This is a genomic window from Vogesella fluminis, from assembly GCF_014652335.1.
GTDB classification, from domain to species: domain Bacteria; phylum Pseudomonadota; class Gammaproteobacteria; order Burkholderiales; family Chromobacteriaceae; genus Vogesella; species Vogesella fluminis.
Genome location: NZ_BMYP01000025.1, coordinates 1 through 47,816, shown reverse-complemented (window position 1 = coordinate 47,816; position 47,816 = coordinate 1). Strand labels below are relative to the sequence as shown.

The 47,816-nt window shown below is 58.0% G+C and carries 42 protein-coding genes, 1 tRNA gene and 1 riboswitch; of the genes, 19 read left to right on the top strand and 24 right to left on the bottom strand.

Features of this window, described 5'->3' with window-relative positions:
• Together IE083_RS10770 and IE083_RS10765 are read left to right on the top strand one after the other, a co-directional pair.
• The coding region (locus tag IE083_RS10770) for a hypothetical protein (protein WP_189353604.1) at positions 1-468 on the top strand (468 nt) is incomplete at its 5' end.
• A 241-nt stretch (positions 469-709) separates the two neighbouring features.
• Positions 710-1,246 carry a cysteine hydrolase family protein gene (locus IE083_RS10765; RefSeq protein WP_189353603.1) on the top strand — a complete coding sequence of 179 codons (537 nt, stop codon included), beginning with the start codon at positions 710-712 and terminating at the stop codon, positions 1,244-1,246.
• 6 nt (positions 1,247-1,252) lie between these two features.
• Here IE083_RS10765 and IE083_RS10760 read toward each other — a convergent pair whose 3' ends face one another.
• The 3 genes from IE083_RS10760 to IE083_RS10750 all read right to left on the bottom strand — a co-directional run bounded on the left by IE083_RS10760 (position 1,253) and on the right by IE083_RS10750 (position 3,177).
• On the bottom strand, positions 1,253-1,966 hold the full coding sequence (locus IE083_RS10760) for a uracil-DNA glycosylase (RefSeq protein WP_189353602.1): 714 nt from the start codon (positions 1,964-1,966) through the stop codon (positions 1,253-1,255).
• A gap of 225 nt (positions 1,967-2,191) precedes the next feature.
• Positions 2,192-2,521 (bottom strand): rhodanese-like domain-containing protein, encoded by a 330-nt coding sequence (locus tag IE083_RS10755; protein WP_373295187.1) that lies wholly within the window; start codon positions 2,519-2,521, stop codon positions 2,192-2,194.
• On the bottom strand, positions 2,518-3,177 hold the full coding sequence (locus tag IE083_RS10750) for a protein-L-isoaspartate O-methyltransferase family protein (RefSeq protein ID WP_189353600.1): 660 nt from the start codon (positions 3,175-3,177) through the stop codon (positions 2,518-2,520). The genes IE083_RS10755 and IE083_RS10750 overlap by 4 nt, the downstream gene beginning before the upstream one ends.
• A gap of 128 nt (positions 3,178-3,305) precedes the next feature.
• Positions 3,306-3,443, top strand: a riboswitch (TPP riboswitch).
• Positions 3,444-3,543: 100 nt separating this feature from the next.
• Here IE083_RS10750 and thiC point away from each other — a divergent pair.
• Positions 3,544-5,448 carry a phosphomethylpyrimidine synthase ThiC gene (gene thiC, locus IE083_RS10745; protein ID WP_189353599.1) on the top strand — a complete coding sequence of 635 codons (1,905 nt, stop codon included), beginning with the start codon at positions 3,544-3,546 and terminating at the stop codon, positions 5,446-5,448.
• A gap of 90 nt (positions 5,449-5,538) precedes the next feature.
• On the opposite strand, the gene IE083_RS10740 is transcribed toward thiC, so the two are convergent.
• Positions 5,539-5,913 (bottom strand): hypothetical protein, encoded by a 375-nt coding sequence (locus IE083_RS10740; protein ID WP_189353598.1) that lies wholly within the window; start codon positions 5,911-5,913, stop codon positions 5,539-5,541.
• A gap of 460 nt (positions 5,914-6,373) precedes the next feature.
• Between IE083_RS10740 and IE083_RS10735 the strand changes: the two genes are divergently transcribed.
• The gene (locus IE083_RS10735) at positions 6,374-8,290 is read left to right on the top strand and encodes a tetratricopeptide repeat protein (protein WP_189353597.1); all 1,917 of its coding nucleotides are present in this window, start codon (positions 6,374-6,376) and stop codon (positions 8,288-8,290) included.
• A 76-nt stretch (positions 8,291-8,366) separates the two neighbouring features.
• Here IE083_RS10735 and IE083_RS10730 read toward each other — a convergent pair whose 3' ends face one another.
• The 3 genes from IE083_RS10730 to pyrB all read right to left on the bottom strand — a co-directional run bounded on the left by IE083_RS10730 (position 8,367) and on the right by pyrB (position 10,535).
• Positions 8,367-9,014, bottom strand: a complete 648-nt coding sequence (locus IE083_RS10730; RefSeq protein ID WP_189353596.1) for an Ivy family c-type lysozyme inhibitor — start codon at positions 9,012-9,014, stop codon at positions 8,367-8,369.
• 121 nt (positions 9,015-9,135) lie between these two features.
• On the bottom strand, positions 9,136-9,603 hold the full coding sequence (gene pyrI / locus IE083_RS10725) for an aspartate carbamoyltransferase regulatory subunit (protein WP_189353595.1): 468 nt from the start codon (positions 9,601-9,603) through the stop codon (positions 9,136-9,138).
• Between the two features lie 11 nt (positions 9,604-9,614).
• Positions 9,615-10,535, bottom strand: a complete 921-nt coding sequence (pyrB, locus tag IE083_RS10720; protein WP_189353594.1) for an aspartate carbamoyltransferase — start codon at positions 10,533-10,535, stop codon at positions 9,615-9,617.
• 29 nt (positions 10,536-10,564) lie between these two features.
• Here pyrB and IE083_RS10715 point away from each other — a divergent pair, with 29 nt between their 5' ends.
• Complete coding sequence (locus IE083_RS10715; RefSeq protein WP_189353593.1) at positions 10,565-10,801, top strand: hypothetical protein; 237 nt, start codon at positions 10,565-10,567, stop codon at positions 10,799-10,801.
• A gap of 48 nt (positions 10,802-10,849) precedes the next feature.
• On the opposite strand, the gene IE083_RS10710 is transcribed toward IE083_RS10715, so the two are convergent.
• The gene (locus IE083_RS10710; RefSeq protein ID WP_189353592.1) at positions 10,850-12,928 is read right to left on the bottom strand and encodes a methyl-accepting chemotaxis protein; all 2,079 of its coding nucleotides are present in this window, start codon (positions 12,926-12,928) and stop codon (positions 10,850-10,852) included.
• Between the two features lie 316 nt (positions 12,929-13,244).
• Between IE083_RS10710 and IE083_RS10705 the strand changes: the two genes are divergently transcribed.
• The gene (locus IE083_RS10705; protein WP_189353591.1) at positions 13,245-14,459 is read left to right on the top strand and encodes a cyclic di-GMP phosphodiesterase; all 1,215 of its coding nucleotides are present in this window, start codon (positions 13,245-13,247) and stop codon (positions 14,457-14,459) included.
• Positions 14,460-14,513: 54 nt separating this feature from the next.
• Here the strand turns inward: IE083_RS10705 and IE083_RS10700 are convergent, their stop codons facing one another.
• The 14 genes from IE083_RS10700 to IE083_RS10635 all read right to left on the bottom strand — a co-directional run bounded on the left by IE083_RS10700 (position 14,514) and on the right by IE083_RS10635 (position 25,540).
• The gene (locus IE083_RS10700; RefSeq protein WP_189353590.1) at positions 14,514-15,446 is read right to left on the bottom strand and encodes a GGDEF domain-containing protein; all 933 of its coding nucleotides are present in this window, start codon (positions 15,444-15,446) and stop codon (positions 14,514-14,516) included.
• Between the two features lie 161 nt (positions 15,447-15,607).
• The gene (locus tag IE083_RS10695) at positions 15,608-15,952 is read right to left on the bottom strand and encodes a nucleotide pyrophosphohydrolase (RefSeq protein ID WP_189353589.1); all 345 of its coding nucleotides are present in this window, start codon (positions 15,950-15,952) and stop codon (positions 15,608-15,610) included.
• A 65-nt stretch (positions 15,953-16,017) separates the two neighbouring features.
• Positions 16,018-16,347 carry a VF530 family protein gene (locus tag IE083_RS10690; RefSeq protein ID WP_189353588.1) on the bottom strand — a complete coding sequence of 110 codons (330 nt, stop codon included), beginning with the start codon at positions 16,345-16,347 and terminating at the stop codon, positions 16,018-16,020.
• On the bottom strand, positions 16,344-16,742 hold the full coding sequence (locus IE083_RS10685; RefSeq protein ID WP_189353587.1) for a YkgJ family cysteine cluster protein: 399 nt from the start codon (positions 16,740-16,742) through the stop codon (positions 16,344-16,346). Before IE083_RS10685 ends, IE083_RS10690 begins: the two co-directional genes overlap by 4 nt.
• Positions 16,743-16,979: 237 nt before the next feature.
• Positions 16,980-17,054 (bottom strand) — tRNA-Thr (locus IE083_RS10680).
• A 52-nt stretch (positions 17,055-17,106) separates the two neighbouring features.
• A complete protein-coding gene (locus IE083_RS10675) occupies positions 17,107-17,892 on the bottom strand; it encodes a SapC family protein (protein ID WP_189353586.1) in 786 nt (261 codons plus the stop codon).
• Positions 17,893-18,020: 128 nt separating this feature from the next.
• Positions 18,021-19,445: a trypsin-like serine protease gene (locus IE083_RS10670; RefSeq protein ID WP_229799716.1), complete on the bottom strand. Its 1,425-nt coding sequence runs from the start codon at positions 19,443-19,445 to the stop codon at positions 18,021-18,023.
• Between the two features lie 192 nt (positions 19,446-19,637).
• Complete coding sequence (locus tag IE083_RS10665) at positions 19,638-19,889, bottom strand: hypothetical protein (RefSeq protein ID WP_189353585.1); 252 nt, start codon at positions 19,887-19,889, stop codon at positions 19,638-19,640.
• Between the two features lie 211 nt (positions 19,890-20,100).
• Entirely contained in the window at positions 20,101-20,520 is a 420-nt protein-coding gene (locus IE083_RS10660; protein WP_189353584.1) for a DUF4019 domain-containing protein, read from the bottom strand.
• A gap of 229 nt (positions 20,521-20,749) precedes the next feature.
• Positions 20,750-22,741: a peptidase U32 family protein gene (locus IE083_RS10655; protein ID WP_189353583.1), complete on the bottom strand. Its 1,992-nt coding sequence runs from the start codon at positions 22,739-22,741 to the stop codon at positions 20,750-20,752.
• Between the two features lie 140 nt (positions 22,742-22,881).
• Positions 22,882-23,196 carry a hypothetical protein gene (locus IE083_RS10650; protein WP_189353582.1) on the bottom strand — a complete coding sequence of 105 codons (315 nt, stop codon included), beginning with the start codon at positions 23,194-23,196 and terminating at the stop codon, positions 22,882-22,884.
• Between the two features lie 145 nt (positions 23,197-23,341).
• Positions 23,342-23,578: a DUF2789 domain-containing protein gene (locus IE083_RS10645; protein WP_189353581.1), complete on the bottom strand. Its 237-nt coding sequence runs from the start codon at positions 23,576-23,578 to the stop codon at positions 23,342-23,344.
• 229 nt (positions 23,579-23,807) lie between these two features.
• Positions 23,808-24,776 carry an NAD-dependent epimerase gene (locus tag IE083_RS10640; RefSeq protein WP_189353580.1) on the bottom strand — a complete coding sequence of 323 codons (969 nt, stop codon included), beginning with the start codon at positions 24,774-24,776 and terminating at the stop codon, positions 23,808-23,810.
• A gap of 2 nt (positions 24,777-24,778) precedes the next feature.
• Positions 24,779-25,540, bottom strand: coding sequence for a glycosyltransferase family 2 protein (locus IE083_RS10635; protein WP_189353579.1), 762 nt, complete (start codon positions 25,538-25,540; stop codon positions 24,779-24,781).
• Positions 25,541-26,034: 494 nt separating this feature from the next.
• On the opposite strand from IE083_RS10635, the gene waaC reads away from it, so the two are divergent.
• The 4 genes from waaC to IE083_RS10615 are packed head-to-tail and all read left to right on the top strand — an operon-like array spanning position 26,035 to position 30,436.
• Positions 26,035-26,988 (top strand): lipopolysaccharide heptosyltransferase I, encoded by a 954-nt coding sequence (waaC, locus tag IE083_RS10630; protein ID WP_189353578.1) that lies wholly within the window; start codon positions 26,035-26,037, stop codon positions 26,986-26,988.
• Positions 26,985-28,223 carry a lipid IV(A) 3-deoxy-D-manno-octulosonic acid transferase gene (gene waaA / locus IE083_RS10625; RefSeq protein WP_189353577.1) on the top strand — a complete coding sequence of 413 codons (1,239 nt, stop codon included), beginning with the start codon at positions 26,985-26,987 and terminating at the stop codon, positions 28,221-28,223. The genes waaC and waaA overlap by 4 nt, the downstream gene beginning before the upstream one ends.
• Before the next feature lie 22 nt (positions 28,224-28,245).
• Positions 28,246-29,655, top strand: a complete 1,410-nt coding sequence (locus IE083_RS10620; protein WP_189353576.1) for a mannose-1-phosphate guanylyltransferase/mannose-6-phosphate isomerase — start codon at positions 28,246-28,248, stop codon at positions 29,653-29,655.
• Positions 29,642-30,436, top strand: a complete 795-nt coding sequence (locus IE083_RS10615) for an ABC transporter permease (protein WP_189353575.1) — start codon at positions 29,642-29,644, stop codon at positions 30,434-30,436. The genes IE083_RS10620 and IE083_RS10615 overlap by 14 nt, the downstream gene beginning before the upstream one ends.
• Positions 30,437-30,514: 78 nt before the next feature.
• On the opposite strand, the gene IE083_RS10610 is transcribed toward IE083_RS10615, so the two are convergent.
• Positions 30,515-31,210 carry a Crp/Fnr family transcriptional regulator gene (locus IE083_RS10610; RefSeq protein ID WP_189353574.1) on the bottom strand — a complete coding sequence of 232 codons (696 nt, stop codon included), beginning with the start codon at positions 31,208-31,210 and terminating at the stop codon, positions 30,515-30,517.
• 62 nt (positions 31,211-31,272) lie between these two features.
• Here IE083_RS10610 and IE083_RS10605 point away from each other — a divergent pair, with 62 nt between their 5' ends.
• The 9 genes from IE083_RS10605 to IE083_RS10565 all read left to right on the top strand — a co-directional run bounded on the left by IE083_RS10605 (position 31,273) and on the right by IE083_RS10565 (position 45,767).
• A complete protein-coding gene (locus IE083_RS10605; protein ID WP_189353573.1) occupies positions 31,273-33,141 on the top strand; it encodes a CHASE2 domain-containing protein in 1,869 nt (622 codons plus the stop codon).
• 18 nt (positions 33,142-33,159) lie between these two features.
• Complete coding sequence (locus tag IE083_RS10600; RefSeq protein ID WP_189353572.1) at positions 33,160-34,398, top strand: ABC transporter ATP-binding protein; 1,239 nt, start codon at positions 33,160-33,162, stop codon at positions 34,396-34,398.
• Positions 34,395-35,294 carry an FkbM family methyltransferase gene (locus tag IE083_RS10595; RefSeq protein ID WP_189353571.1) on the top strand — a complete coding sequence of 300 codons (900 nt, stop codon included), beginning with the start codon at positions 34,395-34,397 and terminating at the stop codon, positions 35,292-35,294. Before IE083_RS10600 ends, IE083_RS10595 begins: the two co-directional genes overlap by 4 nt.
• A 60-nt stretch (positions 35,295-35,354) precedes the next feature.
• A complete protein-coding gene (locus tag IE083_RS10590; RefSeq protein WP_189353570.1) occupies positions 35,355-37,793 on the top strand; it encodes a glycosyltransferase in 2,439 nt (812 codons plus the stop codon).
• 203 nt (positions 37,794-37,996) lie between these two features.
• On the top strand, positions 37,997-39,235 hold the full coding sequence (locus tag IE083_RS10585) for a FecR family protein (RefSeq protein ID WP_189353569.1): 1,239 nt from the start codon (positions 37,997-37,999) through the stop codon (positions 39,233-39,235).
• 71 nt (positions 39,236-39,306) lie between these two features.
• Positions 39,307-40,548: a tetratricopeptide repeat protein gene (locus IE083_RS10580; RefSeq protein WP_189353568.1), complete on the top strand. Its 1,242-nt coding sequence runs from the start codon at positions 39,307-39,309 to the stop codon at positions 40,546-40,548.
• Positions 40,549-40,783: 235 nt separating this feature from the next.
• Positions 40,784-44,962, top strand: a complete 4,179-nt coding sequence (locus IE083_RS10575; protein WP_189353567.1) for a DUF4214 domain-containing protein — start codon at positions 40,784-40,786, stop codon at positions 44,960-44,962.
• A gap of 272 nt (positions 44,963-45,234) precedes the next feature.
• The gene (locus tag IE083_RS10570; protein ID WP_189353566.1) at positions 45,235-45,504 is read left to right on the top strand and encodes a DUF4160 domain-containing protein; all 270 of its coding nucleotides are present in this window, start codon (positions 45,235-45,237) and stop codon (positions 45,502-45,504) included.
• An 8-nt stretch (positions 45,505-45,512) separates the two neighbouring features.
• Positions 45,513-45,767 (top strand): DUF2442 domain-containing protein, encoded by a 255-nt coding sequence (locus tag IE083_RS10565; RefSeq protein WP_189353565.1) that lies wholly within the window; start codon positions 45,513-45,515, stop codon positions 45,765-45,767.
• A 312-nt stretch (positions 45,768-46,079) separates the two neighbouring features.
• Here the strand turns inward: IE083_RS10565 and IE083_RS10560 are convergent.
• Positions 46,080-47,816: replication endonuclease (locus IE083_RS10560; protein ID WP_189353564.1), on the bottom strand; the 1,737-nt coding region annotated here is incomplete at its 5' end.

Below are 47,816 nucleotides of genomic sequence, written 5' to 3'. Positions count from 1 at the left end.
TGTGTTTTGGATGATCCGAATTATCTCATACGGCTCGTTAAGTCCGACAGGCTGCTAGGCAGTGTCCTAACATTCATCGTTATCGGGATGGCGGCCGATGGTGCCAACCATGCCTACATGACGACAAGCCGCGATCTGGTGTTGCTCTGCACACGACAATTAACGTTGCCAAGCCTGCTGCTCTTGATGCTCAGCGGCCTGGCCATGGCATGGCACAACAAGCCATACAAGCGACATTGGTTCTGGGCCAAAGTCCTATTGGCTGGCACCATGCTAGCCAACACCTTGTGGCTCATTGAGCCAGCCATCACAGACAGCCTCCGAGCACTTTCTACCCACAACACTACCGCGTTCGATGATGCCATCACCCGCGAAAGCATCTATGGAAGCATCAATCTGTTGCTATGTGCTGCGCTGGTTTTGCTGGGCTTGGCAAAGCGAAAACAGTTGGTTTCTCCGACAGGCTAAGCCAGTCGGCAAGAGAAAGCGGAAACCAGAGCAATCAGAATGCTATTCAATTGAAATAATGTGTTTCGCATGACAAGATGATCGCATGAAGCAAACCTGCGTTTTCACCACCACCGTCACCACCACGACCGCCAAGCGGGGTCGGGGAGGACGGTCGCTGCCGCACTGAAACTTGTCCACCCCGCCCTCCGGGCCGGGGTGCGTTGCTCCTGTCCGCGGGCCTTACCCGTCAGGAGTCACCATGTCCGATCCCGCCCGTAGTGCCTTGCTCATAATCGATATGCAGCATGGTCTGTACCATTCCCCTGACGCGCCGTGGCAACGCGAAACCGTGCTGGCCAATATCCAGCAACTGATCCACCAGGCCCATGCAACCGGTGCCCCGGTACTGGCCGCCCGTCACACTGGGCCGGCCGGCTCGCCCATCGCCGCAGGCAACGCGGCTTGGCAACTGTTGCCGGAGCTGCAGCTGGATCCGGCGCAGGATGTCATTTTCGACAAGACTCGGCCCGACTGCTTTACCGGAACTCTGCTGCAGGACTGGTTGCATGAGCGCGGGATACAACGGCTGGTGATCGCCGGCATGAAAACACAATACTGCGTGGATGCCACCTGCCGCTCGGCCAGCGACAGAGGACTGCAATGCTTGCTGGCCGCCGATGCCCATACCTGCATGGACACCTCGCAGCTGAGCGCCCGCCAGATCGTGGCCCATCACAACGCCACGCTGCACGGCGCCTTTGCCCAAGTCTTGCCCAGCAGCCAGATCGTGTTCTAGGCGCCTCTAGAACAGCCCGCCCTGCGCCGCCGCGCCGCCCCAGGCGATCTCGCCGCGGCCGCGCTCGGCCAGCCAGCGGTTGGCCTGCGAGAAATGGCGGCAGCCGAGAAAGCCGCGGCTGGCCGACAGCGGCGACGGGTGGGCCGCCTTCAGCACGCAGTGGCGGGCGGTGTCGATGCGCTCGGCCTTGGTGTGCGCCCAGTTGCCCCACAGCAGGAACACGCAGCCGGGGTTGGCCGCGTTCACCGCGTCGATCAGCGCGTCGGTGATCGCCTGCCAGCCGAGCTTGCCGTGGCTGCCGGCGCGGTCGGCTTCCACCGTCAGCGAGGCATTGAGCAGCAGCACACCCTGCTGCGCCCAGTGCGTCAGGTTGCCGCTGGCCGGCGGCGGCAGGCCGAGGTCGCCGAGCTGTTCCTTGTAGATGTTGCGCAGGCTGGGCGGGATCCTCACCCCGTCCGGCACCGAAAAGCTCAGCCCCATCGCCTCGCCGGCGCCGTGGTACGGGTCCTGGCCGATGATCACCACGCGGATGTCGGCCGGCGCCACGTGGCGCAGCGCGTTGAACACCAGCTCGCGCGGCGGATAGATCACCGCACCGGCGGCGGCACGGTCTGCCAGTTGCGCGTCGATCATTGACAGTTGCGCGCTGATGGCCGGCGTTGCCAGCAGCTGCTGCCAGTCGGTGGGCAGGGCGGCGAGGGCGGGGGCGAGGTAGTTCATGACAGGTCCTTGGTTTCCAGCCACGAAAAGACACGAACGAGTTCAGGCCGTAAGCGGTGAGCTGCGGCAGCAACCAATGGCGCCGGCGTCGCCCTGACGTCCGTCGCTGGGCGCGTTTTCCAGGCCGGCGCCCAGCGCTTGGGGCCTGATTTTTCGTGCCGTTTCGTGGGAGTGTGGCAAAAAGAAAGCCGCCCAGCGGGCGGCTCGGGTGCGGCCAACATGCGCCTAGTAGCGCGCCATCGCCGGCTCGACCTCGTCCGCCCACGCCGCCACGCCGCCGCGCAGGTTCAGCACCTGCTCGAAACCGGCATTGGCCAGGAACAGTCCGGCCTGGTAGCTGCGCACACCGTGATGACAGATGACTACCAGCGGGGTGTCATCCGGCAGCTCGTTGTGGCGCAGCGGGATCAGGTTCATCGGGATCTGGCGCGAGCCGGCGATGCGGCACAGCGCGTACTCCCAGTCCTCGCGCACATCGAGCAGCACCGGCTGCGGACGGGAGGTGTCAGCCAGCCAGTCGGCCAGCTCGCGGGCGTTGATTTCGCGGATCATCAGAAGCTGAAGCGTGACGGTTCGATCGCGTCCAGCTGCTGCAGGCGCGGCAGGTTGGTATCGAAGCTGACGCTTTCCTGGTACGCGGTTTCGGACACGCGGGTGATGATCTTGGCGACCATTACCGGCGCATCGCCGACGATCACCGCCAGGCGGCCACCGACAGCCAGCTGCGCCTTCAACGCTTCCGGCACCACCGGCACCGAGCCGCCGACGCAGATCACGTCGAACGGCGCCTGTGCCGCCAGGCCTTCGATGCCGTTGCCCTGGCTCAGCGTCACGTTCTTGATGCCGGCGGTCTTGAGGTTGGCCGCGGCGTGCTGCAGCTGCTGCGCGTCGATATCGATGCTGTACACATGCTGGCTGACGGCGGCCAGGAGCGCGGTCAGGTAGCCGCTGCCGGTACCGATTTCCAGTACCTTGTCGCTGGCTTTCACCTGCAGGTCCTGCACCAGACGGGCTTCGACCTTCGGCTCCAGCATGGTGCTGCCGTTGTCCAGCGGCAGCTGGGTATCGGCAAAGGCCAGCGCGCGCTTGTCGGTACCGACAAAATCTTCGCGTTTCACGTGGAACAGCAGATCGAGAATGGAGGTGTCGAGCACGTCCCACGGACGGATCTGTTGCTCAACCATATTGAAGCGGGCTTGTTCGAAATTCATCGGAAACTCCGGCTTGGATTCAAGACAATATCAAGGACGACTCTGAAAACCGGGCTGCCACAACCGGGCTTTCGCAACCGTCCGCACGATTGCTAACTTGCGATTATCCCACATTTACCTTACCTTCACAGCATCGCTAGGGGTCCTGCTCCGGCTTGTGTACCATCCGCGCCAAGGCGCCGGCGGACACTGGCCGCAGCGGGTGAGAGTCACCCTTCGAACCTGACCCGGATAATACCGGCGTAGGGAAGCGTAATCTGCCAGACACCGCACATCGTCATGCGTTCCCGCACCGGTCTGCGGCCAACCTGCAGCCGGGCATTCCGGGCCGCTCCTTGCGCCGTTCCATCGCACTGGAGAACCCCGATGAACGCGCCTGCCAAACTGAACGAACAAATGGTGGTGGATTCCGCCGCCATCCAGCCGCTACCCAACTCCCGCAAAATCTACGTCGAAGGCTCCCGCCCGGATATCCGCGTGCCGATGCGCGAGATCAGCCAGGCCGACACCCCGACCCAGTTCGGCGGCGAACGCAACCCGCCGATCTACGTCTACGATTGCAGCGGCCCGTACAGCGACCCGCAGGCCAGCATCGACATCCGCTCCGGCCTCGCCCCACTGCGTGCTGCCTGGATTGCCGAGCGCGACGATACCGAGCTGCTGGCCGGCCTCTCCAGCGACTACGGCCGCCAGCGCGAGGCCGACCCCAAGCTCGCCGACCTGCGCTTCGACCTGCAACGCAAACCGCGCCGCGCCAAGGTTGGCCGCAACGTCAGCCAGATGCACTACGCGCGTCAGGGCATCATCACCCCGGAAATGGAATACGTCGCCATCCGCGAAAACCTGAACCGCCAGGCGTATGTCGAATCGCTGCAGGCCACCGGCAACAGCCGCCTGCTGGAGCTGATGACGCGCCAGCACCCCGGCCACAGCTTCGGCGCCAACCTGCCGGAAACCATCACCGCCGAATTCGTGCGCCAGGAAATCGCCGCCGGCCGCGCCATCATCCCCAACAACATCAACCACCCGGAATCCGAGCCGATGATCATCGGCCGCAACTTCCTGGTGAAGATCAACGGCAACATCGGCAACAGCGCGGTAACGTCGTCGATCAGCGAAGAAGTGGACAAGATGACCTGGGGCATCCGCTGGGGCGCCGACACCATCATGGACCTGTCCACCGGCAAGAACATCCACGAAACCCGCGAGTGGATCCTGCGCAACTCGCCGGTACCGATCGGCACCGTGCCCATCTACCAGGCGCTGGAAAAGGTCAACGGCAAGGCCGAAGACCTGAGCTGGGAAATCTTCAAGGACACGCTGATCGAGCAGGCGGAGCAGGGCGTCGACTACTTCACCATCCACGCCGGCGTGCGCCTGCAGTACGTACCGCTGACCGCCGGCCGCATGACCGGCATCGTGTCGCGCGGCGGCTCGATCATGGCCAAGTGGTGTCTGGCACATCACCAGGAAAACTTCCTGTACACCCACTTCGAAGACATCTGCGAAATCATGAAGGCCTACGACGTGGCCTTCTCGCTAGGCGACGGCCTGCGTCCGGGTTCTGCCTGGGACGCCAACGACGCGGCGCAGCTGGGCGAGCTGAAGACCCTGGGCGAGCTGACCCAGATCGCGTGGAAACATGATGTGCAGGTAATGATCGAAGGCCCCGGCCACGTGCCGATGCAGCTGATCAAGGAGAACATGGACAAGGAGCTGGAGTGGTGCCACGAGGCGCCGTTCTACACCCTGGGGCCGCTGACCACCGACATCGCACCGGGCTACGACCACATCACCAGTGCCATCGGCGCGGCGCAGATCGGCTGGTACGGCACCGCCATGCTGTGCTACGTGACGCAGAAGGAACACCTGGGCCTGCCGAACAAGAACGATGTGAAGGAAGGCATCATCACCTACAAGCTGGCCGCCCACGCCGCCGATCTGGCCAAGGGCCATCCGGGCGCGCAGATCCGCGACAACGCGCTGTCCAAGGCGCGCTTCGAGTTCCGCTGGGAAGACCAGTTCAACCTCGGCCTCGATCCGGACAAGGCGCGCGAATTCCACGACGAGACGCTACCGAAAGACAGCGCCAAGGTGGCGCACTTCTGCAGTATGTGCGGCCCGCACTTCTGCTCGATGAAAATCACGCAGGATGTGCGCGAATTCGCCGCCAAACAGGGCATCAGCGATGAAGCGGCGTTGCAGAAGGGCATGCAAGTGAAGGCCATCGAGTTCGTGCAGGGCGGCGGCAAGCTGTACGACAAGGTGTAAGCCGGTTTTGCTTCACGTGAAACAATAAAGGTTGGCCGCAGCATGCGGCCAACCTTTTGTCGTCATGCGGCATGATCTGCCGTTTCAGCATCAGGCCTTGCGCCGGTAATTGACGCCGGGGAACACGCGGATGATGTCGTCGCCGCTTTGCGCCTTGCTGTCGGCTTCCAGCAGCTGCCAGTAGTGGTCGCCGTCGAACAGGTCGCGATAAACCGGGATACCGTCCTGGTAGAACATCAGGTGGTGGCCGATGAAATCGTCGAGCGGGCGCGGCGAGCTGTCGTCCTGCATCACGAACATCACCGCGGTACTGGGGGAGAGCTCGCGGATCTGCTCGCGGTCGGCCTGCCACAGCCCGACAAAAATCAGCAGTACCGAGAACATCAGCAGTGTCCAGGCCGCGGCGAGGGTGGACAGCACCGCCAGAATCGTCGCCCCGGTAAAGTAGAACCGACTGTCAAACATGATGCCCCCTGTGCCGTTATCCGCCATCCGGCCGCGGCGCAACCGGCGCCGAGATTTCATCATAGGCGAGGGCGACACACTTTTCTGCGGCATATCGGGCGTCATCTCCAAACCGCCGCCGCAGTAATTGCAAACCGGCCACCGGCCGCCATTACCTGTCCATGGACAAGGTACTGCCCGGACAGCATCCTTACCATCAAGCGACCGGTACGCCCGCAGTAATGGCCCACAAATAATGTCATAATCAAGCGCCAGTTCATGAAAGAGCCCCCGTGCACGCCATGGCTGCAACACTTTGCTATCAAATAGCCGCCAGCCGGCATGGACAATCCTTTAACGACTTCTGATTAGCCGTTAAACTAGCCGTTAATCATGCAGAATAAAATGTTACCCCGCGCGGATCCGGTTGCACTGCCCGCACACGATCGGCACGGCCTCTCTACAAAATGAAGAAACGCACATGAACAGACATTTTGCTACTTCCGTCCTTCTGACCGGCATGCTGCTGGCTGCGCCCGCGATGGCAGGTCTGAAAGAAGGCCGTCTTGCCTATGGCAAAGGGGATTTTGCCACCGCCCTGCAAGAGCTGACCCCGGTCGGCGAGCAGGGCAATCCGCGTGTTCAGCTGCTGCTGGGAGAGATGTACCGCAAGGGTCAGGGCGTGGTGCCGGATGCGGCCGAAGCCGCCCGCTGGTATGCCAGGGCCGCAACACAGGGTAATGTCGATGCCCAGCACAAACTGGGTGGCCTGTACGAGCACGGCCTCGGCGTACCGCAGGATTACGCCACCGCCGCCGGCTGGTACCAGAAGGCCGCGGCACAGGGCAGCACCGCCGCGCAGACCAGCCTCGGCCTGATGTACCAGTATGGCCGCGGCGTGCCGCAGGATCTGGCGCAGGCATCCGGCCTGTTCCAGCAGGCGGCGCGACAGGGCAACGCACTGGCGCGCACCCAACTGGCACAGATCGCGCAGAACGGCATCGGCGTAACACAAAACAGCAATCAGGCGGCGCTGCTGTTCCGCCGCGCGGCGGAACAGGGCAGCGCCGAGGCGCAATACCACTACGCCAGCATGCTGCTCGCCGGCAAGGGCGTGCCGCGCAATCTGATCGATGCTGCGCAGTGGCAGCACAAGGCCGCGCAGCAGGGTTACGCCCCGGCGCAGCACGCACTGGGCCTGATGTACCAGAACGGCCAGGGCATGCCGCAGGATCTGGCGGCCGCCGCGGTCTGGTTCGGCCGCGCCGCCGAGCAGGGCATCGCCGATGCCCAGTACGCGCTGGCGGTGCTGCAGCAGAACGGTCGCGGCACACCGCGCAACCTGGCGCTGGCGGCCAACTGGTATCGCAAGGCCGCCGAGCAGGGCCACACCAACGCGCAGACGGCGCTGGCCAGCCTGTACCAGAGCGGTCGCGGTGTGCCGAAGGACCCGGCACAGGCGCTGCAGTGGTACCAGAAGGGTGCCGAGCTGCAGGCCGCAAGCTGGTATCGCAAGGCCGCCGAGCAGGGCGATGCCGAGGCACAATACGGCCTGGGCGAGCTGTACGAAAAGGGCAACGGCGTGAACCCGGATCTGGCAGAGGCCGCCAGCTGGTACCAGAAAGCCGCGGTCCAGGATCACCTGCAGGCACAGAATGCGCTCGGCCAGCTGTATGAACAGGGGGCGGAAGTGCCGCAGAACCTCGGCGATGCCACCCAGTGGTATCGCAAGGCCGCCGAGCAGGGCGACATGAACGCACAGGCCAACCTCGGCCAGCTGTATGCGCAGGGCAAGGGCGTGCCGCAGGACGCCGGCCAGGCCGCGCTGTGGCTGCGCAAGGCGGCCGAGCAGGGCCATGCCGGCGCCCAGGCCAGCCTCGGCAACCTGTTCCGCCAGGGCCAGGGTGTGGAACAGGACTACTTCGACGCCGCGCAGTGGTACACCAAGGCCGCCAAGCAGGGCAACGCCGAAGCGCAATTCCAGCTCGGCAGCCTGTACGAAAACGGCCAGGGCGTGTCGCGTGACCTGAAACTGGCGCTCAGCTGGTACCGCAAGGCCGCCGCCAGGTACCAGGTCGATGCACTGAACAGCCTCGGCCACGCCTACACCGCCTACCGCTACCAGGGCATCCCGCACAACCCTGTGCTGGCCTACGCTCTGCACAACCTGGCACGGGCGCAGGGCAATGCGCAGGCCGCCAGCAAGCTGAACCAGCTGCAGCACGAGATGAAGCCGGAGCAGATCGCCAGTGCGCAGGAGCTGTCGCGACGCATGAACGTCGCCGGCCGCCTGCTGCCGGAACTGGATCGCCAGCTGAAGAGCAGCTCGCGCCGCAAGGCCGCCGGCAAGACCTTCCACGCCGCTTACAGCAAGAAGTCCTTGAAGCGCAAACGCTGAACCGCGCGCCGACAGCACAACGCCACGACCCCGGTCGTGGCGTTTTTCGTTGCGGCCAACCTTGTGCCGGCGCCGCTTACTGCCGCTGCAGGTTGCCGATGAAGGTGCGCACCTCGGCCGGCGCCTGCAACGGCGTGCCCTCGCTGGCGTAGACCTTCAGCAGGCCGTTCTCAATCAGCCCCGCCTCCAGCTTGCGCTGCGACACGTCGATCAGCAGGTAGGCGGCGCCATCCTGCGCCGCGTGGCGCTTGTTGCCGGTGACGAACAGCAGCCGGTCCTGCTGCAGCGGCCCCTGGGTATCCATGAAGCGCTTGAACTTGGCCAGATCCTTGCCCAGCAGCGCCGCCAGCGGTGCCGCCAGTGGTGGCTTGTCGAACAGACCGCTGTCGCGCGGATACTGGCCGACCTGCTTTTCCAGCACCGTCCAGTCGCCCTTGCCCTGCCACGCGCTGACCACCTCGCGCACCGCGCCGGCCTGCTGTTTCAGCTCTTCCACCTGCTGCTGCACCTTGGGCTGCAGCTCCCCGGCCAGCGTGCCGGCCTTGTCCAGCGCGGTCGCGGCCTGTTGTTTGATCCCGGCCAGCGGTGCGCTGGCCTGCTGCAGTTTGGCACCGGCCACGCCGATGGCGGCGGACGCGTCTTGTTGCAGCTTGCCGACCTGTTCCTCGCTACAGGCCAGCAACAGGGGCAGGCCGATCACAGCCAACAGCAGGGGACGCCACATGATGTTCTCCACGGGAAAATAAGCACTTGGAAGCCGCGCCGCGGCGGCGAGTTCCCGCCACAAGGTTGGCCGCAGCCATGAAAAAGGTGACAGCGGTTGCCCGCTGCCGACAGCGGCAGGCTTAGCGCACGTCGACCACGATGTCCTTGCTGAACACCTTCTCGCAATACTTGCACTTCATCTTGGTGTCGTGCTCGGTCACACGCACGCTGAAGTGGCTCTGCACCGGCTCCACGTGCGACACGCAGTTGGAGTTGGGGCAGGCAAAAATGCCTTCCACCGCGTCCGGGATCGCCAGCTTCTGCTTGCGCACCACGGCAAAATCCTCGATCACGCTGACGGTGCCGCGCGGCGCGAACAGCGCCAGCTCGTTGGCCTGTTCCTCGCTCAGCACCACGTTCTCGATCTTGATCAGATCCTTGCTGCCCATGTGGCCGCTGGGCAGGTTGAGGCCGACGGTGACGCGCTCGCGGTATTCCGCCAGCTGGAACAGGCGCAGGATGCGCAGCCCCTGGCCGGCCGGAATGTGGTCGATCACGGTGCCGGATTTCAGCGCCTCGACATTGCGGGCATACACTTTTTCAGTCATGGTTTTTCCTTTCACACCGTTTCGTTGAGCACCAGCGACAGCAGCGCCTGGCGGGCGTAGACACCGTTCTTGGCCTGCTCGAAGTAGTAGGCGTGCGGCGTGGCGTCGACGTCGGTGGTGATCTCGTCCACCCGTGGCAGCGGGTGCAGGATCTTCATGTTGGGGCGGGCGCTGCGCAGCATGTCGGCGCGCAGCACGAACTGGCCCTGGATCTTCTTGTACTCGGCCTCGTCGAAGCGCTCGCGCTGCACGCGGGTCATGTACAGGATGTCGATGTGCGGGATCACTTCCTCGATGGTGGCGGCGATGCTGTAGCTGATGCCGCGCTCGTCCAGCTCCTCGCACAGGTAGTCCGGCATCGCCAGCGCCTCCGGCCCGACGAAGTAGAATCTGGCGCCGAACAGCGACAGCGCCTGCGCCAGCGAGTGCACGGTGCGGCCGTATTTCAGGTCGCCGACGAAGGCCACGGTCAGGTTGTCGAGACGACCCTGGGTTTCCTGCAGCGTGAACAGATCGAGCAGCGTCTGCGACGGGTGCTGGTTGGCGCCATCGCCGCCGTTGATGATGGGCACCGTGGAAAACTCGCTGGCCACGCGCGCGGCACCTTCCTTCGGATGGCGCATGATGATGGCGTCGGTGTAGGAGCTGATGATGCGCACGGTATCGGCCAGGGTCTCGCCCTTCTTCGCCGAGGTGTTGGCGCCGTCGGCAAAGCCGATCACGTTGCCGCCCAGGCGCTGCACTGCGGTCTCGAACGACAGGCGGGTACGGGTCGACGGCTCGAAGAAGCAGGTCGCCAGCAGGCGGTCCTTCAGCAGGTCACCACGCGGCGCGGCCTTCAGTTGTGCCGCCGTCTGCACGACCAGTTCCAGCTCCTCGCGCGTGAAATCCGGTATCGAAATGATGTGCTTGCGATAAAGCGGGTTGGGCATGGCGGTCACCTTTGGCAATAACAGAATCAATGGCTGAAAAAAAAGCCCCTGATGCCGGATCAGGAGCTTCTTTGTATCTCAATGCAGCGGCCCGGCGTCGTATCGACCCCGTACCGGCAATGCCTGGCGACGCGCAGACAACGCAGCAGGGCAAGAAAGCGGGCAGGATAAGGGCGACATGGCGGGTCTCGCAAAGCAAACCGGCGGATTATACGAAAATCACCGCGCGCTGTCAGGCCAAACTATCAGGCCAAAGCGGGCAATAAAAAAACGCCGCCCATGGCGGGCGGCGTTGCGGGGATGGCGGGTGATGCTCAGAGACGGAAATTGCCGACCAGCGCTTCCAGGCTGGCGGACTGCTCGCGCAGCTGTTCTACCGCGGTGCGCACCTCGCGCACCACTTCGCTGTTGGACTGCGCCATGCTGCTGATGCGTTCCACGTTTTGTGCGATTTCCGATGCCGCATGCGACTGTTCTCGTGTCGATGCCGCGATATCACCGATATTGCCCACCAGATCAATACTTTTCTCGTAGACACCCTTCATCGCTATATTGGCTTCCTCGGCAATATCGACACTGACCGATACCAGCTCGCTGCTGCGTTTCACCTCGTCCACCGCATCGCTGGTCTCGCTGCCGATGGCGCTGACGATGCGGCTGATCTGCACCGTGGCCTCGGCGGTACGGCCGGCAAGGTTGCGCACCTCGTCCGCCACCACCGCAAAGCCGCGCCCCTGCTCGCCGGCGCGGGCCGCCTCGATCGCGGCATTCAGTGCCAGCAGGTTGGTCTGGTCGGCAATGTCCTTGATCACACCGACAATGGTGCTGACTTCCGCCGAACGGGCACCCAGCGCGCCCATGCGCCCGGCCAGCGCCTGCATATTGCTGGTCATGCGCTGGATCTCGCCGGTGACCTTGTCCACCGTCGCCACACTCTGCTCCGTCAGGACACCGGTTTCGCGCGCCATGCTCTCGGCCAGCAGCGCGGTATCGGCAATATGGTGCACGCTGACGGTAACCTGCTCCACGCCGGCGGCGGTGGCGCTGGCGGCGTCCGACTGCTGCGCCGACGACTGCTCCACCTGTACCGCGGAGTCGGCCAGCTGGCCGGCGGAACGGCTCACCGCCAGGCTCTGCTCGCGCACCTCGATGAACATCTCGCGCAGGCTCTCGATGAAGCGGTTGAAGGCGGCGGCGGTACGGCCGATTTCGTCACGGTTGCTGACCTGCAGGCGCAGCGTCAGGTCGCCCTTGCCACTGGCAAACTGCTCCATGGTTTCCGCCAGCGTGTTCAGCGGCCGTGTCAGGGTACGGATCAGCAGGGTCAGCACCAGGATGATCAGTGCCAGCGCGATGACGCCGACCACGATGGCGGTATTGCGCTGGCTGTTGGCGGCAGCGGTAATCGCCGCAGTCGGCACGCTGACACCGGCAGACCAGAACTGGCCGCTTGCCGCCACCTTGATCGGATAGAAGAAGTGGGTAAAGCCGCCATCCTCGTAGGAGAAGCTTTCCCCCTTCCTGATCTTGTCAAGGTTGGCCGCAAGCGGATCGCCACTGGCCACAGCCTTGCCGACCAGCTCTGCCTGCGGGTTGACCACGAACAGTCCGCCCTCGGACACCATGCGCACATAGCCGGTTTCATACAGGCGGATGCTGCCGAACTGCTTCTGCAGGTCGTCCAGCGCCAGATCGACCGCCGTTACCCCCAGCATCTTGCCGGCCGCATCCTTCATCACCACCGCCAGCGAGCTTTCCAGCACCTTCTTGCCCTGCACTTCGTAGAAGAACGGCTCGGTAATGGTGTCGCGGCCGCGCGATTTCGGCACGAAATAGAAATCGCCCCAGCCGGATTTTTCATAATCCGGCACATACTCGGTGAGCTTGTCCTGCCACTCCGGGAATTTCTCCACCCGGTCGCCGGACATCATCACGTCCAGCGCCGCCTTGCCGTTGCTGCCGCGCGTCAGATAGGGCGTGTAGCGCCCGGTCGGATCGTGCCTGGGCCAGTCGCGACGGAATTCGTCGTCGCGGCCATCCAGCGCACTCGGCTCCCAGATCATCCACATGCCGATAATGCCCGGCGCGTTGTCCAGCGCGCTGAGCAGGATGTTGTCGACCACCTTGCGGTCCACCGCCTGTGCGCGCTGCAGCCCCTGCACACTGGCGGCGACGCCGCGCGGGATGGCAAAACCGTTTTCCAGCTTGGCCTCGACACTGTCCGCCACGCGGCCAGCCTGTTCCGATGCCAGCCGGTTACCCTGTTCCACCGCTGCGTCATAACTTTGCTTGGCAATGATGGCGATCATCACTGCAAAACCGATTGCCACTGCTGCTGCGGCAACACCGATGATGCGGTTGCCCAGATGTCCCCAACGTGTACTCTGTTTCATACCCTGCACTCCTGTAGCTAGCAAAATCCGGTTTTTGTTTTAGATATTTGTGCCTAGCATATATCATATATTATAGCTATCACTACCATTTAAAAAAAATATAATATGCAGATTAATCTCTTTAAAAAGGCGTATTCAGTATTTATCATTGACTTACAAAGAAAAATAATGATAATTAATACCAAAACAATAAAATCCTGTGTGCAATTGCTGTCAAAATTCCCGTTAATATATCCGTAACCAAGCTGCCGCACCGTAACCAAACACACTGCTTGCAATGCGTTTGTTCCCGGACTGTACACCAAGAAGCCACGCCATGATCAAGTGTATTGATGTTGCCGATGTCAAGACCGGCATGTATGTGCATGACCTGAACTGCGACTGGAGCTCCCATCCGTTTTTCCGCAAGCGCTTCCAGATCAAGAGCGACACCGAAATCGCCAAGATCATCGAGGCCGGCATCCACGAGATTTACATCGACACCGAAAAGGGGCTGGACGTCAGCCATGCGCGCAGCGTGGACGAGGTCAACGCCAGCTTGCAGCAGCAGATGATCGAGGCGGTCACCGGCAAGCCGGCGCCGGCCATCACCTTGTCGTTTGCCGAGGAGCTGGGCCGCGCCAACCGCATCAAGAGCCAGGCGCACGCGCTGGTCAGGACCGTGATGCAAGATGTGCGCCTGGGACGCGCGGTAGAACTGGAGCAGGTCGAGCCGATGATCGAATCGATCACCGAATCGGTGCTCAGCAACAGCGGCGCGCTGCTGACGCTGCTGCGCATCAAGAACAAGGACGACTACACCTTCCTGCATTCGGTCAGCGTCGGCACGCTGATGATCGCCTTCTGCCACTCGGTGGGCATGGACACCGACACCATCCACCTCGCCGGGCTGGGCGGCATCCTGCACGATACCGGCAAGGCGCTGGTACCGGACGAAATCCTCAACAAGCCGGGGCGGCTGACCGAGGCGGAATTCGACATCATCAAGCGTCACCCGCGCGACGGCTTCGACATCCTCAGCCGTACCGAGGGCATCGGCGAGATCCCGCTCGACATCACCCTGCATCACCACGAACGCGTCGACGGCAGCGGCTACCCGCACAGGCTTAACGGCGACACCATCAGTACCCTGGCCAAGATGGCGGCCATCGTCGACGTCTACGATGCCATCACCGCCGACCGCTGCTACCACAAGGGCATGGCGCCGACCGATGCACTGCGCAAGATCTTCGAATGGTCGAAGTACCACTTCGACCCCAAGTTGGTGCAGGCCTTCATGCGCTGTGTCGGCATCTACCCGGTCGGTACGCTGGTGTTGCTGGAATCGGGCAAGCTGGGGGTGGTGATCGAGCAGCACCACAGCAACCTGCTGACGCCGAAGATCAAGGTGATGTACAGCAGCAGGAGCAATACCTACCTGCAGCCGGAGATCATCGACCTGTCGCGGCCGCTGGGCTTTGGCGGCGGCGACCGGATCGTGCGCCACGAGGCACCGGAGAAGTGGGGCATCAACCCCTTGCGTTTCATGTGAAACAACAACGGCCACCGGCAGACGCGGGTGGCCGTTTTGTCATGGTCGGCTCGCTTACAGCTGCTGCAGCTCGAACTGCCCGCCGCCGCGGCGCTTGGCGCGGTACATCGCCTGGTCGGCCTCGACCAGCACCTCGGCCGGCATCGCCGCGCCGCTCTTGAACAGGCAGACGCCCACCGACAGACCGAGCCGGTTCGGCGGCGACAGCTCGGCAAACGGCTGCTCCAGCGCCTGGATGATCTTGCCGGCCACCGCGCGCGCGCCGCTCTCGGTGACGCCTTCCAGCAGGATGGCGAACTCGTCGCCGCCGATGCGCGCCAGCAGGTCGGTGCCGCGCAAGGCCTGCTTCAGCCGCGCGGCAACCGCCGACAGCACCGCGTCGCCGGTGTCGTGCCCGTGAACGTCGTTGATCGGCTTGAAACGGTCGAGATCGATGAACAGCAACGCACACAGGCTGGCGGCGCTGTCTGCGGCCAACCTTTCCAGTTTCAGTTCCAGATAGCGGCGGTTGGCGAGATTGGTCAGCGCGTCGCGGTGCGCCATCTCCAGCAGGTGGCCTTGCAGCAGCTGCAGGCGCTGCGCCTCCTGGCGCTGGCGAGTGACGTCGTGGCGGGTCTGCAGCACGCCATCCACCTTGCCGCTGGCATCACACAGCGGTGTCAGCGTGAACTGGTAGTGTCCCGGCTTGCCATCAGCCTGCGGCAGGCTCAGCTCCGTACTCTGCGGCGCGGCCGTGGCCAGCACCCGGGCGAAGCTGTCGGCATCCAGCCCCGGCAGCATCACCGATGCCAGCGGTACGCCGGCAGCCAGCTGCTGTAATACCGGCTGCGCATCGGGACAGCACTGCGCGGCGTGATTGGCAAATTCCAGCTGCCCGCACCCGTCAAACAGCAGCACCGGGTAAGGCAGTGCCATGAACAGCTGCTGCAGGCGGGCGGCAGACGACAGTGAGACAGTGTGGAAAGACAGCGTGTCGGCTTGGTTCATCGGTCGGGATCTGGCGGCAAACACAATGGGCCAGCTTAGCACAGGCTAAGCCAACGGCATGATGAATCACCACTATTACACTGGATAGAAAATCGTACGGTTTTTAATAATCACCAGTTTCAATAAACAACATTAATATTTGGCGACAAAACTGTGGCTATTTATTCCCGCCCGGCGGCCGGGTATTTCAGCGCATTCTTGTGCAGCTTGTCCTGCAGCGCGTGGTCGAGATCAACGCCGCAGACATCGGCCAGCCGCACCAGGTACATCATCACGTCGGCGATTTCCTCCTGTAGCCGCTCGAAGGCCTGCGGCTCGTCCGCCATCGCCGCTGCCTCGGCATCCGTGCGCCACTGGAACAGCTCCGCCAGCTCGCCCACCTCGCCGGTCAGCGCCAGCATCAGGTTGCGCGGGGTGTGGAAACGCTGCCAGTCGCGCTCGGCGGCAAACTGGCGTTGTGCGGCGATCAGGCCGCGGGCATCGAGCAATACGGCGGGCACGGTCATTGGCGGCTCCTTGCGTGAAAAAGCCGCGACGCGTGTCGCGGCCGGATGGTTTGCCGGCAGCCGGCTCAGGCGTCGTCGGTCGGCGGCGTCTTGCGGGCAAACAGGATGGTCGGCGCCCTGGCCGCACCGTGGCCGGCCGGCGTGGGCGCGGCGGCTTTCGGCGCCAGGGTGCGCTTCGGCTTCTTCAGCTGCAGATACAGCGCCTCCACCTTGTCGCGCGCCCACGGCGTGCGACGCAGGAAGGCGAGGCTGGACTTGATGCTCGGCTCGTGGCTGAAGCAGCGCACCGCAATGCGGCTGGCCAGGCCATCCCAGCCGTAGTGGGCGTGCAGCTCGGTCAGCATCGCTTCCAGCGTCACGCCGTGCAGCGGATTGTTGCTTTGTTTGTCGCTCATGTACTCACCTTGCGGCCATGCTGCGGATTACGGGTGTAGGCGCAAAACCCCGGCCGCGGGCCGACCTGCGGGTGATTGCGGCAGGTATTCGGCCGCAGCGCGTAGATGCTGCACAGCCGGGTTTTCTGGTCCAGATACTGGCAATCGCCGTTGGCGCGCTGCGTCAGCGTGAACATGCCGCTCTTGAAGTTGAAATGCTGGATGATGCGCTGCTTTTCCAGACGTTTGGCGATGTTCTTGATAGGCTCGCCCAGCTCGAACTCGTCCACCACGCCGATGCGCACCAGATCCGGCAGCTTCACTTCCACCGGCATGCTGCAACAGCTGCCCATGCAGTCGCTGCACAGGCCGTTCTTGTACTTTACCCACGTATCGAGGCGCTCGATATCGGCCACACTGATTCCTTAAAACCTTGATTCGGCAGCATTTCCGCCACCGCAATGAAAAACAGCGGATTGTAGCGCAATCCGCTGCTGCCATTGTGCTGTTTGTCGGCCGGTGCTGCATCATCCCCCGTGGCAAGGCACTGATGCTCCGGCTGGCAAGCGCCGCTACCGGCCCCGTAATGCAAAAACCCGAAGCGCAGGCTTCGGGTTTTTGCGGCCAGTACCGGCTGGCGTAAATGCGGCTGCTGGTGCCCATGGGCAGAATTGAACTGCCGACCTCTCCCTTACCAAGGGAGTGCTCTACCCCTGAGCTACATGGGCGCTCAAACAGGGAGCGCGATCATATCACCGCCCCCCTCACTCCGCAAGCGCGTCAGAATGTGCCGAAGCTCAGCGTCTCGCTACCACTCATGAACGACAAATCCAGCTCTTTGGACGCCTGGCTTGCAGCCAGTTGCTGCCGTGCCGCCACCAGCTGCCGTGCCCGTTCGCCAAGATGCGCCAGATGCTGCATCGACAGCAACTGGCAATACACCATGACCAGGGCGCCGCTCTGGCGCAGGCGTTCGAACTGCTCTGCCGGCAGGCTGTTCAATGCCGTCTCGTCGATGCGGTAAATGCCGGTCAGCTGCTTATCCTGCGCGCCGTCCTTGACGGTAATCGGCCAGGGGGCAAGCAGGCCCAGCTCGCCAAGCAGTGCCGTCAACTGCATGGTACGGGCACGATCCTGCTCGCAAGCCTGGAGAAACCCCGCCAATTGCGAGAGAAAAGGCGCGGTAGTGCCGTCTTCGGCAAAGAAAGCCTCGCCGCTATCCGCCAGCAAGCCGCTTTCCATGTCAAAACACAGGACAAACTGCCCGTTACCGGCAAGAGCCGAACGGAACGGATAAGCCCGGTAGGCGGCAGGAACATACGGCAGCAGCCAGCGTCCATCTGCCGCCACATGAAGATTCTGCCCCGGCTGCAAACCCTGCAGCGCCACGGGCATGAACTGACCGGATTCGGCCATGAACGCAATCGGCATGCACGTCACCGCCTTGGGCATCTCCTGTGCCAGCAGTGCACAGACAGCCTCCTGCCCGGCAAAGGCGTAGCTGCTCGTACGCTGCCAAAACTTGCCGGCAAATGCCTGCCGGCTGACTGGCTGGAATAGTGCCATGATCAGCTCTCCCTGTTGCGGCGGCAGACCGCCCTTGCGGCAACGGCCATGCGGATGGTAATGGTCGACATCAAGATACTCCGGCAACAAGCAAAAACGACATTCTAGCAAAAAGCCTGCGGCCAACCTCAGCTGCTCGCAAGCAGCCAGCCGTCATCGTCAACAATGGTACGCATCGCCGACAGGGTAAGCACACCGGCACCGAAACTGCCGCCTACCGGATTGAACACATCGAGATAGAACGTCTCGTCTGCCTCCGGCAGCGCATCGCCCAGGATTTCTACCGGGATTACCGCCTTGTTCTCGCCGGGGTACAACACCAGCCGGCCGCTGACCGCCAGATAATCCTCACCGGCCACGGCACTGCCATCACGCGAACAGTAATCGACACTCAGCCACTGCTGCGGATCACTGCGTACCCCGGTAAATTCCAGCAGAAAATAGGCAAGTGATGCCCCGTCATGCCCTTCGGTAACATGGCGCACCACGCTGGCCGCCGTGTCCGGAGCATCCTGATATTGCGCACGCAGGCTCTGGTCTATCCACTGCTGGTAGAAGCTGACCCGTTGCCAGGCCGCCATCTCGCCAAAACCGGCATTATTGGCAACCTGATCGTAATCCGGTGCGATGGCGCCGGCCGACAGGCTCGCGCCATAACTGGCCACGCCCGCAACCTTGCCCGCCAGGAAAGCCGGGCCGCCGCTATCACCCGATGTCAGATTGCCCTCGTCTTCTGCATAACCACGCTCATGGATACCGAGAAAACGGCCCAGTGCATCCTGTGACTGCAGACCATTATCAAAATCCGCCAGCAACTGGCTGCCCATCAGCGGCTGCCAGCCCATCACCGGGCCCAGAGACTGTTTCAGGATGGCCGGGTCGGCATCAAAACGGTTGATGCCCCACTGGCGAACCGGGTCGCCGTCATAGGACTCGTCCATGCCATTACGGCCGGTACCCGGCACGCCATAGCCGGCAAAAACAAATCCCTGCAACAGTTCATCGTCATCCCGGTAAATATCGTAACGCTCCGCAGCCAGCGGAGCCGCCTCTGCCAGCCAGACCAGCGCCAGATCATTGTTGCCGTTGCTGTCATAGCCAGGGTGCAGCAGCACCCTGTCCACCGCCACGGTCTGGCTGCCGGAAGCCGTTTCGAAATGCACACTCGCCCCACCACCCTGCGTGCCAAAGGCATGGGCGACCACATGGGCGGCCGTCAGCACGGCATGACCATCAAACAGCAGTGCCCCGCTGCCATAAAAACCACCTGCAGAAACCCGCACCACACCATCCCAGCCCTCTGCCGTGGACGCCCGGTTTTTTCCGGTACTGTAAGACTGTACGGTGGCAACCATGCTCACTCCCGTGACTAAAGGCGCCAGTCTGACAGCAAATGGCAAACCCGGTAAACCACAACGGAAAGCCTGCCGGCTTGCGGCCAACCTTTGGCATGTGATCTCGGTAAACATCAGCACCGTCGCCCGGATAAGCGACAGCGCATCCGGGAAAGGCGACCGCTCAAGCGGCAGGGTTGCTTGCCCTGGGATGGACATCACACCTCCCCGGATGCGCCTGCGGCTTATCCGGGCTACACGTGTCACCCGCCCGAAGAACGGTGCAACGCCCCGATAAAGCCGGGGTGTTGCACCCTACGGTTGTGGATAAGTCACACCCACAAGCCACACCGTCAGCCAAAACCGCACCGACGCGCCCATTCCCGTTGGCGCAAGCCGTGGAAACTGTCGTCATCCCGGAAACAAGCCGCCCTCTTTTGAGCGCAGCGGATGGGCGGCGCCGGGATGGCGGCGGTTTTCGCGGGAATGCTTGCGCCTCCGGGTCGCCTTTTCTTTGGATACTTTCTTTTGGCGAAGCAAAAGAAAGTATCCCGCCGCCGCGCGGAAAGCGGCAGATAAAAAATTTCCGCGCAGCGGATGCAACACATCAAAAAAGGTTGGCCGAAAAGCTGTTATCGCTTGCGGCCAACCTTGCTCATTCATTCGCGGTAAACGTTGGGCGCTGTACCCGCCGCGGCTGGGTTTGTCCGCCCGAGTGCGTTGCTTCGTGGATTTCCTGAGTGGGCACTTCGCCGCCGCCTCAATGGCCATGCGCCCCTCACTGCCCTGGTGAAATACCTCCAGCGGCGTGAGTTTGACGTTGAAAGTACCGATTGCCTGTATGTTGCTGTCTCCTGAGAGGGCCTACCCGGCCCTAGTTGATAAAGTAGCCGGCAACCCGCCAGCTGCCATCCGCTTCGCGTTGCGGCGTTACCGTTTCGATTGCCTCGGCACGGTTGTCGAAGCGGGCGCGGTACTGGATGACCACGTAGTCGCCGGGCGGCGCGCCCGGCAAGGTATGGGCCGGCACGGCGGATTGCAGCGTGCGCGCCTGCAGCTTGCCCAGCGGAGTTCGCGCGCGGTGCAGCGCATCCAGCCACTGTTGCTGGCTGATGGATGACTTGAACAGCGCGGCAGCCTGCTGCCAGCTGGCGGCAAAATCATTGCTGTCGATCAGCGCGAGCCAGGTGCGGGCGGCGCTATCGGCCGCCTGTATGTCGGGGAGACTGGCGGCGTGGCCGGCATTGGCACACAGGCAGCCTGCCAGCAGGACGGGTAATAGTTGGCGTTTCATGGTGTGGGTTCCGGATGCTGTTGTGTGCGGGCGGTGCGGGTGGCGGGCATGGCAGCCACCATAACCGAATCCGCCGGGCGGCTCCATCCTGATGGCATTTTTGTTGATGATGGATCGCGGCCCGTGCCCTGCGTGAAGCATCGTCTGCAAAGCACAAGGGCAAGCCATCCGGCTTGCCCTTGTTGTTTGTCTATAACCCTGCGGCCAACGTTGGCCGCATGCACCTACCTTACGACACAGGCCGCTGCTTGAAGAAGGTGATCGGCGCCGTCGCCGGGATCTCGGAGGGCGGCGCCGATTTCAGCACGTGCTTCTTCATCTTGCCCATCACGTGCATCTCGCACGAGCGGCATTCGAATTTCAGGGTGTAGGTCTCGTCGCCGGATTTCAGCACCATCGGGTCGGCGCGCACCTGGCCCATCACGCCCTTCACGCCCTTGGCCTGCTTCGGACACAGGTTGTAGGAGAAGCGCAGGCAGTGCTTGGTGATCATCAGCGACACTTCGCCTTCTTCCTGGTGCGCCTCGTAGGCCGGTGCTATCACTTCCACGCCGTGTTGCTTGTAGAAATCCCAAGCCTTGGCGTTGTAGACGTTGGCGAGGTAGCTGAGGTTTTTTTCCGGATACGGCACCGGCGGCTGTACCGGCGCCTTGCGCGGCTGGCGCGGCCATGCGGCCAACCTTGCGGCTTCCAGTTTTTCCACCGCGTCGCGGCGCAGCGCGTTGATCACCGACGACGGCACGAACCACGGCTGTGCCAGGTTCAGCGCCACGTCGTTGGCCACGAACAGGGTGTTGCCGAGCTTGGCGACGGCGTCGCGCAGGCTGGCTTCGGCGCGGGCGGCGTCCTTGGCCGGCTCCAGCGCCAGTTGCGCGTGGGCGGTGGCGCTGCAGCCGTCTTCGTCGGTGACGGTCAGCGCCAGGCCGTCGGCGGTCTGGTCCAGGTTCAGCCACACGCCGATGCGGCGTTCTGCCGATTTTTTCAGCAGCGACAGCTCCCACGCGTGGTCGCGGTTGCGGCTGATGTGGGTGCCGGGCTTGAGGCCGGCCAGCACCGCCGGGTCGTTGGGCACGCAGCGCCACAGCCGCTCGCCGCCCGGCACGTGGCCGACCTGCTGCACGGTGTTGAGCTGCATGCCGACGACTTCGCGCTTCTTCATGTAGTTGATGCCATCGCCGTTGGCCATGGTCTCTGCGGTCGCGATCTCCAGCCAGTTGTCGCCGACCCGGTGCACGCTGCCCAGCTCGACGCCGACGAATTTCGGCGAGTCGAAGGCGCCGATGTCGATCTTGCGGCCGGTGGCGAAGTAGTCGGTGGCGCCGCGGTGGAAGGTCTTGTCCGGATCGGGCGCGAAGTAGATTTCGCTGCTGCCGCTGGAGGCGGGCGCCAGTTCCGGGCGGCGCTCGATGATTTCGTCGAGCAGCAGGCGGTAGTGGGCGGTGATGTTCTTGACGTAGCTGACGTCCTTGTAGCGGCCTTCGATCTTCAGCGAGCGCACGCCGGCGTCGAGCAGCGCTTCGAGGTTGCGGCTCTGGTTGTTGTCCTTCATCGACAGCAGGTGCTTGTCGAAGGCGACCACGCCGCCTTTTTCGTCGGTGAGGGTGTAGGGCAGGCGACAGGCCTGCGAGCAGTCGCCACGGTTGGCGCTGCGGCCGTTGTCGGCGTGACTGATGTAGCACTGGCCGGAGAAGGCGACGCACAGTGCGCCGTGGATGAAGTATTCGATGGCCGCGGGATCGTTTGCACTGGCGCCGACGTTGGCCGCAATGGCGCGGATCTGCGGGATGGTCAGCTCGCGCGCCAGCACGATCTGGCTGAAGCCGGCATCGGACAAAAAGCGCGCCTTGGCGGCGTCGCGGATGTCGCACTGGGTGGAGGCGTGCAGCTGGATAGGCGGCAGGTCCAGCTGCAGGATGCCCATGTCCTGCACGATCAGCGCGTCGACACCGGCGTCGTACAGTTGCCAGATCAGCGTGCGCGCGGCGTCCAGCTCGGCGTCGTGCAGGATGGTGTTGAGCGTGGTGAAGATGCGCGCGTGGTAGCGGTGGGCAAACTGCACCAGCCCGGCGATCTCGGCCACGCTGTTACAGGCGTTGTGCCGCGCACCAAAGCTCGGCCCGCCGATATAGACCGCGTCCGCACCGTGCAAAATCGCCTCGCGGCCGATATCGATGTTCTTGGCGGGGGACAACAGCTCGACCTGGTGCGGCAACAGACTCATGAATACTTCCTGCGGTGGGTGGGGGCAAGGCGCGGAATGATAGCAGAATCAGGCACTTGGGTGGGGTCGATGTTGCGGCCAACGTTGGCCGCAAGGCCGGCCGGGGACGACGCGCGGTCATCCCCGGACATGGCGGGTGGCTAGCTGATGATGCGCAGGATTTCCCAGCGCTGGGTGCCGGACACCACGTGCGGCTCCAGCGCCTTGCTCCACGCCGCGTGGTCGGGCAGGGTGGCCAGCCTGCTCCAGGCGGCGTCCAGCTCGGCCAGATCCGCGATCTCGATCTCGGACTGGATGGTGGATTCCTTGACGCCGATCGAGCCGGTCAGCAGGCGCACGCGCTGCGGCGTCCAGCCGACCTGCGAGCCGATGTCGCGCAGCCAGCGCTGCATCTCGGCGATGACTTCCGGTTTGTGGCCAAACCTGGCCTCGATACTCCAGCGGGCGATCATCATGACGGGTCTCCTCAACAACGGTGATAACCCAGCATAGACCATGCCGCCGCGACGCCAAACGTTGGCCGCAGGCACCGGCAAGCCGTTGATCTAGCTGTCATTTATCGCCGCCGCGCGCCGGTAGCCTCAGCGCCGGCCGGCGGCGTCAGCCGCGTTGCTGCAGCAGCGCCGCCAAGGTATCGACCGCGTCCGACCATTCCGCGTCGCAGTCCAGCGACTGGCGCAGGAAGGCGGCCTGGCTTGCGCTCCAGAATGGTGCCTCCGCCAGCACCATGTCGGCGGGCAGCGGGTGGCTCTGCACAAACTGCTTGATCGCCTTGGCGTTGTTGTTCAGCCCCAGCTGTGCAAACAGCTCGGCCAGTTCGTGATGTCCGGTATCCATGATTGCCGCCTTCCGGGCTGGAAATGCCTGTGTTCAGCTTAGACCGTGGCGGGAAAATTGCCGCAATGCGGCCAACGTTGGCCGCAATGGCGCAGCAGCAACCCGCCACGCGAGCGGCGGGTGCGATCAGCGGCACGGGGAGGTAAGCGCGGCAGCGGGCGCTGGCGGCCTGTTTATGGCGCGGCAGCGGCGAGCCGCAACGTTGGCTGCGCCGCCGCTTGTGGATAAGTCAGTGCTGGTGGTAGCTGCGATACCAGTCGACGAAGGCCTGCATGCCGTCGCGCAGCGGCGTGTCCGGCGAGAAGCCGACCGCGGCGCGCAGCCGGGCGGTGTCGGCATAGGTGACCGGCACGTCGCCGTCCTGCATCGGCAGGTATTGCTTGACGGCCTCGCGGCCGCAGGCGGCTTCGGTGGCCTCGATGAAGTCCATCAGCGGCACCGGGTTGTGGTTGCCGATGTTGAACACCGCGAACGGCACGTCACCGCCGGCCGGATGCGCCATCACCCGCAGCACGCCCTCGACGATGTCGTCGATGTAGGTGAAATCGCGCTGCATCTGGCCGTGGTTGAACACCTTGATCGGCTCACCGTTGAGGATGGCCTCGGTAAACAGCCACGGCGCCATGTCCGGACGGCCCCACGGGCCGTACACGGTGAAGAAGCGCAGGCCGGTGACCGGCAGCTGGTACAGGTGGGCGTAGCTGTGCGCCATCACCTCGTTCGCCTTCTTGGTGGCGGCGTAGAAGCTGACCGGCTCGTCGACACGGTCGTCCTCGCTGAACGGCACCTTGGCGTTCTTGCCGTACACGCTGCTGGAGCTGGCGAACACCAGATGTTGCACCGGGTGGCGGCGGCAGGCTTCCAGCATGTTGGTGTGGCCGATCAGGTTGCTCTGCGCGTACACGTGCGGGTTGGCTATGCTGTAGCGCACGCCGGCCTGGGCGGCGAGGTGGACCACGTAGTCCGGGCGCTCGGCGGCGAACAGCGCATCCAGCGCAGCCCAGTCGGCGATGTCCAGCTTGTGGAAATGAAAGCCGTCGCGGCCCTGCAAGGTGGCCAGGCGGGCGTGTTTCAGCGCCACCGCGTAGTAGTCGTTGAGGTTATCCACAGCGATCATTTGCACATCGCCGCGATCCAGCAGTTTTTCACATACCGCGCGGCCAATGAAACCGGCGGCGCCGGTGACCAGTACTTTCATTGTCATTTTTCCTGTTTGCAAAGCCGGTGCAGCTCGATCAGCTTCGCGTATTTGATGTAACTGTTGAAGCAGCCAATGCTGATGTGGACAAGTCCGGGCAGGCCGTCGCGAAACCCCTGCCGCAACAGATAGAACTTCACGAAGCGCAGCAGCGGACTCAACACCAGCTTGGCAATACCCGCCTTTTTCCCGCGCTGATACAGCGTTTCTGCCTGCAGGCTGGTGTAGCGGTTCTGTTTGGTGAGGTACAGCGCGATGTCTTCGCCGGATTCGTGCATCAGGTCGCCGGCCACGGTGCCGACTTCGCCATCGGCGATCACGTACTCGTGCACCACGTCGTCGGACCAGCGTGCCTGGCGGCGATCGAACAGCCGCAGGCTGTAGTCCGGATAGCCTTCGCCGAATTTCAGAAAGCGCCCCATGAACTTGTTGCTGCGCGCGAAGCGGTAGGCGCCCAGCGCCGGATTGTTCAGCAATATCTTGATTTCATTGCGCAATTTTTCAGATAGCCACTCGTCGGCATCCAGGCACAGCACCCAGTCGTGGCTGGCCTGTTGTACCGCAAACTGCTTTTGCGGGCCGAATCCCAGCCACTCTTGGTGGATAACTTTGGCCTTATAGGCAGAGGCTATTGCCAATGTCCTGTCGCTGCTACCGGAATCCACCACCACGATCTCGTCGGCAAAGGCACAGCTTTGCAGACATTTTTCCAGCAGTGCTTCGGCATTTTTGGTGATCAGAACCACGCTAAGTTGGCGCGACATTCTTTCTAGTACTTTCTGATTATATAAAGGATAAGGATAGTAGAAGGCAGTGCCGGTCTGTGGATAACACGCTAAAGACCAGTTTTTTCAATGACTTGCACAGTCTTGCAGCCTGTCGTTGCCACAGCTGGAATGGCGTGCATCAGTTGTGGACAATTTTGCCATCTTGCCGTGCCTCGTGCTTATCCACAATCTCTTGCCGGCAATGACGCAAGTCGCACCGCAGACGGTTTTGGTCTGCAGCTCCTCTTTTCATTGTTTGCCTATTTTAAATATGAAGATACTGATGTAGTAGACACTTCCTTGTGGATAAGTCGCTATTGAGCAATGTTTTCAATAGTTTGGCTTGTTGGGGGCTGGGTCTTTGAAGGGCTTGCCAGGGGCAGGACAGCTTGTGGATAGTTTTGACGAAATTTATCCACTGCCAGTTATCCACAAAGCGGTCGCCCTGATTTTACTTGGTTAACCACAGGGCTGCCCGTAAAATCCGGCGCATGAAAAACGTCCTGTTGCTGCGCACATCGTCGATGGGCGACCTTATCCACACCTGGCCGGCACTGACCGATCTGGCACGCCACCGCCCGGATGTGACGGTGAGCTGGCTGGCGGAAGAAGGCTTTGCCGACATTCCCGGCCTGCACCCGTTGGTGAGCCGCACCATCCCCATCGCCTGGCGACGCTGGCGCAAGGCCTTGTTCAAGGCCGCCACCTGGCGCGAGATCCGCACGTTGCGGCACACGCTGGCCGCCACCCGCTGGGAGCTGGTGCTGGACGCTCAGGGGCTGTTGAAGAGCGCGATTCCCGGACGCTGGGCCCGCGGCCCGCTGGCCGGCTACGACCGCGCCAGCATCCGCGAGCCGCTGGCCAGCCGCTTTTACGACCGCCGCTACGCGGTCAGCCGCCAGCTGTCGGCAATCGAGCGCAACCGCCAGCTGTTCGGCGCCGCCTTCGGTTACCGGCCCGAGGGTGCGCCGGTGTTTGGCATTCGCTGCGGTGCGCGCCTGGCGTGGTTGCCGGCCGGCGACTACGCGGTGCTGCTGCATGCCACCAGCCGCGATAGCAAGCTGTGGCCGGAGGCGCACTGGATCGCGCTGGCGCAGGCGCTGCAGCGGCAGGGCCTGGCCATCGTCATTCCGTGGGGCAGCGCGGCGGAACGGGAGCGTGCGCAAAGGTTGGCCGCAGCCATCCCCGGCGCGCTGCTGGCACCGAAGATGACCCTGCGCGAGGCGGCGGCGCTGCTGGGCCACGCCGCGGCGGTGATCGGCGTCGATACCGGCCTCACCCACCTCGCCAACGCGCTGGATGTGCCGCTGGTGGCAATCTTCACCGACACCGACCCGGCGCTGGTCGGGGGGGTAGGCACGCGTGCGGCCAACATCGGCCGTGCCGGCGAGATCCCGGCGGTGGACGCGGTGCTGGCGCTGCTGGCGCGGGTGCGCGGCGCATGATCGCGCGCGCGCTGTACAGCCTGCTGTGGCCGCTGGCGACGCCGCTGCTCCGGCGCTATCTGCGAAAACGCGCCCGCCAGGCGCCGGCCTATCTCGAACACTGGGACGAGCGCTTCGGCGACGCGCTGCCGCAGGCGGGCGGCGAGGTGATCTGGCTGCACGCAGTGTCGGTGGGCGAGACGCGCGCGGCACAGCCTCTGCTTGCCCGTTTGCGCGAACAGTATCCACAGGCACGCTTCGTCATCACCCAGATGACGCCGACCGGGCGCGCCACCGCCGAGCAGCTGTACCCCGACGCCGAGGTGCGCTACCTGCCGTACGACAACGTGCGGGTGATGCGCCGCTTTGTCGCCGCGCTGCGGCCGCGCTTCGGCATCCTGATGGAAACCGAGCTGTGGCCGAACCTGATGCACGCCTGCCACGAGCAGGGCGTGCCCCTGTACCTGTGCAATGCCCGCCTGTCGGAAAAATCCCTGCGCGGCTATCGTCGAATCCTGCCGCTGATACGCCCGGCCATGCAGGCGCTGACAGCGGTAGCGGCACAAAGCGAAGACGATGCCCGGCGCCTTGCCCGGCTTGGCGCGCGCAATATTCATGTCTGCGGCAATACCAAGTACGACATCACCCCGCCGCCCGCACAACTTGAACTGGGCCGGCAATTCCGCCAGCGTATCGGCGAACGGCCGGTACTGGTATGCGCCAGCACCCGCGACGGCGAAGAAGCGCTGATTCTGGATGCCTGGCGCAAGGCAAAGGTTGGCCGCAGCCTGCTGGTGATCGTGCCGCGCCACCCGGAGCGTTTTGTTGCGGTCGCACAGTCGGCAGCGGAAAACGGCTTTGCCGTTCAATGCCGAAGTGATAATTTGCCGGTTTCGCCGCAAACCGCAGTCTGGATTGGCGACAGCATGGGCGAATTGTTTGCCTACTATGCCGCCGCGGATATCGCCTTTGTCGGCGGCTCCTTGCTGGATTTCGGCTCGCAAAACCTGATCGAGCCGGCCAGCATCGGCCTGCCGGTATTACTGGGGCCATCGACCTACAACTTTGCCGAAGCGGCAAAACTGGCCCTGGCCGCCAAAGCGGCGCGGCAGGTACGGAATGCAGACGAGCTGGTGGCGACAGCCATGCAATTACTGTCGGATGCCGGGCAGCGTGAACAACTGGCAGTCGCGGCCCGCCGGTTTACCCAAATACACCAGGGGGCCAGCCGGCGTTGCCTGGCCTTGCTCTCCTGAAAACCGAACTCTGGATACGAACATGATTATTCCGGTCATCCTGTCCGGCGGCGCCGGCACGAGACTGTGGCCAGCATCGCGCAAGGGCTACCCGAAACCGTTTCTTGATTTTGACGGCAGCGGCAGCCTGCTGCAAAAAACCTGGCAGCGCGTGGCGCAACTGGCCGACAGCCAGCTGCCGCTGATCATTACCAACCGTGATTACTACTTCCAGTCGCGCGAGCAGCTGAAACAGGTCAGTGGCAAGGCCGATTTCCTGCTGGAGCCGGTTGGCCGCAATACGGCACCGGCCATCCTGGCGGCGGCACACTATGTGAATGAGCGTTACGGGGCCGAGGCGGTAATGCTGCTCGTGGCGGCGGATCACCTGATCCACGACCAGGCCGCTTTCGCCCGTTCCGCCGCTGCGGCCGCAAGGTTGGCCGCACAGGGCAAGCTGGTGACCTTCGGCATCAAGCCGCAGTTTGCCCACACCGGCTTCGGCTATATCCAGGCCGGGGACGCGATTGCCGGCAGCGAAGGCTGTCACCAGGTGACGTCCTTCCATGAAAAACCCGACCTTGCCAAGGCCGAGCGCATGCTGGCCGAGGGCGGCTATTTCTGGAACAGCGGCATGTTCTGCTGCACGGCCGGCCAGATGCTGGCCGAGTTCGCCGAACACGCCGCCCATGTCAGCGATGCGGTACGGCAGTGCTGGGATGTCTCGCGTGCCGACAACGAGCACTGGCACATGTTCGCGCTGGACCAGGACAGCTTCGGCAAGTGCCCGGACATCTCGGTCGATTACGCCGTGGTCGAGAAAAGCGCCAACGTGGCGATGGTCGGCGCCGGTTTCGACTGGAGCGATATCGGCTCCTGGGACGCGGTGGCGGCGCTTGGCGAGCAGGCCTTGCCGGAAAACGTGATCAATATCGATTCGCAGGATTGCTACTTCCAGACCGGCAAGCGTGTGGTGGCGGCCATCGGCCTGGAAAACCTGGTGGTGGTGGACACCCCCGATGCCCTGCTGATCTCGCGCAAGGACAGGGCCCAGGACGTGAAAAAGGTAGTGGACCGGCTGAAGGCCGAAGGCAGCATGCTGCACGAAGTGCACAACACCATGTACCGGCCGTGGGGCAGCTACACCGTGCTGGAAGAAGCCGCCGGCTACAAGATCAAGCGCATCGAGGTGAAGCCGGGCCAGTCGCTGTCGCTGCAGATGCATCACCACCGCAGCGAACACTGGATCGTGGTATCCGGCATGGCCAGGGTAGTCAACGGCGACAAGGAGTTCCTGCTCGGCCCGAACGAGTCCACCTATATTCCGGCCGGTCATGTCCATCGCCTGTCCAACCCCGGCGTGATCGACCTGGCCATTATCGAAGTGCAAAGCGGCCAGTACCTGGAAGAAGACGATATCGTCCGTTTCGAGGATCATTATGGTCGTCAGTAGCCTGCGCGAGCTGTGGCGTTATCGCGGCTTCATCCGCGCCAGCGTGCAGCGCGAAGTACAGCTCAAGTACAAGGATTCGGTGCTGGGCCTGTGGTGGCTGATCGGCTCGCCACTGGTGATGATCCTGATCTACACGCTGGTGTTTTCCAGGATCATGCATTCGCGCCTGCCCGGCATGGACATGGCGTATGCCTATAGCGTGTACCTGTGTGCCGGCCTGCTGCAATGGAACCTGTTTGCCGAGATCGTCGGCCGCACCCAGAGCTTTGTGGTCGACAATGCCAACCTGATCAAGAAAGCCAGCTTTCCGGTGATTTCGCTGCCGGTCATCGCTACCGCAGGGAGTGTCATTAATTTCAGTATAATATACGGGATATTTATACTATTCATGCTTATTCAAGGAATATTGAATATAAACATATTGATTATTTATCCAATGATATTAGTGATACTGATATTGATGGCATTCTCTTTTGGTGTGTTAATGGCAGTTTATAATGTATTCTTGAGAGATATAGGACAAATCATACCATTACTGTTACAGATTTTATTTTGGGCAACACCAGTGGTTTATCCGTCCAGTATATTACCAGAGAATATTAAAGAGCTAATATCATGGGTACCGTTATATAATTTAATGGATTTAAGTCATCAAATTCATCTTGGACTGAAGCCGGATTTGACATTACTGTTATATCCACTAACTATTTTAATAGTATTATTACTAATAACATGTTTGTCATATAGAAGGTTGTATGGAGATATACTTGATGAAATATAATTTTAAATAAAAAATAACAAGAATATCATGAAATAAAAATCATAAAATAGCGGTGCAGAGTAATATAAATAAATACAGCTATTTAAAATCAACACTACTATTGTTTATGATCTTGTTGATTTTTTCCGCTTCAATAATTCTTATTACTCTGCCTGATTTTTCTAGAATACCATTATCAATCAGCGATCTTAAAACTCTAGAAATAGACTCACGAGTTGTATTTGCCATGGCCGCAAGCTCTTGCTGGGTAGGCAAATTTGTGATTACCAAACCACCCTGTTCAGAATCAGGCCTGGAGTAGCTGAGAAGCAGAGCGGCTACTCTCCTGTGCACATTATTTATGGATAATATGATACGTTGACGATTATTTTCACGTATTGTTGAGGCAAATTGTTTTAGCAGCTGACTTGCTATTTTTGGAGCTATCAGTAGCAAGTTTTGAAACTCAATACCTGGCAAAAAGCCGACAATTGATTTTTCCATAGCTTTTACAGTGGCTGCCCTGGGTAGAGAATCGATTGCTGAAATTTCACCAAAAGAATATCCTGGCTTGATTATATACAAGCCAATTTCAATACCATCCTGTGTGACATCTGTAACAACAAGCTGCCCTTGGAGTAGAAACATAAGATCATTACTATTTTCATCTTTGTTAACAACAATAGCCCCTTTCTGAAACTCTCGCATATTACACAAAACAGAAAGCCAGTTTAGCTGTTCTGGAGGTAGGTCAGAGAATAGTTTAACTCTATTCAGAATTTGGGTATTTATCATTTTTAAAACTGAACCTTTATTGTTAACAAAACAACCATTCTATCCTGTGTAAAAATTAAGCTTTGAAAGCAAAATACAAGATTTCAAACAGAAAAAAAATATTCTTCACAATTTTTTTCAGTGTGATGATACTTTATCTTTCTCTAGGTTATCTAGGGCAAGGGATGATCCATTCCTGGCGTGAACGCTTGAATGATACCCAATGGCTCATACTACCACAAAAAGAAACCGGAGATTCTGTTGTTATTGTTGATATAGATGATATCAGCCTTGGTGTGATAGGGAATTGGCCGTGGCCCCGGCAGCGGATTATCGAGCTTGTTGAAAAATTATTCAAGGACTATCAAACAAGTACTGTAGGTCTGGATATTTTATATGCAGAACCTTCAGCTAATACCAGTGTGGATGAATATTTTGGATCACTTGGATATAAATATCCACTAGTATTTTCACAAGTATTTTCTCTATCTGATAATAGCACTAATACAACAGAGGCCGTATTAAGTGGAGGAATGAATTGTCCGGTTGGAATTAATATTCAAGATTCAAATGGATATGTTGGCATAAGCAAATCATTTGGTAATATTCCTCATGCAGGGCATATCAGCCCAAAAGTTGATGCAGATGGGTTGATTAGAAGTTTTATACCATTGATAAAATATAATGGAGTATGTTATCCATCGCTTGCACTATCAATGTTTGATGTGACCATAGATAACAAAAAAGAAAGCAAGTGGTTATTGAAAAATGGCAAACTGGTTCATTCGCAATCAGAAGCTGTTCTGCCAATAGATAATAGTGGAGTATCGCGGCTCAATTTTACAATAAAGCCAGCACCTCAATATTCAGCAAACTTGGTTTTTGATAATAGTTTACCGAAAGAATTTTTAAAAAACAAAATTGTTATTATTGGATCTTCGGCAACAGGGCTGGGTGATTTAATAAGTATTCCAACTGATAGCAGGATATCAGGTGTACAAGTCCATGCATTTGTTTTAAATATGTTGCTGCAGCAGAATAATCCGGAAAGGCCACAGTGGACTATTTTAATTACATTTTTAGTACTTTTAATTATATGTTGGGGAATATTTTCAATTGAAAAATCAGGATTTAAAAACATAAAAGCATTGTTATGCTTCGCTTTACTATGGATATTGGCATCTTATATTCTTTGGGAGAAAAATATTGATTTACCGGTGTTGCCAATAATCAGCAGCATAATAATATTACTCCCAATAAATATATTTTTGCAAAAGGTAGCAGCTCAGATATCGGAAGGTATAATGCTGTTACAATTGAGTGCATATATACCAAAAGAAGTTTTAGTGCAACTTATTGAATCTGGTGATGACCCAAGAAAAATTCAGGCAAAAAACATAGAAATAACAGTAATGTTTGCAGATATCAAGAATTTTTCAAAAATTACAGAAGAAATGCCACCAATTAAAGTGGCACTGCTACTTAATCTGTTCATGGATTTTATGGAGAAAAAAATTCATCAGCATAATGGTATTATAGATAAATTTATAGGCGATGCAGTGATGGCAATATGGGGTGCACCATTAAATAACAAATATCATGCAAATGATGCTGTATCCTGCGCAATTGATATACAGAATAATATTTCCGAACTTAATGAAAAATTAATAGAAAAAGAACTTCCAGAAATTGAAGTGACAATCGGCATTAATACTGGTCATTCTGCAGTAGGAAATATGGGGAGTGAAAACAGAAAATCATATACAGCAGTTGGCAGCTCTGTAAATATTGCTGCCAGATTACAGGATTCTTGTCGCCATTTCGATGTTGGTATCTTGATAAGTGAAGAAACAAGCAAAAACCTTATTAATAAAAAATTAATATGGCATGGTGCATTAAAAATAAAAGGCCATGAGAAGGAAATAAATGTTTGTACCCCTGAGGTTAAATAAGATGCCAAGGAACATTAAATGAGTGTAATAACAATAAAAAATGTCGGTAAAGCCTATAAAAATTATAACAGGAAACTTGATAGATTGTTCGAATTAATTATCCCTTTTGCAAAAAATAAGCACAAGAAAAAGTGGGTATTACAGGATATTGATTTTGAAGTTATGCCCGGTGAGGCTGTTGGTATCCTTGGATTAAATGGTGCAGGAAAAAGTACACTATTGAAAATAATATCGGGAACATCAAAGCCGACTACTGGCCATGTTAAAACGAAGGGACGGGTCATTGCATTACTTGAACTTGGAATGGGATTTCACCCTGAATTCAGTGGCCGGCAAAATTTATATCTGGCTGGTCAGTTAGCTGGATTATCCAGGAAGGAAATTGATTCATTAATGCCGGAAATAGAAATATTTGCTGAAATAGGTGAATATATTGACAAGCCGGTTAAAGTTTATTCAAGCGGAATGCAAGTCAGGCTGGCATTCAGTTTGGCAACAGCGGTAAGACCAGATGTACTTATTGTTGATGAAGCATTATCAGTAGGTGATGCTTATTTTCAGCATAAGTGTTTTGATAAAATAAGAAAATTCAGAAAAGAAGGGACAACGCTACTGATTGTTTCTCATGACAAAGCAGCCATTCAGGCTATTTGTGACCGCGCGATACTTTTGAATGCAGGAAAGAAAGTAATGGAAGGAAGCCCTGAGCTTGTTTCTGATTACTATAATGCGCTGATAGCAGATAAAGAAAGTGGTGATGTCAAACATATAAAAACCAATACTGGGGATGTTGCAACTATTTCTGGGACTGGTGAAGCAACAGTAAAAAATATAAAAATCATCAATATTGATGGTAAAGAAATTGATGTTATCAATACAGGTCAGCAAGTAATATTAAAAATACTTGTTGAGATAAGGAAAGAAATTCCAAGATTGATTCTTGGCTACATGATAAAAGACAGATTGGGCCAGCCTGTTTTTGGAACAAATACTCATTACCTGGATATGCCTGTAGATAATCTGAAAGCAGGTGAATATCTGTCTTATGAGATAGCATTTGATGCTGATCTTGGAGAAGGAAGCTACTCGATAGCAACAGCACTAGTCAGCACTGAAAATCATTTGGCAGACAATTTTGAGTGGAAAGATCTGGCTCTTGTATTTAATGTAGTAAATGTAGATAAACCAAACTTCGTAGGGACAACCTGGATGCCGGTTAATCTGAAAATTGACAGAAATTGTATGGATAAATCATGAAATATTTTATTTCGTATGCCCAAAATTTTGAAGATGTTGTCTTGTGGCGTGCTCTAAAAGATATCAAAAGCGGATTCTATGTAGATGTAGGTGCAAATGATCCGGTTATTGATTCGGTTACCTTGGCATTTTATAAGAAAGGTTGGAACGGAATAAACATTGAGCCACTGGATATTCATCACAAGGAATTATTAAAAAATAGACCAAGAGATATTAACCTTTGCTGTGCAGCAGGTTCTGAAAGCGGAAGTTTCAAGATTTATGATGTAAAAGATGTTCGTGGCTGGGCAACAATGGATGCCAATGTTGCAAATGAACATATCAAGGCGGGACATGAAGTAGAAGAGAAAATTGTAAATGTAGAAAAATTAAATGATATCTTATATAGCCACAATCCAAAGGAAATACACTTTTTAAAAATAGATGTAGAAGGTGCGGAGATAGAAGTATTGAATGGTCTGGATCTGAAAAAGTGGAGACCGTGGATAATACTTGCTGAAGTTAGAAAACCAAATGGAGAGCTGCCTGATAACTCTGAATGGGAAAATATTATTTTAGTCAATCATTATAAAAGATCATACTTTGACGGTATAAATGTATTTTATGTAGCTAATGAACATTATACCAGACTACATCAATTGGTTTCAGTTCCACCAAATATACTTGATGGTTTTATAAAGTATAGTGAGTGGCAAACTGGCCGTTATGCAGAAAAACTGGAAAAACTGATAAAAGACAAGGATGAAGAATTAAGCAGGATTGATGTCAATGAGCTGAAAGCCAGGGTGGTTGAACTGGATGATGTTATTAAAAACATATATGGCAGTATTTCATGGAAAATAACCAAACCACTCAGATTCATGAACTGGATAAAGAAAAAGTGCAGTAATAACTGATATTATTACAATTCAGCTCTGTGTGTTGTAATATCCGGAAAATTATTTGTGGTTATTAAAATGTTAGATATTAATTCTCAAAAACCGATTTTAGCATTGTTCTCGCCACTGCCTCCGGATAGAAGCGGTATCGCTGACTATACAATGGAGTTGATTCCAGAATTACTTGTATATTATAGAGTGGTAATTATTAGTGATAAAATAATTGATATCAATAACAGAGAAGGTGGATATGAAATCCGTGATACTCAATGGTTTAAATATAACTATAAAGATATAGACAGGGTACTATATAAAATCGGGAATTCACATTATCATTTTCCCATGTTTGATCTGCTGAATGATTATCCTGGTGTGGTAGTCATGCATGATGTGATACTGTCTGATGCCATGCTTGAATACACAAATAGAATTGGTGTTAATCAGGAAGCAATTCTTTACCAGAGTCATGGTTATAAATCGCTAATAGATCTGAAATTTGGTGGATTAAAAAATGTTCTTGGAAAATACGCATGCAGTGATAAAGTAATTAAAAACTCTTTTGGTGCAATAATACATTCTGATTTTGCAAAAAATAAACTTTCAGAAAATTACGGAAAAGATATTTGCAATAACATAAAAGTGGTTCCATTTCTCCCAAGAAGATTAAATTTACCAAGCAGGACATCTGCCCGTAATAGATTGAATATTCCTGAATCGGAATGGGTTGTTTGCTGTTTTGGATTCCTTGGTCCAACAAAAATGAACAAGGAATTGATTGAAGTCTGGAATAATTCATTTTTTAGTTTGTCTGACGGATGCTGCCTTGTGTTTGTAGGAAGCATGCCATCTGGTGAATACAGTAATGAAATTAAAGCCGAGATATGGAAAGCAACCAATATCAACAGTATTTCTATAACCGGCTTTGTTGAGCAGCAAGAATACATTGATTATATGGCTGCAGCAGATTTGGCAGTACAGTTACGGCAGGATTCACGTGGTGAAACCTCGGCAGCCGTATTTGATTGCTTGTCAGCCGGTTTGCCTGTTATTTGCAATAATCATGGATTTATCAAGGAGATAAGTAATAAAGCTGTTATGAAGATATCAGAAAACTTTGACATGACAGAGTTGCAATTGATGCTGGAAAAAGCGTTTTTTGATAAAAAAACAACCATGCAATTTGCATGTAATGCAAAGGCTGATATTGATCATAATAACAACAATACCGAAGTGGGGCGTAAATATCATGCTGCGATTGAATATTTCTATGAATGCCAAAAAAACAGCCTGCCAGTAGGTTCCATGCTGGATGGGCTTGGTCGACTTGATAGCCAGGTAATAATTAATTCCGGATCGTGTGAATTGAAGAAAATACTGATCGATATTTCTGCAATTGTCAGGCACGATTTGAAAACAGGTATAGAGCGGGTAGTGCGCAGTATAGTCAATGAACTGCTAACAAACCCCCCGGAAGGTTATAGGGTTGAGCCAATATATTTTAATGAAACTGGTGGATATGATTATGCACGAAAATATGTAAGTGCACACTTCTTCGGGGATAAGGAATTATTACAGGATGAAGCAGTATCTATCAATAATGGCGACGTTTTTATAGGTGCAGACCTTCTATTGTCGGCCATACCAAATCTTGAAGAATGCTTGCAGGAGTGGAGAAAAAGCGGGGCCAGGATCATATTCATTGTCTATGATCTTTTGCCTTTAAAAATGCCGGAATGCTTCCCACCATTTATTGAGCACGATTATAAAAAATGGCTGAAAACAATCTGCAGGGTTTCACACCAGCTGGTTTGCATTTCTGGTGCCGTAGCCGATGAGCTTGATACCTGTATTCGTGAAGAGCATGTTGAAACCGCAGAGCATTTACAGATTAGCTCGTTTCATCTGGGTGCGGATATCAAGGCAAGCCTTCCATCTGCTGGAATATCCGAAAGCGAGATGGATATTCTCGGCAAGCTGGAATCGGCAACCGTATTCCTGATGGTCAGCACCATCGAGCCCCGGAAAGGACATGTGCAGGTGCTGGATGCCTTTGAACTACTATGGGAAAAGCAGATATTCAGCCAACTGGTCATTATCGGCAAGCCGGGCTGGATGACTGATAACTTTATGGAACGGCTCCGGACCCACCCTGAAAACGGCAAAAGATTATTCTGCCTGTTTGCAGTCAGCGATGAAGTGCTGGATCAGGTATACAAGCGTGCAGATTGCCTGCTGGCGGCATCACGTGGAGAGGGATTCGGGCTGCCACTCATTGAAGCTGCACAATACGGCTTGCCGTTACTGGTGCGGGATATACCGGTGTTTCGGGAAATTGCCGGAGAAAATGCCAGCTATTTTACAGGTCATCGGCCTGAAGACCTTGCCGCCGCCATACGGCACTGGCTGGAAACACCGGAGGCAGAGCGCATACAAACCGACGGGATGACATGGCAGACATGGCAGCAAAGCGTCGGGCAACTGCTATGCACGACAGGAATCAAGCCAGAGCGGGACTGAAAATGCTATACTGTTCAAAAAATACTCAGCAGCAACGTTTGCCCCATGCACATGCATGGGGCAAACGCGCCGGACAATGCTTGGACCCTGCACAAGTGGCGGAATCAACGCACTCTTGTCATCATCAAGCACTACACTACTGATGGAATCAGCCCCGGACAAGCCGGGGATTACCGGCTTTACGCAAAACGAGAGGACTGCTCATGACAATCAACAGACAATTGCTTGCTGCTGCGCTAGCTACAGCCATGCTCTTACCTGGGACGGTCGTGATGGCGGCCCCTGCGGCGGGCGATGTCATGCTGGCTGTGGGCCAGGCCTGGGTTGACGACAACGGGCAGAAGCGACCGCTAGAACGAGGCACCCAGCTCAAGGCAGGGCAAAAAATCATCACCGGCAGCGGTGGCCATGTTCACGTAAAGATGAAAGATGGCAGCCTGCTTGCGGTTCGGCCCAACTCCGTGCTGGACATCGAAGTATTTGAATATGATGCGGCCAACCCCGGCGCGGGCAAGATCCGCTACGCCCTCAAGAATGGCGTAGTCAGATCAGTAACAGGCGCCATTGGCGAGGCCAACAAGGGCGCTTTTCGGCTCAATACCCCCATTGCCGCCATCGGCATTCGCGGCACCGACTTTGTCACCTTTGCCAGCGATGCCACCACCAGAGCCAGCGTCAAGAGCGGCGCCATCGTAGTATCGGCCTTCAGTGAAAGCTGCAAAGTCGAAAGCTTTGGTGCCTGCTGGGACAAGACGGTCGACCTGGCGGCCAGCACCGACAGCTATGTCGAGCTGAACCGCAAGGACAACACCCCCAAGCTGCTCAAAGGCAACCTGCCGCTGCCGGCAGACAGCACGGTGCTGCCGGTTTCCGGCGATATCGCCTCCGTGCTGCAGGAAAACAAGGCCAGCAGCCTGCAAAAAGTAACCCCCCTGCCGGATAGCGGTCCCGGGACCGAGGGCGTACACTGGGGCCGCTGGCAAAATGACGCAAATGGCATGAACGGCCTGCCGGTTACCGCACTCCTCGCAGACGGCAAATCCATCCACATTGCCACCTCCATCTTCGGGCTGGGCCTTACCAAAAAAGTCGATCGCCTGCCTGATCGCTGGAAAGCAAACTTCTCCCTGACCGGAGGCGCGGCCTATATCCAGGCAAACGGCCAATACACAGCAGCAGACCTCATCAGCGGCACACTTGGCATTGACCTTGGCAGCAGCAGCTTTACCGCCAATGCTATTGTCAATGATGGCACGATCGCGCATCATCTGCAGGCCGCCGGCACCGCCGACTGGCGCGGCTACCTGGTTGCCGACCCCACAAAATCCAATACCAGCTTCACAGGCATCGTGCACGCCAACCAAAATACCGTAGGCAGCATATTTGAAAAGCCCATTGATGACGGACGCCAGCTGACAGGCACCATGGTCTGGAACCGTTAAGCGCCAGCGCACTGACAACATCAGCCAAAACAGAACGGGGCTATCACAGCCCCGTTTTTCATTACCCGAATATGCCACCAAAACAACGCATCAAGACACTGGCAGCCATCCTGCTGACCATGGCCAGCACCGCAAGCCACGCAGACAACTGGCAAGAAATGCAAGCACAGCTGGCCACGCTGAGCCCGCAAGACGCACTGCAAGCACTCTTGCAAGCTCCTCCGGCCATCAGACAGCAAACGGAATACCACTACTGGCTGGGTACCTACGCACTGCAAGCCGGCGACACCCAGCTGGCCATCACCCACCTGGAACAAGCGCTCCTGCTGCAGCCAGACCACGCTGGCGCCTGGTACGACTACGGAATGGCCCTATGCCGGGACGGCCAGCGCACCAGCTGCCAGAACATACTGGAAGCAGCCAAGGCCAGATACGGCCTGCCGCCGGCCCTGCAACAACAAACCGGGCCGGCCATCACCATCAATGGCGAACTGCGCAGCCACGTTGGCCGCAGCAGCAACTACAACGCCGGCAGCCAGGCAGACAGAATGGACATCCTGCTATCCGGCCAGTCAATCAGCCTGCCACTCAGCGGCGATAGCCGTGCCCAGGCCGCCAGCTACCACGACATCGCCCTGGACCTGCAACTATTCAGCCACCGGCTACCCAGCATCAGCCTGAACACCGGCTTTTATGCACGCCGTCCCATAAGCGGACAACAAACACTCGCAGAATACGGCAACTGGCACGGCGAACTGAGCCATGAAAGCGGCAACCAGCGTCTGGCGCTAAACCTTGCCGTATTCAAGGACAGCCTGCTGGGCCGCCAGAGCAAAATCGGCCTGTGGTGGCAAGGCCGGCAAGCCGCCCTTGGCTGGCAAACCGGCATCGAACAAAACCGCACCCAACAGCAACCCTACCTCACCCTGAACGCCGGTAGCAGCCTCATCCTCGGGCGGGCAGGCCAGATCAGGCTGACAGCAGAACAAGACCAGCGGCAGACAACCCGCCCCGGCCAAAGCCAGCGCCGGCTGGCCATCGGCTACAACCTGCCCCTGCTCCTGCTGCAAACCGCAAGACTGGATGCAGGCTACCGCTGGCAACAAGCCCGCGACAGCGCCCCCTTCAGCCCGCTGACAGGCACCACGATCCGGCGGCAAAACCTGCAAGAACTCTCCGCCGTGCTTACCTGGCCACTCACAAACACGCTTGCGCTACGCAGCGAACTGCTGCACAGCCGCCAGCAAAGCAACATTGCCCTGTTCAGACAACAAGAGACACGGCTGGCCATTGGCATTGCCGCAAGATTCTGAGCGGCCATACAAAAAAGCGGCAATTTTCTGGCGCGGCAGCACAAAAAAACACCGTATGCATGCCCAGCAACCACGCTGACACCATATGACAAAGAGTGTGATGGAAATCACATCGGTTTTTACAACCCTACCCTTATAATGCCCGGCAAGCTGGTAGGCCAAGTGCCCGCCAGTGAGTGCCAAATCGATTAAGCACTCGTTGCTAACCGCATCAACTTTTATAAAGGTTATCAAAATGGCCGTTCAATTTCTGACCCAGGCGCAAGTGGACAGCATCCATCGTCTGTACGTAAGCAACTTCAACCGCAATGCAGACGCCGAAGGCGCTGACTTCTGGGGTAAGGTATATCTGGCTGGCCTGAACGCAGGCAAGACCGATGCTGCCATCCAGCAGGAACTGGCGACCGAATTCTCCAAGACTGCAGAATTCACCACCACATACCCGGCTACCATGTCGGCTGAAAACTTCGTCAAGGCCATCTACCAGAACGTACTGAACCGTCCTGGCGATGCAGGCGGTGTTGCATACTGGACCGCTCAGCTGGAAACCGGCACCCTCCAGAAATCCACCTTCATTCTGAACGTGCTGAATGCCGTGGTTGGTACTGGCTCCGGTGTTGATTACGACTACCTGGCCGCCCGTGTTGCCGCATCCGAGAGCAACGCCAACATTCAGGGTTTCACGCTCACCAGCGGCAACGATACTGCCACTGCAAACGTGTTCAATGCTGACCAGGTCTACACACCGGGTGGTAACGACCGCATCAACACCCTGCAGGACGACGACGTTCTGACCGGTACCGGCGACAACCCGACCCTGAACTTCACCTTCGGTGATGACAACGATGCCGGCGGCACGCTCGTTACTCCGGAACTGCATGGCATCGAAACCATCAACGTTAAATTTGTTGCTGACGCTGCCAGCACTCTCGACCTGCAAGACGCGACCGGCGTCGAGACAGTCAATGTGACCCGTGTTCAGACCGGCCTGACCGTACAGAACATGGAAGCCGCAGTGGTTAACCTGTCGGTAGCCAACAGCGCCGAATTCAACGACGTTGAGCTGAGCTACCGCAATGGCGAGCTGGCCGGCACCCAATCCGTAACCGTTGAGCTGGACAACGCCCTGATCGACGACTTCGACATCGGCGCCACTGCCATTGAATCGCAGCAAGTCGAGACCGTCACCCTGAACGTGGTGTCCGACACCCTGATCAATGACCTGGACCTGCGTCAGGACGGTCTGGCTGCTACCGGCCAGTCTCTGGTGATCAACGCCACAGGCGCACTGGTTATTGCCAACGACACTGACGGCGACGGCAACTACATCGAAGAAGCTAACGGTCTGGAAGAAGTCAACGGCCTGGACAACATCACCATCACCGGTGCCGGCAACGTCACCCTGGGTGACGTTGGCAACATGACCGGTTTTGATCTGGTTGGTGGCACTGCTACCGGCGTAATCTCCGCCAACATCTCCAACCCGGCCAGCGACGACACCTCCACCGTAACCACCGGCTCGGGCAACGACGTCCTGCAGTCCGATGAAGCTTACAAAGGCGACATCACCACTGGCGCTGGCGACGACACCCTGACCGTAACCGGTTCCCTGCTGTCTGACGAAGACCTCGGCGAGGCCGACGAAGGCGCCAACGTCGATCTGGGCGCAGGTAACGACACCGCCACCATCGTGGGCGTGGTCGACGAGAACTCCAGCCTGGCTGCCGGCGAAGGCAACGACACCATTACCCTCGGCTCCCGTGGTGCTGATACAAGCATCGCCGCTGGTAACTTTGCTGGCCTCGTGGCTGGTGGAATCACAGCCGGTACTACCGCTGCCGAAGACGCAGACGGCGCTGTTGATCTGGGCGCTGGCGACGACAGCCTGACCATCATCTCCGGCACCATCAATGGTGACGTGGCTGGTGGTGCAGGTGCCGACAGCCTGACCCTGGAAGCCGTGGATAACGTTACTGTTGCCGAAGAAACCGCGACTGCGACAGGCAATGCCACCGTGACCGGTGTTGAAACCCTGAACCTGACCGCTGCTTTCGCCTACGCTGATGCTGCTGGTCAGGTTGCTGCTGAAACCGACGATGACGACGATACCGCCAACTTTGAGGTTGACCTTGGCGCCTTCGATGCTGATCTGGCTACCATCAACATCGCCAACCAGGACCGTGCTACCTTCGCAGCCAATGGCCTGGATGCAGAGGATGGTGATGCCATTGCCGTTGCACTGACCGACTACAACAACGAAACGATCAACATCACCTCCGTTGAAACCGATCGTAACGCTGCGGTTGATGAGAATGGTAATGCTATTGGTACGGCTCTTGAGACCGACGAACTGGGTACAGCATTTGACGCGGACGTCACTCTGACCCTGACCCATGCTGCAGCTGCTGACAGCACCGCAGTCAGCATCAACCTGACCGGTGACGAAGACTTCGACGTTACTCTGGTTGACGGCAACGTTGCCACCAGCGACATCGACACCCTGAACATGGTAGTAACTGGTGCCGGTGACCACGGTATCGAGTTGAGCGATGACTTTGACACCGCACTGAACATTACCGGTGCTGGTACCGGTGAGTTGACACTGATCAGTGTCGTTGCAGACACCATCGATACAGATGCACACGTTGGCAACGTCTTTGTCGAAGTTGCTGACAGTGCCATCAAGACTATCAGCACCGGTGCCGGTAATGATGTTCTCAACCTGCTGGCTGACACCATTACCACTGACGACGCACTGAACCTGGGCGAAGGCACCGACCGTATCATCGTCGATACCACCCTGGGTGATGTCGCCACCGGTGATGACGAAGTATTCGAAGGCTTTGTGAGTATCGAAGAACTCGAACTCGCAACGAACACCAACGTCATGCTGAACGACGATGGCTTTGCTACCGGCGTTGCGCGCATCATCGCTCAGGGCACCAGCACCATCCGTACGGGTACCGACTTTGAACGTGCCCTGACCGTTGATATGGATGCCGTGACTGCAACGACCGTAACGATCGACAACGATGGCGACAATGACTTCACGGTCAACGCCTCGCTGGAAGATGAAACCACGGGCGGTGCCGCTGCACTGGATCGCACACTGGTCTTCACCGATGCCGGTACCAACAACGACGTTGTGGTGAACGTTGCCATCACCGGTGGTGTTGCTACCGAGATTGATGCAACTGCCGTGGGTGGTAGCGCCAACTCGGAAATGTCCATCACCGTTGCCGCTGGTTCCATCGACCAGATCGTTCTGGCCGATAACCATGACCAGGACGACGACGGCACGCTGGACGCCGATGAAGCCGTGATCGCGGCTGGTCGCGACAACAGCGCTGTTACCGTAACTGTTTCGGATGCATGGTCCAACAGTGCGCTGACCATCGACGCTTCGGCCATCACCGACGACGACGCAACCCGTACCGATGGTACCCGCAGCGGCACCACCGGTGGTGTGACCATCAATGCTGTTGCTGAACTTGATGCCGCACTGACCATCCTTGGCTCTGCCAACGATGACGCCATCACTGGCGGTGACGAGGCCGATACCCTGACCGGTAACGGCGGTAACGATACCTTCGTGTATTCGTTTGCCAACGCTGACGACTCCACTTCGCAGTCCGCTGATACCATCACCGACTTCAACGCCGGCGACGTTATTACTGTGGCTGTGACGCTGGCTGCTGGTGGTGACCAGTTCCTGAGCACATTTGCCACTGTGGCCAGCTTGGCTGCTGGTGACAACTCGCTGGATGGTGCTCCAGCCGATCTGCGCTTTGGTGACTCGTTCTTCTCGACTGACACCAACCAGTTCGTGATCGACGTCGATGGTAACGGCGACGTGCAGGATGGCGTTGATCTCGTGATCAACGTGGCCGGCTTCACTGCCAGCCAGGTTCAGTACACTATTACTGGTGCCGCTGGTGCCAACGACATCACAACTGGCGCTGGTAACGACACAATCAATGATGATGCTGCTGACAACGACGATACCTTCACCGGTGGCGCTGGTGCAGATACCATCGCTTCGGGTAACGTTGCTGACTCCGATATCTTTGTGTTTAATGCTGGTGATAGCGGTCTGACGGTTGCAACCTCCGACATCTATACCGGTACTTGGGCTGCAGCAACTGATACCATTGATATGGCGGTAGCTGGTGGTGCTGGTAACTACGCTGAAGCTGACGTAGGTGCAGCAGCAGATTTGGCTGCGGTCCTGGCGCTGGCGAATACCGCCTTGGACGGCACGGTTAAGTACTATGTTGGTTTCAACGCCGACAACGTCGCTGCCGACATCGGCCTGCTGTTCATCGACAACGACATGGATGGTTCTGCTGACGAAATGATCCGTCTGGTAGGCGTCGATACCGCTGGTGAATTTGACTTTGATGCTATCGTCTAATCTCTCTATAGAGACAAGTACTTGCCCTCGGTAGGTACTTGAGGTGATTGAAACCCTGTCCTTCGAAAGAGGGGCAGGGTTTTTTAGTTTCTGCAGGACGAAAAAAACCGCCCCGAAGTTTCCCAAGGGGCGGTTTCTGCTTTGGCTAAGCCGCTACCTTGCGGCAGGGGCTTTCTCCTGGGAGTAATAGGGGAGATAGTAATAGGGGACAGACCACGATTAACTTGTGCTAGACTGCAAGTTGACTGAATTGCTCGGGGAACGGAGTGGCAATGCCTACGATCAGTATGTTTTACGGAATTCTGGTGCTGATGTACTTTCGTGATAATCGTCGCCACCATCTCCCGCATATTCATGTGCGCTACCAAGGCCAGGAAGCTGCTGTCTCGATTGAAGATGGCGCTGTTCTTGACGGTGTATTGCCGCCCAAGCAACTCAAGATGGTTCAGGCCTGGATCGAGATTCACAAGGAAGAATTGTTGGTGGATTGGGAATTGGCCGTCAATGGCGAGGACCCATTCCGAATTGCGCCCCTGCAGTGAGGTTGTCCATGTTGCTCGATGTGATTGCGGTTCACCCCCGCCCCGACTTTCAACTTGATCTCGAATTCCAGAATGGCGAACGCCGCCGCTTCGACGCGCGCCCCCTGCTTGCCTTGAAGCCCTGGAATCGTATCGCGACCCCTTCCATCTTCGAGCGTGTCCGCGTGGATTACGGCACGGTGGTGTGGCCAGGAGAAATCGATATCGCACCAGAAACGCTCTACGACGACTCGATTCCCCTCGATTCCGCCGTGGCCGGATAGCCGATGCCCCGCCGCGCGCGTCTTCTGGTTCCAGTGCGTAGGTCGGGTTAGCGCAGCGTAACCCGACGCCTTGCGGCCAACCTTGTGCCTGCCGGGCTTGGATAACTAAGTGAAACTTTTCCACACGGACGCCCCGGCTTTCTGGTGGGGATGGTCTTTGCGACCGTAGTTTGACCCGCAATTTGCGTCCGAACGCGCTGATCTAGCGCGGGCAATGGGGTTTTCGCTCCGGATGATGCGGCTTTATACGTCAGCAGGCGTACCGCTCCCTGCGTCGGGCGCATCAGGAAATAACCGGGGGGTTGGACAGGCTCAGCCCGAAGGGGGGAGTGGGTCGGGAAGGGTGGATACCGGGGTGGCGGCGCATCCGCCGCGCTCATGACGTTTGCCGTGACCGGCTAGCGCCGGTGCACCGGCATGCAAATCCGCCATGAACGCGGCCTCCGCTGCCGCGATGGCAACGGCTTGACGGGCTTTCGGCACCAGACTCCACGTTTGCGTGCGCGTGACCACTTGTGCCAGTACCGACTTGACGGTTTTCCACACCATACGCGGCCGGCCGGCACGTTTGCCGGGCCGCTTTTCGGCACGGCGCTGCGACTGAATCAACGCGAGTCCTCTGGCGCGCTGGATTTCCTCGCCGTAGCCGTTGAGCCGCGTTTCCGTTAGCCGGCCCAGGCGCAGTGTCGCCTTGCCGGTCTTGGCCTTGGGGTCTTGCGCCGCGGCCAACCCGCCCAGGGCTTCGAGGAAGCCTTTCGCATCACCCCGTTCGCCATGGCCTGCCGGAATATGCCCTTCCTTGTCGGAACCCCGTGCCAGCGTCCACAGCCGGCAGAGCGTCGCGTCGTCCGGTCTCGTCGCTAGCCGGCGCAGCTCATCCCACGCCGACAGGCAGCGGGCCACGCCGAACAGCTGACCGGCGTTGATGCCCCACAGCGAGCGGTAAGCATCGACGCGACGGGCAGATTCCTGATGCGCCTTGCGTTTTGCCTGTCGTGCTTTTTTCGCATCGTCCGACGTGTCCCCTTGTCCGGCATCGCCAAACAAATCGACCTGCTTGTTCAGCGGTTCGCCGCCATCGACGGTCTTCAGCAGGTACTTCATCGCGTAGCTGGCCCCGGAGGAGATCGAGCGGTCAATTTTGGAGACCTCGACCTGCGCGCCTTCTTTCGGGTGCGTCAGCGGCCGGCTGGCTCCGGTGAGCACATCGCTCCGGCTGTCAAACATCACATCTCCGGCATGTGCCGTCTCGCCCCGCTGCGACGGGGCACGGACTTTGAGCTTGTGCGGGAACTGGCGCATCAGCGCCGCCAGAATGTCGGCTTCCGCCTCCGGGCGGTACAGCAGCCAGATATGCCAGTGCGGGCAAGCGTCTTGGTGCGGCTCGACTACGCGCAACCCGGACACCCCGATGCCGGCCTTGTGCAGCGCAATCAGAATCGCCTGCCAGCGCGCGGCCATCAGGCGATGGCCTTCACGCGGCGAGGCGCCATTCCAGGTGTTTTTGCCATGGCTGGGGCTGGGGTGCCACTCGGGTTCCAGCGTGAGCGTGACCATTGCCGACGCCAGACCGGCCTCTTGCGAGAGTCCGTCCATCGCCTTGACGAAGGTGTACAGCTTCGCAAAGCGGGTGCGCGGACTGGCGGCGACCTTGGCCAGCGTCAGCAGGCCGTCGTCGGCCTCGCCCGGCACGAGGTAGCGCGGCACGAGAACGGTCTCTTCCAGCCACTGCTTCTGGCGGCGCAGCTGCGCCAGCCGGGTGGAGAGCTGGGCGTCGGACACGTAAGTCTCGCGCCCGCGCCCCAGCAGGGCGAGGCGCAGATAAAAATGCTCGCGCTCGCGCAGCAGCGTGGTGCGAATCGCCCGCCGCCAGAAGCGGGCGTCATTGACCCGCGCCATCTGGCAGGCAGGGGAGGAGCCGGGAATCGTGTTGCCCAGCAAGCGGGATGCCCAGGACAGTTTCTGGATCGCCGGCAGGCGATAGCGGGCAAGATAGAGTCCACGGAAGTGGTGTAAATGCAGACAGATGGTAGGAGGCCATCGACGAAC

Coding starts and splice junctions, on each gene's coding strand:
- IE083_RS10765 (WP_189353603.1), top strand. CDS start 710: ATGTCCGATCCCGCCCGTAGTGCCTTGCTCATAATCGATATGCAGCAT.
- IE083_RS10710 (WP_189353592.1), bottom strand. CDS start 12,928: ATGAAACAGAGTACACGTTGGGGACATCTGGGCAACCGCATCATCGGT.
- waaC (WP_189353578.1), top strand. CDS start 26,035: ATGAAAAACGTCCTGTTGCTGCGCACATCGTCGATGGGCGACCTTATC.
- IE083_RS10575 (WP_189353567.1), top strand. CDS start 40,784: ATGGCCGTTCAATTTCTGACCCAGGCGCAAGTGGACAGCATCCATCGT.
- IE083_RS10750 (WP_189353600.1), bottom strand. CDS start 3,177: ATGAATTTCGAACAAGCCCGCTTCAATATGGTTGAGCAACAGATCCGT.
- IE083_RS10675 (WP_189353586.1), bottom strand. CDS start 17,892: ATGGCACTATTCCAGCCAGTCAGCCGGCAGGCATTTGCCGGCAAGTTT.
- IE083_RS10600 (WP_189353572.1), top strand. CDS start 33,160: ATGAGTGTAATAACAATAAAAAATGTCGGTAAAGCCTATAAAAATTAT.
- pyrI (WP_189353595.1), bottom strand. CDS start 9,603: ATGACTGAAAAAGTGTATGCCCGCAATGTCGAGGCGCTGAAATCCGGC.
- IE083_RS10590 (WP_189353570.1), top strand. CDS start 35,355: ATGTTAGATATTAATTCTCAAAAACCGATTTTAGCATTGTTCTCGCCA.
- IE083_RS10615 (WP_189353575.1), top strand. CDS start 29,642: ATGGTCGTCAGTAGCCTGCGCGAGCTGTGGCGTTATCGCGGCTTCATC.
- IE083_RS10645 (WP_189353581.1), bottom strand. CDS start 23,578: ATGGATACCGGACATCACGAACTGGCCGAGCTGTTTGCACAGCTGGGG.
- waaA (WP_189353577.1), top strand. CDS start 26,985: ATGATCGCGCGCGCGCTGTACAGCCTGCTGTGGCCGCTGGCGACGCCG.
- IE083_RS10650 (WP_189353582.1), bottom strand. CDS start 23,196: ATGATGATCGCCCGCTGGAGTATCGAGGCCAGGTTTGGCCACAAACCG.
- IE083_RS10690 (WP_189353588.1), bottom strand. CDS start 16,347: ATGAGCGACAAACAAAGCAACAATCCGCTGCACGGCGTGACGCTGGAA.
- IE083_RS10735 (WP_189353597.1), top strand. CDS start 6,374: ATGAACAGACATTTTGCTACTTCCGTCCTTCTGACCGGCATGCTGCTG.
- IE083_RS10570 (WP_189353566.1), top strand. CDS start 45,235: ATGCCTACGATCAGTATGTTTTACGGAATTCTGGTGCTGATGTACTTT.
- pyrB (WP_189353594.1), bottom strand. CDS start 10,535: ATGCCCAACCCGCTTTATCGCAAGCACATCATTTCGATACCGGATTTC.
- IE083_RS10730 (WP_189353596.1), bottom strand. CDS start 9,014: ATGTGGCGTCCCCTGCTGTTGGCTGTGATCGGCCTGCCCCTGTTGCTG.
- IE083_RS10640 (WP_189353580.1), bottom strand. CDS start 24,776: ATGAAAGTACTGGTCACCGGCGCCGCCGGTTTCATTGGCCGCGCGGTA.
- IE083_RS10670 (WP_229799716.1), bottom strand. CDS start 19,445: ATGTCCATCCCAGGGCAAGCAACCCTGCCGCTTGAGCGGTCGCCTTTC.
- IE083_RS10580 (WP_189353568.1), top strand. CDS start 39,307: ATGCCACCAAAACAACGCATCAAGACACTGGCAGCCATCCTGCTGACC.
- IE083_RS10715 (WP_189353593.1), top strand. CDS start 10,565: ATGGCTGAAAAAAAAGCCCCTGATGCCGGATCAGGAGCTTCTTTGTAT.
- IE083_RS10740 (WP_189353598.1), bottom strand. CDS start 5,913: ATGTTTGACAGTCGGTTCTACTTTACCGGGGCGACGATTCTGGCGGTG.
- IE083_RS10660 (WP_189353584.1), bottom strand. CDS start 20,520: ATGAAACGCCAACTATTACCCGTCCTGCTGGCAGGCTGCCTGTGTGCC.
- thiC (WP_189353599.1), top strand. CDS start 3,544: ATGAACGCGCCTGCCAAACTGAACGAACAAATGGTGGTGGATTCCGCC.
- IE083_RS10760 (WP_189353602.1), bottom strand. CDS start 1,966: ATGAACTACCTCGCCCCCGCCCTCGCCGCCCTGCCCACCGACTGGCAG.
- IE083_RS10695 (WP_189353589.1), bottom strand. CDS start 15,952: ATGACCGTGCCCGCCGTATTGCTCGATGCCCGCGGCCTGATCGCCGCA.
- IE083_RS10705 (WP_189353591.1), top strand. CDS start 13,245: ATGATCAAGTGTATTGATGTTGCCGATGTCAAGACCGGCATGTATGTG.
- IE083_RS10565 (WP_189353565.1), top strand. CDS start 45,513: ATGTTGCTCGATGTGATTGCGGTTCACCCCCGCCCCGACTTTCAACTT.
- IE083_RS10655 (WP_189353583.1), bottom strand. CDS start 22,741: ATGAGTCTGTTGCCGCACCAGGTCGAGCTGTTGTCCCCCGCCAAGAAC.
- IE083_RS10610 (WP_189353574.1), bottom strand. CDS start 31,210: ATGATAAATACCCAAATTCTGAATAGAGTTAAACTATTCTCTGACCTA.
- IE083_RS10595 (WP_189353571.1), top strand. CDS start 34,395: ATGAAATATTTTATTTCGTATGCCCAAAATTTTGAAGATGTTGTCTTG.
- IE083_RS10585 (WP_189353569.1), top strand. CDS start 37,997: ATGACAATCAACAGACAATTGCTTGCTGCTGCGCTAGCTACAGCCATG.
- IE083_RS10665 (WP_189353585.1), bottom strand. CDS start 19,889: ATGAATGAGCAAGGTTGGCCGCAAGCGATAACAGCTTTTCGGCCAACC.
- IE083_RS10700 (WP_189353590.1), bottom strand. CDS start 15,446: ATGAACCAAGCCGACACGCTGTCTTTCCACACTGTCTCACTGTCGTCT.
- IE083_RS10635 (WP_189353579.1), bottom strand. CDS start 25,540: ATGTCGCGCCAACTTAGCGTGGTTCTGATCACCAAAAATGCCGAAGCA.
- IE083_RS10620 (WP_189353576.1), top strand. CDS start 28,246: ATGATTATTCCGGTCATCCTGTCCGGCGGCGCCGGCACGAGACTGTGG.